This is a genomic window from Aeromonas sp. Lyrl_2 (genome assembly GCF_051948815.1).
Taxonomy (GTDB): Bacteria; Pseudomonadota; Gammaproteobacteria; order Enterobacterales; family Aeromonadaceae; genus Aeromonas; species Aeromonas veronii.
Genome location: NZ_JAYJLJ010000002.1, coordinates 229,030 through 286,700, shown reverse-complemented (window position 1 = coordinate 286,700; position 57,671 = coordinate 229,030). Strand labels below are relative to the sequence as shown.

Sequence of the window (57,671 nt, the reverse complement as noted above, 5' to 3'; positions counted from 1 at the left end):
GGTCATCGTCCAGTTGCCGTGGCAACACCAGTTCCAGTTTGCCGGTTACTACGCGGCCATCGCCAAAGGGTTTTATCGGGAGGCCGGTCTGCATGTCACCCTGCGCGAAGCGGACTCCCGCACCGATGTGGTCAGCGAGGTGATCTCGGGAAAGGCCCATTTTGGCATCAGCGGCAGTGATCTGCTGCTGGATCGGGCTGCCGGTCGTCCGGTGGTGGTGCTCGCCGCCCTGCTGCAGCACTCGCCGCTGATCCTGCTCACGCTGGATCGGCCAGATATTCGCAACCCGGCCGATCTGGCCAACAAGCGACTGATGCTGGAGCCTGGCTCCAACGAGCTGCTGACCTACCTTTCTCACCGACCCGCAGCCGCGACTGGGTCACCCTCCCATACAAACAGGGGATAGAGGCACTGCTGGCGGGCAAGGTGGATGCCATCAGTGCCTACAGCACTACCGAGCCCTTCTATCTGCAGCAAAGAGGCATCCCCTATCGGGTCTTCAGCCCGCGCACCATCGACTTTGACTTCTACGGCGACAACCTGTTTACCTCCGAGCGGGAGCTGATCACCCGACAGGATCGGGTCTACGCCTTCCAGCAGGCCAGCCTCAAGGGGTGGCGCTATGCGATGGACCACCCCGACGAGATGATCAACCTGATCATGGAGCAGTACCCGACCGGGGCTGGCCGTGAACAGCTGGAGTTCGAGGCTCGCGAAACCAGAGAGCTGATGCAGCCGGATCTGCTCGAACCTGGCTACATGCAGCAGGAGCGCTGGCTACAGATCGCCAAAACCTATCTGGAGGCGGGCATGCTCACGGTATTGCCCAACCTCGACCGCTTTATCTACGACCCGGCGCAGGAGCGGCTGCGCCAGCAACGGCAACTGCTCGACAAGAGCGTGGCGGTGGCCATGCTCATCACCTTTACCCTGATGACCCTGCTCGGCATCTTCTTGCACCTCTATCTGCGCCTGCGCCAGGAGGCGCGGGATCGCCAGCGGCTGACCCGTGAACTGGCCCAGAGCGAGCAACACTATCGCTTCGTGGCGGAGAACAGCGCCGATGTGATCTGGACCATGGATGCCGCCAGCTTGCGCTTTCGCTATGTCAGCCCGGCCATCACTCCTCTAAGCGGCTACGAGGCCCCCAAGCTGTTTGCCCTGCCCCTCAAACAGCTACTGCCGGAGGCCTCAAGACAACTGCTGCGCGAAGAGATCTCCGCCACCCTGGAGGCCTGGCAGCGGGGGGAACATGACCAGACTCGCCGGGTCATTCGCACCCAGCTGCGCCACAAGGATGGCCATCTGGTGGCGACCGAGACCATCACCACCCTCCATGGCAACCACAATGCCCAGCCGGAGGCGATCCTCGGGGTCACCCGGGATATCACCGAGCGGGCAGCGCGGGAGGAGATGATGCGCCGCCTCGCCTTCTACGACCCCCTCACCGGGCTGCCCAATCGCCGCTTGCTGCAGCAACGGCTCAAGGAGCTGATGGAGCAGGAGGCACCCCGTCCGCTGGCGCTGATGTTTATCGATCTCGATCACTTCAAACCGATCAACGACACCTTCGGCCACGAGACCGGGGATATTCTGCTCAATATGGTGGCCGAGCGGATGAGCCACTGCGTGCGCAAACAGGATCTGGTGGCGCGGCTGGGGGGCGACGAGTTCGTTATCTTGCTGCCAGAGAGTGGCGACGAAGTGCTGGCGGTGGCCGACAAGCTTCACCAGCAGCTGCGCCATCCGTTCCAGCTTGAGGGGCAGGAGCTGCTCATCTCCAGCAGTATCGGGCTGGCGCTCTATCCCGAGCACGGGGAGGATGCCAAGACGCTGATGCACCACGCCGATCAGGCCATGTATCAGGCGAAGAATCGCGGCCGCGGCCGGGTCTGCCTCTATACCGAAGGGCTTGATCCCGAGCAGGGGGCACTGCTGTGGCAACCCGGCCACGAGTGCGGTCACCCGCGCATCGATGCCGAGCATCGCCAGCTCTTCGTATTGACCAACCGGCTGCTGGAGCGGATGAAAGATCAGCACGAGGATCCGGCCCCGTTTCTGGAGAGTCTGGAGAGCCTGTTCGACATGGCCCGCCACCACTTCGCCTTTGAAGAGCAGATGCTGGCGGAGATCGACTATCAGGAACTCGTCAGCCACCGTCAGGATCACCAGCGCCTGCTCAACAAGGCAGGTCAGCTGCTGCACGCCGCCAAAGCGGGGACATTGGGCAACGACGAGCTGCTCAACTTCATCATTCAGGAGCTGGTGGTCGGCCACATGAGTCAGGCGGATCGCCGCTACTTCCCTCTGTTCAGATCTGAGCGCAACGCGCCGGTTGCGGAGGTGGTCGCCTAGTCCCCCCTGTTCAGCCCCGAGCGTAACGCGCCTCTTGCGAAAGGGGCGACCTAGTCACCGCGCAGGGCAACCACGGGGTCGAGACGCACTGCCCGCAGCGCAGGAGCGACCCCGGCCAGCAGGCCAACCAGGGCGCTGCAACCAAGCGCCAGCAGCAGATAGAGAGGATGGAGGGTAAGCGGCAAGCCGGCCGCCAGCAGGGTGAGCAGCAGTTTTAGCCCGCCGAGCAGGGCCAGCCCCATGGCCCCGCCCAGCAGAGCCAGCACCACGGCTTCGAGCAGGAACAACAGAAGTATGCGGCGCCGCGGGCAGCCCAGCGCCATCAGCAAGCCCACTTCAGGGATCCGCTCCTGCTGGGCGATGCTCATGATGCTGAAGATGCCGACCGCCCCGATCAGCAGCGAGATAATGCCGAGCCCGCCGACCGCCAGCTTGATGATGGAGAGTATCTTGTCGAGGCTGGTCAGCATGTCCTGCTGGGAGGTGAGGGTGAAATCCTCGGCGCCGTGGCGGGCGATCAGCACTCGCCGGATCTGGGCGGTGATATCGGCCTCCGTCTGCCCGGCGCGATAGATGACATCGATCTCCTGCAACCCCTTCTTGTTGAACAGCGCCTGGGCGTGAGCGGCGGGCAGATAGATCATGTCATCCAGATCAAAGCCGAGAAATTGCCCCTTGGGCGCCAGCACGCCGGCCACCCGAAAACGGCGATCACCGGCCCGCAGCAGACTGCCCGGCGCATCTCCGCCGGGAAACAGCTCAGCCGCCACCTTGGCCCCCAGCACCGCATAGGCGCGGGGCATGGCACTGTCGTCCGCGGGCAGAAAACGTCCCTGCACCAGGGTGAGTCGCCAGCCGGAGAGCGCCGCCGGACCTGTGCCCAGAATGGCAGTGCTGCGGGTCAGCCCACGGCTGCGCACCTCCCCCTGCCCCTGCACCACAGGGAGCGCCGCCTCTACCCCTGCCAATCTGGCGAGGGCATCGGCGTCCTCCAGCAGCAGGGGACGACTGCTGGAGAGGATGCCGGGCGGGCCGCCAGCGGTCTCTGTCTTGCCCGGGGTCACGGCGATCAGCCGGGTGCCAAATTGGGAGAAGCTGTCGAGCAGATAGAGCCTGAGCCCCTCGCCGATGCCGGTGAGCAGGGTCACCGAGGCGATCCCGATGGCGATGCCGAGCGCCGACAGCAGACTGCGACTGCGCCCAGCCAGCAAGGCGCGCCAGAGCCAGAACAACAGATCGGCGGCGCGCATCAGCCACCGCTCCACTGCCCGCTGCGCAGGCTGCTGACCGGATCTTGCCGTGCAGCCCGGGAGGCGGGCAGCCAGCTAAAAAACAACCCGGTCAGCAGGGCCGCCGGTATGGTGCAGAAAGTAGCGAGCAGAGGGACTACCGCCGGAAATCCGGGCCAAATCACTCCGGCGAGGCCAACCAGGGCATAGCCCAACACAGTGCCAAACAGTGCGCCACTGCCGCTCAGCAGCAGCGCCTCCCACAAAAACAGCTGGCGGATCTGGCGACTGTCGGCCCCCAGCGCCTTGAGCAGGCCGATCTCGCCGGTGCGCTGGCGGGTGCTGATCAGCGCCAGATTCATCATCATGATGCCGGAGACCAGCAGGCTGATGGCGCCGATGCCGGCAACGGCCAGGGTGAGGGTCGAGAGAATGGTGGAGAAGGTGGCCAGCATAGCGTCACGGCGCACCACTGTCACATCGAGCACCCCGTGGCGCCCCTGCATCAGCTGCTCCAGTCGCTTGACCAGCGGGGGCACGGCTTGCCCCGCCAGCGGCTGGATCAGCAGCCGAAACAGCCCCTCGGTATTGAACAGCCGCATGGCGCTACCGACAGGGATCAGCGCGGCCTCGGCCATATCCATCCCCAGATTGCTGCTCTGGCTGGTGAAGACCCCCACCACCCGAAAGCGACGATTGTCAAAACGCAGCCACTGACCGACCGGATCGACCTGACCGAACAGCTCACGGGCCACCTTGGCCCCGAGCAGGACGGCCGGCCTGTCCTCTGCGGCATCCCCCGGCAGCCAGCGGCCGGAGAGCAGCTCCAGCCCGTGGGTATCGCGCAGCCCGTTGCTGCTGCCAAGCAGCATGGTCTGACGCAACCGCGCCCCCTGTTTGGCCTCGGCAAAGCCCATCACCAGCGGCACCAGCCGCACGTTTGGCTGGTGCTGGCCAAGGTAGTGCATGTCATCGAGGGTGATCTGCCGCAGACTGTTGCCGGTGACCGGCGGCAGCCCGCCGGTGGTCTCCTTGCGGCCCGGGAACATTACCAGCAGATCCTTGCCAAGGGAGCTGAACTGGTCGGCCACATAGCGCCTCGCCCCCTCCCCCAGCGCGGTGAGCAGCAGCACGGAGGTGACGCTCAGACTCACCGCCAGGATCAAGACCAGCGCCCGTGAACGCTGACGCAATAACGCCACGGCGGCAAAGCGGATCACATCGGGGCGCCGCATTCAGCCACCGCCGCTATCAATGTTGATGCGGCCATCGTTCATCAGGATCCGCCTGCCAGCCCGATCACCGAGGCGCGGGTCGTGAGTCACCACCACCAGCGTGATCCCCTGCTCCCGGTTGAGCCCCTCCAGCAGGGTAATCACCTCCTCCCCGGAGCGGGAGTCGAGATTGCCGGTGGGTTCGTCGGCCAGGATTAGCCGCGGCGCCATCGCCATGGCACGGGCGATGGCTACCCGCTGACGCTGACCGCCGGAGAGCTCGGCGGGGCGGTGCCCGGCCCGGTTCTCCAGCCCCAGCTCCCCCAGCAACTGCTGGCTTCGGCGATGGCGCTCGGCGGGGGCGATCCCGCACAACATCAGCGGCAGCTCGACGTTTTCACGGGCGGTGAGGCGGGAGATAAGGTGAAACGACTGGAACACGAAGCCGATGCGATGGCCGCGCAGCTGGGCCAGCGCCGGCTCTGACAGAGTGGCGGTATCCTCCCCTCCCAGCCAGTAACGCCCCTCATCGGGCCGATCCAGCAGCCCCAGCACATTGAGCAGGGTCGATTTGCCGGAGCCCGAGGGGCCCATCACCGCCAGATACTCCCCCTCGGCAACCCGCAGGGAGACGCGGTCGAGGGCAGCCACTTCGCTCCCCCCCAAAGTGAAACGACGGCTGACGGCATCAAGGCGAATGAGATCACTCATCCGTCTGCTCCGTGGCGGCGCTGAAAGGGCCCTCCCCGACAATCTGTCCGGGCTGAGCTGCCAGCCGATCACCGGCGGCGAGCCCCTCGGCCACCTCAATCCAGTTCCAGTTCTCCACACCCCAGCGGGGTACCACCCGCACCAGCTTATCCCCTTCCAGCCGCAGCACGCTGCCATCGTCGGCCCGGCTGCTGGCCGCTACCCGCAGCACATCGGTGGCGCGGGTCACTTCGACTTCGAGGTCAGCGCTGTAGCCGATAAGCAGGGGCACATCGGTGGGCAGGGCAGTGAGCGCCGCCTCCACCTCCACGGTGCGGGCCTGCTTCTCCAGCTCCTTCACATAGGGGGCGATACGGGTGACGGTGGCGGCAAAATCGCGCCCAGGCATGGCATCGAGCAGTACCCGGGCAGACTGGCCCACCTTGAGGCGGGCGGCATCCACCTCATCGATGGGGGCAGAGACATACAGACAGCGATCGTCGATGAGATCGATAACCGGGGGCATGGCCACTCCGGGCGGTGAGGGGGTCATGTATTCGCCCAGCTTGCTGTTGACCTCCGCCACCACTCCGGCAAACGGCGCCAACAGGCGACGCTCGCTCAAGCGAGCCTCCACCTGGGCAACCTGCGCCTCGTCGACCCGCTCCTGCTGACGGGATGCCTGACAGACATAGCGGCGGGTATCGGCCAGATTCTGGGCCTGCTCGGCGAGGGTGCGGGAGGTGAGATTTTTGGCCAGCAAGGTGGCCAGCCGGTTGGCCTCCCGCTCGTAGTAGGCCGCCTCGCTGCAACGCTCCTCGCGCTGGGTCTTGCCAAGGGCCTGCTGGGCGCGGGCACGGGCGAGATCGGCGTGAATATCGTCACTCCAGAGGGTCAGCAGCAGATCTCCCCGGGCTACCCGCTCCCCGGCCTTGACGGCGATCTGCTCCACCACGCCGCCACCGGGCAGACTGAGCCCGGCCCGCTGGCACGACTTGATGGTGCCAGCCCGGGTGTTGACCACGGTGACCAGCACATCCCCCCGCCCGACCTCTGCCAGCCTGATCGGCGTCGGCTGCGGTCGCCACCACCATGCTGCCGCAGCCACCGCTACCACGGCGCCACTTCCCCACCACAACCAACCTTTCTTCATCGCGCATCCTTTCGCTAGTGACTCCCGTCATGAGCGTCGGGAGAGCAGGGCATAATAGAGCAAGGGTATCACCACCAGGGTGAGCAAAGTGGAGACCAGGATCCCGAAAATCAGGCTGATGGCCAGTCCGTTGAAGATGGGATCATCGAGGATAAACAGGGCTCCGATCATCGCCGCCAACGCCGTCAGCATGATGGGTTTGGCCCGTACCTGCGCCGCTTCGATCACAGCCTGCTCGAACGCCACTCCGGCGCTGCGCTGCTGCTCGATAAAGTCCACCAGCAGGATGCTGTTGCGTACGATGATCCCGGCCAAGGCGATCATCCCGATCATCGAGGTGGCGGTAAACTGGGCCCCCAGCAGGGCGTGGCCCGGCATCACCCCTATGATGGTGAGCGGAATGGGAGCCATGATGATGAGCGGCACCAGATAGGAGCGGAACTGGGCCACCACCAGCAGGTAGATGAGGATCATCCCCACGGCGTAGGCTAGCCCCATGTCACGGAAGGTCTCGTAGGTGATCTTCCACTCCCCGTCCCACAACAGCGCCACCTCTCCCAGTTTATCCGGCTGCTGTACGTAATATTGGGGCAGATCGATGTCGGCACCGGCGGCAAACATGCCGTAGAGCGGGCTGTCGGTGTGGCCGCCCATGTCGGCCACCACCATCACCATGGGCTGCATGTTCTTGTGCATGATATAGCTGGGGGCCACCTCATCACGGCGACTCACCAGCTCGGAGACCCGCACCAGCTGGCCGCTCTGGCTGCGCACCTTGAGGGCCAGTACGCCCGCCAGATCCCGTTTGTCACCGGGAGCCAGTTCGATGCGGATCGGCACCGGATACTTGGCGCCGTGACCCTGCAGCCAACTGGCATCCTGATAACCCACCCCGCCATTGAGGGTGTTCACCAGATCCCCGAGATCGACCCCGAGCAGGGCCGCCTTGCTGCGATCCACCACCAGCCGCCACTTGGGCTGCGGGTCGGTCAGATAGATATCCACATCCACCAGATCCGCCGTGGCCACAAAACGGGCCTGTACGGCGCGAGCGGCCGCTTCGCGGGCGGCCTGAGTCGGGCCATAGATCTCGGCAACGATGGGGGACCAGACCGGCGGGCCAGGCGGTACCTCAACGACTTTCAGGTTGCCACCCACCGCGCTGGCGATGGCCTGCAGCGGGGCTCGTACCGACTGGGCAATCTGGTGGCTGCTGCGATGGCGCTCATGCTTGTCCACCAGATTGACCTGAATATCCCCCACGTTGGCACCGCTGCGGATAAAGTAGTGGCGCACCAGCCCGTTGAAGTTGATGGGGGCCGCGGTACCGGCGTAGATCTGGTAATCCTTCACCTCCTCCACCTTGGCAAGCTCCCGCCCGACCGCCAGCAGGGTGCGCTCGGTCTGCTCCAGGGTCGCCCCCTCCGGCATATCGAGCACCAGCTGAAATTCCGACTTGTTGTCAAAGGGGAGCATCTTGAGCACCACCCACTGCACCACCGGCATGGCGGTGGCGGCCCCGACCAGCAGCAACACCACCAGCCAGAGTTTGCGTCTGGCGCGCTTGGCGCCACCACCAATCAGGAAAGGGGTCATCAGCCGGTGAAAAAGACACGCCTTGGCCTCGCCGTGGGTACCGTGCACCGAATCCTTGAGCAAATGGCTCGCCAGCCAGGGGGAGAAGATAAAGGCCACCAGCAGGGAGATAAGCATCCCCATGCTGGCATTGATGGGGATGGGGCTCATGTAAGGGCCCATCAGCCCGCTGACAAAGGCCATCGGCAGCAGGGCCGCGATAACGGTCAGGGTCGCCAGTATGGTCGGCCCCCCCACCTCATCCACCGCCCCCGGAATCAGATCCTTGAGCGCCCCCTTGCCCAAACCGCGATGGCGGTGGATGTTCTCCACCACCACGATAGCGTCATCCACCAGAATGCCGATGGAGAAGATCAGCGCAAACAGCGACACCCGGTTGAGGGTAAAGCCCCAGGCCCAGCTGGCAAACAGGGTCAGTGCCAGGGTGATGACGATGGCAACGCCCACCACCAGCGCCTCGCGCCAACCCATGCTCACCAGTACCAGCAGCACCACCGCCGTGGTGGCAAAAATCAGCTTGCCGATCAGGGTGTTGGATTTGGTCTCGGCGGTAACGCCGTAGTCCCGGGTCACCGTCACCTCGACCCCGGCAGGAATAAGCCGATTCTTGAGACTCTCGACCCGCGCCTCCACCCGCTTGGCCACATCAACCGCGTTCTGGCCCGGCTGTTTGCCGATGGCCAGCGTCACCGCCGGATAACTGGCTTGCCCCTGCCCCATCCAGCTGCGCTTGGTCGGAGTCTCCTGACCCAGAGAGACCTTGGCCACCTCCCCCAGATAGACCGGCTTGCCGTCGTGCCGCCCCACCACCAGCTCTCTAGCCTCCTGCTCACTTTGCAGGAACTGCCCCACCTGCACCTTAATCTCACTGTTGTTCTGCTCGATAGCCTGTGTCATGCCTACCTGATTGGCGGCCGCCAGTCGCTGGCTCAGTTCGCCCCAGCTGATGCCGTGGGCGCTGAGGGCCGCCGGATCCGGCATCACCCGCAACACGGCACTCTGGCTGCCCAGCGTGTAAATATCGCGGGTACCGGGAATGCGCTTGAGTTCGGTCTCCAGCTCATGGGCGACCCGGGTCAGTTCGGGTGCCCCCAGTTGCTCGCTCCCCTCTTTGCTCCATAAGGTCAAACTGACGATAGGGACATCATCGATCCCCCGGGGTTTTACCAGTGGCTGACCGACTCCGATCCCCTGTGGCAACCAGTCACGGTTGGAGTCGAGCTGGTTGTTGAGATCGACGATGGCCTGCTCGCGGCTCACTCCCACCTTGAACACCACCACCAGCAGGGCGCCATCAGGTTGAGAAAAAGAGTAGAGGGTATCAATGCCCTTTATCTGGGAGACCACCTGCTCGGCAGGGGTAGTGACGAGAGAGGCCACTTCAGCCGGAGTGGCTCCCGGGAAGGGAATGTAGACATCGGCGAAGGTGACATCGATCTGCGGCTCCTCCTCCTTGGGGGTCACCAGCACTGCAAACAGACCGAGCAACAGCCCCACCAGCGCCAGCAGCGGCGTGATGGCCGAGCCCTGGAACAGCGCAGCCAGCCGACCGGCAGGCCCCAGCCTCTCCTTGTTGCCGTTCAGCTCGCTACTCATGGGCCACCTCCTGCTGCTGCGCCCAGGCATCAGGGGCCAGCTTGTCACCGGCTTGCAGCCCGGCCAAGATCTCGCACTGCCCTTCAAAGCAATGGCCGACCCGCACCGGCGTCAGGGCCCAGCCAGCGGGCTGCTGCAGATAGACGCCGTTGAACTCCCCTTGCCGCAGCAGGGCGCGATCCGGCACCTGCAACACCTGACGTTCACCCTGTTTGAGCTGCACCTTGAGCCACATGCCGGGCAATACCCCGGCAGTTTGCGGCGGCAAGTCGAGGCGCAACTTGAAGGCGTGGCTCTGGCTGTCGGCATAGTTAAAGCGGGTCAATTTGACCGGGGTAACAGACTTGCCATCCGGCAGCAGCACCTGCACATCCGCAGGCTCACGAGCCAGCGTCAGGGCGGATTGGGGCAACTCCACCTCCACCCGCAAGGTGTCGAGAGAGAAGCCGGAGAGCAGTGGGGTACCGGGGGCGACAGTCTCCCCCAGCTCTACCAGCCTCTTGGTCACTACCCCGGCATAGGGAGCCAGAATGCGGGTATAACCGTAGGCCTCGCGGGCCTGAGTGAGAGCCGCATCGGCAGCATTCACCTCGGCGCGGGCGGAGCGATCAGTCGCCTGGGCATTGTCGAGCTGGGCGCGGGTGATCACCCCCTTGGCAATCAGCGCCTGAAAGCGGGCGAGCTGGCGCTCGGCTTCCACTTGCTGAGCCTGCGCCCGCGCCAGCCGCGCCTCGGCACCCGTGACGGCGGCAAACTGCTCCTTGCCGCTGATCTCCAGCAGCGGCTGCCCCGCTTGCACCTGATCGTTCACATCCACCAGCATGCGGGAGACCCGGCCGCTGGTCTGGGCCGCCACCGTCCCCTGATTGATGGCACTGACGGTGCCATCCAGCGTCAGCCAGTCGGTCACCGGCTGTGGCGCCACTGTCAACAAGGGCACTGTCAGTGGGGCAATAGGCTCCCCGTCCGCGGCAAGGGCCCGGGGGGATGTCATGGCCTGCGATGTCATCACCAACAAGGTGATCCCCAGCAACCGGATCTTTTCCATCATTACTCTCCTTCCCTGGCGTAATCTGTCACTTCACGGGATCAGGCGGTATGGGACTGGCGCACCTTATCCACTCCCGGAACTGGCGCCTTGGTCAGCACCCTGGCCAGCCCTCTGTCAAACAGCAAGATCCCGGCCACCATGGCCGCTATAAACAACATTATCATGGGCTGCCCGCAGGAAATGAGACTCAGAGCAGGCCCCGGGCAGATACCCACCAATCCCCAGCCGATGCCAAACAGCGCAGCCCCGCCGATCAGCCAGCGATCCAGCCTGGGTGCCGGTACGGCGGCGATGGGCTCCCCCAGCACACTCTGGCGACGGGGTTTCACCAGCAGAAAGTAACCCGGCATAAAGACCAGCAGGGCGCCCCCCATCACAAAGGCGAGGCTGGGATCCCAGGCCCCGGCCAGATCGAGAAAACCGGTGACCCGGGCGGGATCCATCATGCCGGAGATGGCCATCCCCAGTCCGAACAACACACCCGCAAACAAACTTGTCAGTAACTTCATGGCAATCAGCCCCTTACAGCAGATGATGAGTGACGAAGACGGTGATGAAACCTGCCGCCATAAAGGTCAGGGTGGCGACGATGGAGCGCAGGGAGAGCCGCCCCATGCCACAGATGCCGTGGCCGCTGGTGCAGCCATTGCCAAGACGGGTACCGACCCCGACCAGCAGACCGGCCAGCAGCACAACGGGCCAGCCGGGCAGCGTGGTGAATGCAGGCATGGTGGCCCAGCCCAGGGTCAGCGCCAACCAGGCGCCCGCCCCGAGCCCCAGCAGAAACAACACCCGCCACGGCGCACGGTGTTGCAGCGCACCGGCCAGAATGCCGCTGATCCCGGCAACCCGGCCGTTGAACAACATCAGGATCAGGGCCGACAGCCCCGCCAGCATGCCGCCGCCCAAAGAGAGCAGCCATTGGCTTTCCATCATCAAGATTCCTTATTTTCCGAGTGACAAAAATGGGTTTGCAGCGCCCCCAGCACATCGGAGGCCGCCTCGCTCACCAGCGAGTAGTAGATCTGCTGGGAGACCTTGCGCGAACGGATAAGGCCGTAGCGCTTCAATACCGAAAGTTGCTGGGAGAAGGCCGACTGCCCGAGTTGGCTATGGGCCAGCAGCTCCCCGACCCCCTTCTCCCCCTCCACCAGCTGGCAGAGCACCATCAGGCGTTCGGGATGAGCCAACGCCTTGAGCAGGGAGGCGGCGGCTGTCGCATGTCTGTTCATCTCGTCGAATTGGCTCATAAGAGTAAATTAGCAATTGCTGATATTTGTTCTATTGTATAAAACAACACTAAATTAGCAATATCTAAAGTAGATAAGGAGAAAGACCATGACAGTAGATAACGGAGTCAGAATCGTCGCGGGTTGCATGTTGCTGCTCTCGCTTATCCTTACCACCTGGGTTCATCCGGGCTTTGTCTGGTTGAGTGCCTTTGTCGGGGTCAACCTGATCCAGAGCGCATTCACCGGTTTCTGCCCGGCAGCGATGATCCTCAAACGGATGGGATTTAAATAACAGGGTCGGATGACCCGGCTCACATGAGCGTGTAATAAACGCAGGAGGCTGGACATGGCAACGGTAATCGTCATCGGCGCGGGTCTCGGGGGCATGTCTGCCGCCTACGAACTCAAGGCCGAACTGGGCAAGCAGCATGAGGTGATCCTCATCAATGACAAGCCGGACTTTGAATTTACCCCTTCCAATCCCTGGATTGCCGTCCAGTGGCGGGAGCGCAAGGAGACCTCGATCCCCATCGAACCCTATGTGAAGAAGAAGGGGATCCGCTTTATCCATGCCGCCCTGACCGAGCTGCAACCAGCCGCGCAGCAGCTCACCCTCTCTGATGGCCAGACCCTGCGTTACGACTTTCTGGCGATCTGTACCGGTCCGGCCCTCGCCTTTGACGAGGTGGCAGGGGCTGGCCCCGAATCCGGTGGCACCACCAGCGTCTGTACCCTCTCCCACGCCGAAGAGTGCCGCCACAGTGTCAGCGCACTGGTCGATGAGCCCGGCCCGGTGATTGTCGGCGCCATGCCGGGCGCCTCCTGCTTCGGCCCCGCCTACGAGTATGCGTTCATCCTCGATCGCCACCTGCGCGACAAGAAGGTGAGAAAAAATGTGCCCATGACCTTTGTCACCAGCGAGCCCTACATCGGCCATCTGGGTCTCAACGGCGTGGGCGACTCCACGGGGATGCTGGAGAGCGAACTGCGAATGCGCGACGTGCAGTGGATCTGCAATGCCCGCACCGTGGCGGCGCAAGATGGCCAGATGACGGTGGAGGAGCTGGACGATGAGGGCAACATCAAACGCACCCACACCCTGCCCTACAAACACGCCATGATGCTGCCCGCTTTTGTCGGCATTGCGCCGCTGCGAGGCATCGAGGGGCTGGTCAATCCCCGCGGCTTTGTCATCGTCGACGAACACCAGCGTAATCCCACCTTCCCGCAGATTTACGCCGCCGGGGTCTGCATCGCCATTGCCCCGCCGCACAAGACGCCGGTACCAACCGGGGTGCCCAAGACCGGCTATATGATTGAGGCGATGGTGCGCACCCTGAGCCACAACATCAAGGCGGAGCTCAGCGGCCAGCCGCCGGTGACCAAGGCAGTATGGAATGCCATCTGTCTGGCGGACATGGGGGACACAGGTGCCGCCTTCGTCGCCATGCCGCAGATCCCGCCGCGCAACGTCGCCTGGTTCAAGAAAGGAAAGTGGGTCCATCTGGCCAAGATCGCCTTTGAGAAGTACTTCCTGCACAAGATGCAGGTGGGGGATACCGAACCCATCTACGAGAAACTGATGCTCAAATACCTCGGCATCGACAAGACCGAATGACCCCGCAGACCCGGCCCTCGCCGGGTCTGCTTTTTACGACCCTGCGCGGCAAAACGGGGCTTTCGATTATGTTTCAAGATGTTGCTGCGGGCGGCGCGGGGTTTACCCTGCCTGCCGCCTCGGCTATCATTCGAGCCTCTTATCAATAGCGGAGACCATCAGTGGGCAACTCATCAAGTGACAGTTGTAAACCGACCCTCGTCGTCGGTACCAAGGTCGCGAGCTAGCCGCAGGTCTTTCTCTGCCGCCACTCGCAACCCTGCGAGAAGCGGAAATCCACTCCCCTCTTCTCCCTTTTTACACTTGACGTCTGGCAACCAGAGGCCAATCGCCACGGTCGCCATGCCTGCATAGTTTCTGCTTCCCACAAGGAGGCTGCTATGCGTTTTATCTCAATCAAACCGGCTGCGGATCGCGCGGTCGCAACAGGTTCTGTTGCTACCCGGGCTCACCCCCTGTTGAGCCGGCTCGGCCGTGGCATGCTGCCACGCTGGCTGGGCGGTAAACAGCGTCAGCACCACTACCGGCTGCAGATCCGCTGTGAGGATCGCGCCGATATGGAGCAGGTGCTGGATATGGTGAACCACACGTTGCAACCGGCCGGGCTGCAACCGATGCAATCGATGAAGCCGGGTCGCGGCGGCGGGCGAGAGCTGGTGCTCAACCTGCAGTGCACCCCGCCCCAGCGACGCTATCTGGTGCAGTTCGTTCATCAGGTCGGAGTAGCACATCCGGTGCGCTGGCAACTGCGCCCGCGCATCGACTGCGATCCCGAACTCAACTGACCGCACACCTGCGTTAACCACAGTGAAAGGGGCCAGCCACGCTGGCCCCGCTTGTTGCGTCCTCCCCGAGCGTCAGGGCATCCAATGATGCTCGCGCCCCGGGACGCAGCGTTTTGTTTGTCTGCTGGCCATCCGCGCAATCATCCCCTGATCCATCCGCCTCCCGGCGTTTCATCATGGATTGCGTCAAGTCAGCGCTTATCAGAAGGAGTACGCCATGAAGATGTGGCAACAAATTGACATGCTCTCCCTGCTCGACACCCTGGCCAGCCTGCTGCTCGCCTTTGTGCTCGGCAGTCTGGTCGGGCTGGAGCGCCAGTACCGCCAACGTACCGCGGGCCTTCGCACCAACGTGCTGGTCGCCGTAGGGGCCGCCCTGTTCGTCAGTCTGGCCCAGCGCATCTATGACCTGCACGGCGGCAACTACAACGTGGTCCATGTGGTGGCCTATATCGTCTCCGGCATCGGCTTTCTCGGCGCCGGCGTCATCATGCGTGAATCCGGCAACATCCGCGGCATCAACACCGCCGCCACCCTCTGGGGTGTCGCTGCGGTCGGCGCCGCCTGTGGTGCCGGGCTCGCCATGGAGGCCATTCTGGGCGCCCTGTTCGTGCTGGCCGCCAACACCCTGCTACGACCGCTGGTCAATCAGATCAACCGTCGCCCGGTGGACAATACCGACACCGAAGTGACCTACAAGGTGACGGCGCTGACCCAGCGCGAGCATCAAAAAGAGGTGCTGCACTGGCTCGAGGAGATGCTGGAGCAGGCCAACTACCCCTTGAGCGAGCTCGACATCGAGCCGTTTGGCGCGGGGGATCTGGAGATCTCGGCGGTGCTGCTGGCTACCTCCATCGATGGCGACGAGCTGGATGCCCTGATGCAAAAGCTGGCCATCCACCCCCATATCAAGCAGGTGTTCTGGCGCACCAGTACCACCGATTGAGCTGCCGGTCAGAGGAACGAGCCATCCGCCCGCAGCAAAAAGCCCCGCCAGCAATGGCGGGGCTTTTTCATATGGATGGGCGAAGAGTGGCTAGCGGCGACTGCGCCAGCGCACCCTGGGGGTGATCACCTGGGCGGTCTGTGCGGGAGGACTGCCCGCTATCAGTTGCTGCATCAGCTCGAAAGCGGCGAGGGCCAGCGCCGGACAATCCTGCGCCACCGAGTCGATGCGCATGGGAATGCAGTCGAGCAGGTCGTGATCATCGAAGGTACACAGCCGCATCCCTGTCTCCATCAACCCCGCCTCGTTGAGGTAGCGCAGCACCCCTTCCAGCAGGGTAAAAGAGGCAGTAAAGAGCCCCCTGGGAGGCGCTCCCAGCTCGGCCACCAGCTCAGCCATCAGCTGATAACCGGAGCTCGGCTGGTAGTCGCGATGGCGCACCCGGGCTACATCGGCTTCAAAACCGGCGCGATGGAGCCCCAGCTCATAGCCCGCCAGCCGGTGACGGCTGGGGGAGAGATCCAGCAGGCCGCCGAAGTAGTAGATCTGCTCGCCGCACTCGCTGGCCATGTCCCGCACCAGCTCGGCGGTCGCCTTGCAGGCATCGGAGATCACCATGGGCAGGCGCGACTCGCCGATGTGGCGGTCGAGCTGCACCACCGGCAGGCGGTCGTGAATGCAGGCATAGATGTCATCGCTGTGGCCGCTGGAGGCGACAATCAGCCCATCCACCTGACGGCTGATGAGGTTGTCCACCACCCGCTGCTCAAGGGCGGGATCATCCTCGGAGCAGGCGATCAGCAGCTGGATGCCCGCCTCCCGGCAGTGGGCCTCGAGGGCGCGGGCGATGCGGGCAAAACCGAAGTTGGTGAGATCGGGGATCACCAACCCCCAGGTGTAGCTGCGGGTCTCGCGCAGGGAGCGGGCATGAAAGCTCGGCAGGTAGTGACACTCCTCCGCCACCGCCTGAATGCGCTTGCGGGTATCGTCGGCAATCCGGTACTCCGCACTCTTCCCGTTGAGCACCAGACTGGCGGTCGCCTTGGACACCCCCGCCAGTTCGGCGATCTGGGCAATCGTGATCCGTTTCTTCTTCTCCACCTGGCCTCCCGGCTGACTAGAACCGGGCTATTGTACTAGGCACGCCGACAGCGGCCAGTGATTGAGGCAAATTTTGCAGCCATCATCGCCGTTACCTGATGAAAGTTGCGGCTTTTCCCCGGGGAAGTAGCGCGCCGACAGGCTGTGACGCCCCTCATCGATGAAACACTCCAGACTGGAGCGATCACACAGCACGGTGATCCGCCCGCCAGCCCATGGGCTGCTGCGAGTCTCCCACGCTCCGCTCTGCCAGTTCTGGAGCCGCAAGATGAGGCGCCCCGGCTGCCACACCAGCTCGGCCACGGCACCGAACCAGAGGCTCCCCTCACCGCAGAGATCCAGATCGAGCCAGGCCGAGTCGATGGTCAGCCCCGGAAACTCGCCAAGCGTCCCCTCGAAGCTAGTCAGTTCTCCCTTGAGCGCCGCAAGCTCCGCCACCGGCCGCTGGCAGAGCCACTCATCCTGCCAGAACAGCTCCCGCGGACAGCTCATCTGGTGGATCCAGCCGTAAGCGATCGTAGGCTGGCTCATCTCGTTCTCCTCCGGCAGCCCCAGCCAACCGAACAGGAGGCGGCGACCCTGAGTGTCCAGGGTGGTTTGCGGCGCATAGAACTCGAAGCCCCGATCCAGCTCGTGGAAAGCCCCGTGCTCGAAGCGCTCGCCGTCGAAGTCGCCAGCCAGCCAGCCGCACTGGTAGAGGTTGCGATAATCCTCGCCTGCCGGGGCAATCCCCTGAGGGCAGCTGATCAGCACATGGCGCTCCCCCAGCGGGAAGAGATCCGGGCACTCCCACATATAGCCAAACTCACCCAGCCCCCCGCGCCCGCTACCGGCGATGGGGCCCACCCGCTGCCAGCTTTGCAGGGTGTCGCCGCGATAGAGCAGCACTTCGCCCTTGTCATCCAGGGTGCGGGCCCCCAGCACCATCAGCCACTGCTGGCCGTCATGCCACACCTTGGGGTCGCGCACGTGGCCGCTGTAGCCTTCGGGCAGATCCAGCACAGGCCCCAGCTTGGCAAAACTACCCTCACCGTCGGCGCGGGCCAGACACTGATAGGCGGTGCGGCTGCCATCCGGGTATTTGACATTGCCGGTGTAGATAAGGGTCAAACGCCCCTGCTCGTCTCTCACCGCAGAGCCCGAATAGCAGCCGTGGCTCTCATAGGCTTCGGTGGGCAACAGCGCCACCGGCTCGTGCTGCCAATGCAACAGATCGGTGGAGGTGACATGGCCCCAGCCCTTGTTGCGGTGCTCGCAGCCCAGTGGATTCCACTGGTAGAAGAGGTGGTAGCGCCCGTCATGCTCGATAAAGCCGTTGGGATCGTTGAGCAGCCCCACCGGGGCTGCCAGATGCCAGCGGGGCCGATGGGGATCGGCCGCCGCCTTGAGCTGTCCGGCCAGCAGCGACCGGACAATCTGGTTGAGAAGATCGCGTTCCTTCATCACTCCACCTTGTACTTGAGCAGGTAGGAAGCGGCGAAAGCGGCGCCAAAGGCGATCACCAACCCGATGATGTAGTGAATAAGGCTCATGGGCTGGACGATGGCCATGCCGGGAATACCGGTCAGCCCCACCGCCGTCATCCCCACCTTGGCCGCCACCACGTAGGCGCCGCCGCAGGCCCCGCCAAACAGACCGGCGAGGAAGGGTTTGATATAGCGAAGGTTCACTCCGAAGATGGCAGCCTCGGTGATGCCCAGCAGGCACGACATGGCCGCCGGCACGGTAATGGCCTTGATCTTCACGTCGCGGGTCTTGAAGTAGACCGCGAGGCAAGCCCCGCCCTGTGCCACGTTGGCCATGGCCCAGATGGGCAGCAGGAAGTTGACGCCAATTTGCGGATTGGCCAGCAGCCCCGCCTCGATAGCATGGAAGCTGTGGTGGATGCCGGTGATGACGATAAGCGAGTAAGTGCCGCCAAACACCAGCCCCGCCAACCAGCCTGCCTGCTCATAGAGGGCGCTCAGACCGAACGAGATGCCATCCCCCAGCACCCGACCCGCCGGGCCGATAAAGAGCAGTGCCACGAAACCGGTGATGATGACGGTGAGAAACGGGGTGAGGATCAGATCCAGCGCATCCGGAATGCGCTTGCGCAGCTGTTTCTCCAGATGGGACATAAACCAGACAGCCAACAGTACCGGGAAGACGGTGCCCTGATAGCCGATCATGGCGACATCGAGCCCGAAGAAATCCATGGTCTTGAAGCCACCGGCCACGCCCCAGGCGTTGGTCAGCGCCGGGTGGGTGAGGATGCCGCCGAGGGTTGCCCCGAGGTACGGATTGCCGCCAAACTCCCGCGCCGCCGTAAAGCCGATGAGGATCGGCAGTATGATAAAGGCCGCCGAGCTGAACATGTCGAGCATCACAAACAGGGCGCTGTCGGCATTGACCCAACCGTAGGTGCGCACCATGCCAAGCAGCCCCATCAGCAGACCCGAGGCGACGATGGCCGGAATGATGGGTACGAAGATGTTGGAGAGGGTTCGCGCCAACCGCTGGGCCACGTTGAGCTTGGCCGCCGCCATGTCGGTCAGCTCCGCCTTGCTGGCGGTGCCGGTACCGGTCAGCGTCACAAACTCCGCGTAGACCTTGTTGACCAGACCGGTGCCGAAGATCACCTGGATTTGGCCCGCGTTGCTAAAGCACCCCTTGACCCCCTCCAGCTTGTCGATGGCGGCCTTGTTTACCTTGCTGTCATCGGCCAGCACCAACCGCAGCCGGGTGGCGCAGTGGGCAGCGCTGACGATATTCTCCTTGCCCCCGAGCAGGGGCACCAGATCCTTGGCTATCGCACTGATATTCATATTCTTCCTCTTATGACCCGCCACGCTGGCGGGCCCTTGTCACATGAGAGTAGGGGCTGTCGAGCCGGGCTTCTAGCCTCAGCTCAACAGCCGCTTGCGCCTGATCGCAAAAAGGCATCCAGTTCGGTGCGGGTCGGCAGCGCCGTCATGGCCCCCTTGGCGGTGGTGGCGAGCGCCCCGCAGCCGTGGGCCTGCGCCAGAATGGCGGGCAACTCGGCCAGCGTCGGCAGCGACGAGCGCCCGGCCAGCGCCGCCAGCAGACCGGCGACGAAGGCATCACCCGCCCCCGTGGTGTCGATGGGCGTCACTTTCTGCCCCACCCACTCCAGCAACTCGCCATCAAGGCGAGCCACTACCCCGGCCGCCCCTCTGGTCACCAGCACCAGCGCCGGGCCAGAGAGCGTAGCGAGCCCGGCAGCCAGATCATCCTCGCCGCTCAGCAGTTGCAGCTCCTCGATGGAGAGCTTGACCACATCCGCCTGCGCAATGGCCTGACGCACCAGCGGCAGCATCTCGGCGGGGTTGCCCCACACCTCGGGACGCAGGTTGGGGTCGAAGCAGACCCGCCCGCCTGCCGCCTTGATGGCCGCCATGGCCTGCAGGCAGCTGGTGCGCACCGGCTCGTTGGCGAGCGCGATGGAGCAAGTCAGCAACCACTGACCTGCATCGAAGCGGGGCAACTCATTTGGGGTGAGGAACTGGTCGGCACTGGGGCGCACCATAAAGGTGAAGCTGCGCTCCCCCTCATCATCCAGTGCCACCAGCACGGTAGAGGTGCGATGGTCAGGATCGAGCCGTAGCGCACCGATATCCACCCCCTCCCCGCTCAGGGTGTCGGCCATAAAGCGGCCGAACGGATCGGCACCAACCCGGCCGATAAAGGCCGCATCGCCACCCAGCCGTGCCACGCCAACCGCCACATTGGCGGGCGCACCACCCGAACACTTGAGGTAGTGCAATGCCCCTTCCGGGATCAAGTCCACCACCGCATCCCCCATTACCCACACACGATTCGTCACCTTGCTACTCCACTGCTGCATCGGATCCACGGTCAAACCCGAACTCTGTTCTGTTGGCTGGCATTATCAGCTAAACCGTTTTAGCCAACCAACAGATCTCGGCACCGGCTGCCATTTTTGTGATCGGGATAACGAACTAGAACCAGGTTTCCATCTGTACGCCAAAGTTCCACTCGCCACCGGCGGTGAAGTTGCTCTGGCCCATGGCATCGTCGCTGGCGTAATTGTCGAGCTCGGAGGACCAGTCCATCCAGCTGGCGAACACCCTAAGCTCAGGCCGTTCGAAGAAACCGGCGGTCTGCGCCTTGAAGGTGGGGGCGAAGGTGAGCTTGGTGAAGTTGCCGTTCACCGCCTGGCGTCCCTTGTAACCCTTGGAATCGAGATCCATGTACTGCCAGGCCGCCTCGTAAACCAGCTCGACGTTCTGGCTCAACACCTGCGCCACCCGGGTATTGAAGGTAAGCCAGCGGTACTCGTCTCCTTTCACGTAGCGATCCTGACTCTGCTCGGCCAGCAGGGCCGGGGCAAAACGCCAGCGCGAGTTGAGATCGGTGGCGCCAAACACGGCGACCCGCACTGCATCGGCGTCCGGCAGCAGCTCGCTGTCAGAGCCCAGCCCCTTGACCTCGGCCCCCAGCCCATGACCATACAACACCGCCGCCTTGGCAAACCCTGGGTTGATGCCAAAGAAGCTCTCGCCGTGGTAGGCCAACAGGGTGTGTGCCCCCTTGTCCGCCGCCTCGCTGCCCATCCCCTTGTCATTGATGCGGGCGTCATTGTCCTTGGCCGAGAGGCCGTTCACCATCCACTGCCAGTTGCCGACGCGGTTGTTCATGGTGAGGATGTAGCTCTCGATATCGGAGAGACCGCTGGCGCTGATGTCGCCGTAATCCCGGCCATAGAGGGAGAAGTTGGCCTTCCAGCTGTCGGCGAGCTGCACGTCGTAAACGCCGCCGCCGGTACCGGCCAGGAACACCACGTCGGAATCGAGCCAGTGGATGTCGAAGTTGTCCCGATCAAAGCGCTTGCCCGCCCACAGCACCGCATTCTTGAAGGGGCCGTCGAAGCTCGCCAGATTGCCGATCTCGGCAAACACCTGACGGGTATTGAGGCTCGAATCGCTGGCGGTCCAGTCGTTGCTGGTCTCAACCCCGTCTGCCAGCATCAGCTTGTAGCGAGCCCAGCTGCCATCCTCGAAGGTCTGGGTTTTCAGCAGGTTAGCCTCCATGTATGTGTCATCTTCGTTGCCAAGGCGACCGACGGCCCCGCCCACCGAACCGGCTGGCGTGATGTAGGGGCCGCCGCGCCCACCGTTGCCATTGCTGTTTACCAACAGGCCCGAGCGGGCATAGCCGTGAAACTCGAAGCCCTGGGCACCAGCGGTCTTCTCATCCACCTTCTGGCTGCGGTTGTTGGCCACCTGCGCCTGCTCGCTGGCCGCGCTCGCCTTCACTTCCGCCTGACTGGCACGGCTCTCTGCCGCCTCGGCTCTGGCTTCAGCCGCCTGTACCCGCGCCTCCAGCGCCGCCAGACGGGCCTCGATACCGCCATCCGCCGCCCACAGCGGGCTGATCATTCCCAATCCCAGCGCTACCGCCAGCGCCAACTTGCTCTTGAACATCATCATCTTCCTCACCTGTCATCTGTAGCCCGAACGGGCGCTGTTGTTATCGACAGACGGAGCATAGCTAAACCAGTTTAGCCAACTCAATACAACAACTAAACCGTTTCAGCAACAGTGTGAGCGGGATAACATTTGTACAGCAGGAATTGGCGGGAGTTGTGAGGAGGATCCCTCATCAGGATCCACTCAATAGGGCGGATCCTGGCTAAACGGCGGGCAAAAAAAGAGCCGGCACAAGGCCGGCTCTGTTTATTCGGGTCGCTGAAATCAGCTGGTCAGATCGTCGAAGAAGCGTTTCACCCCTTCGAAGAAGCCTTCCGATTTCGGCTTGTGGGTCTTGGCAGCAGCACCGCTGAACGACTCGTCCAGCTGGCGCAAAAGCTCTTTCTGCTGCTCGGTGAGGTTGACCGGAGTCTCGATCACCACCTTGCACATCAGATCCCCTACCTGGCCGGAGCGTACTGACTTCACGCCCTTGCCGCGCATGCGGAACATCTTGCCAGTCTGGGTCTCCGGAGTGACCTTGAGCTTGACGCGGCCATCCAGGGTCGGCACTTCAATCTCGCCACCCAGCGCAGCTGCGGTGAAGCTGATGGGCACTTCGCAGTAGAGGTTGTTGCCGTCACGCACGAAGATCTCGTGCTCTTTGACGTGCACCTGTACGTAGAGATCCCCTGCCGGAGCCCCTGCCTCCCCTGCCTCCCCTTCGCCGGAGAGACGGATGCGATCGCCGGTATCGACGCCCGCCGGAATTTTCACCGACAGGGTCTTGGTGCGCTGGTAGCGACCTTCACCGTGACACTTGCGGCACGGATCCTTGATGATCTTGCCGCGACCGTGACAGTGCGGACACGCCTGCTGCACCGCAAAGAAGCCCTGACGCATCTGCACCTGGCCGGAGCCGTGGCAGGTCGGGCAGGTCTGGGCACTGCTGCCGGTGTGGGCACCGGAGCCGTTACAGACTTCGCAGTGAACCAGAGTCGGCACCTTGATCTCCTTGGAGACCCCGCGTACCGCCTCTTCCAGCGTCAGCTCCATGGTGTAACGCAGGTCGGAGCCACGGGCCGGGCCACGACGAGCACCACCACGGCCACCGCCGAAGATGTCACCGAATACGTCACCAAACATGTCGGCGAAGTCGGCACCGCCGCCAAAGCCACCGTGGCCACCGCCACCCTGGCTCGGGTCGACACCGGCATGGCCGTACTGGTCGTAACGGGCACGCAGGTTGGCATCGGTCAGGACCTCGTAGGCTTCCTTGACCTCTTTGAACTTCTCTTCGGATGCGGCATCACCCTGATTACGATCCGGGTGATACTTCATGGCCAGGCGCTTGTACGCCTTCTTGATCTCGCGATCGTCGGCATCTTTCGCCACACCCAGTACTTCGTAGAAATCGCGCTTCGACATACTCATCCTGTGGTTACGCAGACGGGCGTTGGTTACCCAACGCCCGTGAATTCATTGACCAAGCCGATGGGCGAAGCGGACTCCGCCCATCTGGGTAGGGCTTACTTCTTGTCGTCTTTCACTTCTTCGAACTCGGCGTCGACTACGTCGTCGTCAGCCTTGGCAGAAGAGGAGGACTGACCGGCATCAGCACCGGCTGCACCCTGGGCCTGAGCCTGCTGCTGGGCAATTTCCATCAGCTTCTGGGACGCTTCCAGCAGAGCCTGCTGTTTGGCTTCGATAGCAGCCTTGTCGTCACCCTTGATGGCCGCTTCCAGCTCGCTCAGAGCAGCTTCGATCTTGGTCTTGTCGTCGGCAGGCAGAGCTTCACCGGCTTCGGTGATCTGCTTGCGTACGGAGTGGACCAGACCATCAGCCTGGTTGCGAGCCTGTACCAGCTCTTCAAACTTCTTGTCCTCGGCCGCGTTGGCTTCGGCTTCGCGTACCATGCGCTCGATCTCGTCATCAGACAGACCAGAGGAGGCCTGGATGGTGATCTTCTGCTCTTTGTTGGTCTCTTTGTCTTTCGCAGAGACGTGCAGGATACCGTTGGCATCGATATCGAAGGTCACTTCGATCTGCGGCAGACCGCGCGGTGCCGGACGGATGCCTTCCAGGTTGAACTGGCCCAGAGACTTGTTGTCGCTGGCGCGCTTGCGCTCACCCTGCAGCACGTGAATGGTCACGGCAGACTGGTTGTCTTCGGCAGTGGAGAACACCTGGGACTTCTTGGTCGGGATGGTGGTGTTCTTCTCGATCAGCGCAGTCATCACGCTACCCATGGTTTCGATACCCAAGGAGAGCGGGGTCACGTCCAACAGCAGTACGTCGGTCTTGTCACCGGACAGTACGGCACCCTGGATGGCAGCACCCATGGCCACGGCTTCGTCCGGGTTGACGTCTTTACGCGGCTCTTTGCCAAAGAACTCGGCAACGGTCTTCTGAACCAGCGGCATACGGGTCTGACCACCAACCAGGATCACGTCGTCGATCTCGCCAACAGCCAGACCGGAGTCTTTCAGGGCGACACGAACCGGCTCCAGAGAGTCTTTCACCATGTCTTCTACCAGGGATTCCAGCTTGGCGCGGGTCACCTTGATGTTCATGTGCTTCGGACCGGTGGCATCTGCAGTGATGTACGGCAGGTTGACGTCGGTCTGCTGGGCAGAAGAGAGCTCGATCTTGGCTTTCTCGGCGGCATCTTTCAGACGCTGCAGAGCCAGCTGGTCGTTGCGCAGGTCGATGCCCTGCTCACGCTTGAACTCGTCTACCAGATAGTTGATGACGCGGTTGTCGAAGTCTTCACCACCCAGGTGGGTGTTACCGTTGGTCGCCAGTACTTCGAAGGTGGTTTCGCCTTCCACTTCGTCGATCTCGATGATGGAGATATCGAAAGTACCGCCACCCAGGTCATATACGGCAACCTTGCGCTCGCCCTTGACCTTGTTCACGCCGTAGGCGAATGCAGCAGCAGTCGGTTCGTTGATGATGCGTTTTACATCCAGACCGGCGATGCGACCGGCATCCTTGGTAGCCTGACGCTGGGCGTCGTTGAAGTAGGCCGGAACAGTGATAACGGCTTCGGTTACCGGCTCGCCCAGATAGTCTTCGGCGGTCTTCTTCATCTTTTTCAGCACTTCGGCAGAGATCTGCGGCGGTGCCATTTTCTTGCCCTTCACTTCAACCCAAGCGTCGCCGTTGTCAGCTTTGGCGATGGCGTACGGCATGATTTTCAGGTCACGCTGCACTTCTTCATCTTCAAAACGACGACCGATCAGACGCTTGATGGCGAACAGGGTGTTTTTCGGGTTGGTGATGGCCTGACGCTTGGCCGGCTGACCAACCAGGATCTCGCCATCATCGGCATAGGCAATGATGGACGGAGTAGTACGATCGCCTTCTGCGTTCTCGATCACGCGAGCAGTGTCGCCATCCAGAATAGCGACGCAGGAGTTGGTAGTACCCAGGTCAATACCGATGATTTTACCCATTTGACGAATCTCCAAATACTTTGAATAAACTGGCGAGGAACTCGCCTTAATGCGTTAACGGCTAGGTGGGGGCAGCCAATCTGGCTTTCAAGCTCCCGGCATCAAATTTTTTGTGCCGCCGCGGCCTTGCTACCTATATGGGGTCGCCAGACGCAGCTTCAAGCCCCAACCCTAAAAAACCACACCCTTTGTCATGGTTGCGCGGTCACGTTGAGCCGTAAAACCGGGCAAGATGAACAGGTGCTGCACTGCGAAGCAAAAAGCCCGCCACAGGGCGGGCTCGGGCACCCACAGCCAATCAGTCGACCGCTTTGGCGATCATCACCATGGCAGGACGGATCACCCGACCGTTGAGGTCATAGCCCTTCTGCATTACGGCGATCACGGTGTTCGGGGCCACATCGGCACTCGGCACCATGCTCATCGCCTGATGGGCGTTGGGGTCAAACGGCTGGTTGATCGGGTCGAGCGCCACCAGACCAAACTTGGCCACGCCGCTCTGCATGGATTTCAGGGTCAGCTCGACACCTTCAATCATCGGCTTGAGGGCTTCGTTCTCCTTGTCGGCCAGTTCGATGGCTCGCTCAAGGTTGTCCAGCACCGGCAGCAGTTCGTTGGCGAACTTCTCCAGAGCGAATTTGTGCGCCTTCTCCACATCCAGCTCGGTACGACGGCGCAGGTTCTCCATCTCGGCGGCGGTACGCAGGGCGCGTTCACGCTCTTCCGCCGCTTTTTGGATGGCGGTTTCCAGCTGCGCTTCCAGTTCGGCAATGCGGGCCTGCTCGGCTGTCACTTCACTGTCTACATCGGTCGGCTCGACTGGCTGGGCTTCCACTTGCTCCATCGCTTCAACCTTTTGCTCTTCGTGGTTCATGACATCTCCAATTCCGGGGTTACTTATGAGGGCCCTGACGTCTGGTTGAGCGACCGGACGACAACAGACCGACTATGTTGGCGCTATTATGGGGATGCATCCCCGGCTTTCAAGGGGTAAAGGGCAATCAGGGTTGCTGAATAGCCGCAACCGTCGGTTTATCCGGGTTACCGCTCACCGTTTAACCAGTAGCCTCAAGGGGATAGCCGGCCCCGTCACACGGGAGAGCGTCACAAGCGGAGCAAAGCACTGTATACTGGCCCGCAATACCCATCCCAGATCTGACTGACTATGGATTCTCCGTTCAAAACCATCGCCCTGATTGGCAAACCCCACCATGAGGGGGCCAACCAGACGCTGACCGGCCTGCATCAATACCTGACCGCCCGCGGCTTTCGGGTACTGGTGGAGAGCCGGGTCGCCCAGACCCTGAGCATCCTCGATGAAAACGTGATGGATCTGGTGCAACTGGGCCAGCAGGCCGATCTCGCTATCGTGGTCGGCGGTGACGGCAACATGCTGGGGGCGGCACGGGTGCTGTCGCGTTTCGATGTGGCGGTGATCGGGGTGAACCGGGGCAACCTCGGTTTTCTGACCGACCTCTCGCCGCAGGATTATCTGCTGCCGCTGGAGCAGGTGCTCTCCGGTCACTACAAGAGCGAACACCGCTTCCTGCTGGAAGCCTCGGTCTATCGCCACGGCGAGCGCAAGTCGAGCAATCTGGCGGTAAATGAAGCAGTGCTGCACCCGGGCAAGATCGCCCATATGATCGAGTTCGAGGTCTATATCGATGGCAGCTTTATGTATAGCCAGCGCTCGGACGGCATCATCGTCGCTACCCCGACCGGCTCGACCGCCTACTCCCTGTCGGCGGGCGGCGCCATCCTCACCCCTAAGCTCAACGCCATCACGCTGGTGCCCATGTTCCCGCATACCCTCAGCAGTCGCCCCATCGTGCTCGATGCCGACAGCGAAGTACGGCTGCTGGTCTCGCCGGATAATCAGGACGATGCCATGCAGGTCAGCTGTGACGGTCAGGTGACCCTGGCGGTCCACCCGGGGGACGAGATCCTCATCAAGAAGAGCCACCACCAGCTTCATCTGGTGCATCCCCTCGACTACAGCTACTTCCACGTGCTGCGCAACAAGCTCGGCTGGGGCAGCAAGCTGTTCTAATCAACTTTGACCGACAACGGCATTGCCAGAGAAGGGCGCCTGAATTGGCGCCCTTCTCTTTTCTTTCGTAGCAACCGCCCCTGCACTCTCATATCCGTACCGCGTGCCAATGGTCAGTACCGCATTCTTATAGCCATAGCGCACTGGCGCGGCTTTCCTGTGTTAAAAATGGCGGCGCCCTCTTTACTGTATATAAGACCAGTATATACTGGATACATACACAGTAATGTTGACCTATACAGGATGAGACCATGCTGACCCAGCTGACCGTCAACAACTTCGCCATCGTCAAGTTTCTCGAACTCGATCTGCAACCGGGCATGACCTGCATCACAGGTGAGACCGGCGCCGGTAAATCCATCGCCATCGACGCTCTCGGTCTCTGCCTCGGAGAGCGGGCCGAAGCCGGCATGGTGCGACCCGATAGCGACAAAAGCGAGGTCAGCGCCCGCTTCCTGCTAGACAACAACCCGGCCGCCCGCGCCTGGCTCGCCACCAACGAACTGGAAAACGAAGGTGAGTGTATCGTCCGGCGAGTCATCTCCGCCGAGGGCCGCTCACGCAGCTATATCAACGGCGTGCCCGTCCCCCTCACCCAGCTCAAGAATCTGGGTCAGCTGCTGGTCAACGTACACGGTCAGCATGCCCACCAGATGCTGCTCAAACCCGACTACCAGCTCGCCCTGCTCGACGGCTACGCCGGCCACCATCTGCTGCTCGATGAGGTGCGCCAGCACTATCAGCAGTGGCGTCAACTGCAAAACGAGCTCAACCGGCTCAAGGCCGAGCAGCAGCAGCGGGAGGCCCGTCGCCAACTGATCGAGTATCAGGTGCAGGAGCTGGACGAATTCGCCCTGCAGCCGGGGGAGTTTGAAGAGATAGAGGAGGAGCACCAGCGTCTCGCCAACGGCACCGAGCTGATGCAGGAGTGCGGCGCTTGCCTCGATCTGCTCTATGACAACGAAGAGACCACTATCGCAGGGCTGCTGCAATCGGCCGTCGATCGGGCCGAGGGGCTGGTCAGCATGGACAGCCGCCTCAACCCGGTACTGGAGATGCTGAATGAAGCGCTGATCGGGGTACAGGAGAGCCACAGCGAACTTCGCAGCTACCTCGATCGGCTGGAGCTGGATCCCGAGCGTTTTAACGAGCTGGAGGCCCGCCTCTCCAAAGCCATCAATCTGGCACGCAAGCACCACGTCAAACCGGCCGATCTGGCTCAGTACCATCAGGAGCTGGCCTCGGATCTCGCCCGCCTCAACTCTGACGAAGAGCGGCTAGAGGGGATGGAAGATGAGCTGGCCGAGGCCCGTCAGGCTTTTGTCCAGGCCGCCGAAGCCCTGAGCCAGAGCCGTCAGCGTTACGCCCAGGAGCTGGGCGCCAAGGTAACCAGCAGCATGCACGAACTGGCAATGCCCGATGGCCGCTTTGCCATCGAGGTGCGCCCCGATGCCCAGAGCAGTCTGTCACCACTGGGTATAGATCGGGTGGAGTTCATGGTCACCACCAACCCGGGCCAACCGATCCAGCCGCTTGGCAAGGTGGCCTCCGGCGGTGAGCTGTCGCGCATCAGCCTCGCCATCGTGGTGATCAGCGCCCGCAAGGTCTCCACCCCGACCCTGATTTTCGACGAAGTGGATGTGGGGATCAGCGGCCCGACTGCCGCCGTGGTGGGTCGCCTGCTGCGCCAGCTCGGCGAGTCCACTCAGGTGATGGTGGTCACTCACTTGCCTCAGGTGGCAGGCAACGGCCACCAGCATATGGTGGTGAGCAAGCATACCGATGGCAAAACCACCGAAACCCAAATGAGTGCCCTTGATGAGACCGCCCGTCTCAACGAGCTGGCACGCCTGCTCGGTGGCGACCAGATCACCGACAACACCTTGGCCAATGCCCGCGAGCTGCTGCGTCGATGAATCAGGTGATAAAGCCAATTTGCAGCGATGGCGACTGATAGCGCTGACCGAACATGCTGACTGCGCAGGCACAGGCGAGAGCTATGGCCTGCGCAGCCAGTAATAGCCAACAGCCAACAGCCAACAGCCAACAGCCAACAGCCAACAGCCAACTGTGATAACTGAACTCGCGTCAGGATTACCGACCCAGATCAATAAAATGGCGAGTTAGGCGAAGCTGGCAGCAACATGGGCGTGGATCCGGTTGCCTTCATGTGGCGGATTTCGCATAGTGTTGCCCCCCTTTATGGGTATCCAATTGTGAGGCTTTGTCTATGATCCACGTTTTTGGTCACAAGAATCCTGATAGCGACAGTATCTGCAGTGCGCTGGTTATCACCGACTGGCTCAATGGCCAGGGCCGTCAGGCCACCCCATGGCGTCTGGGTGACCTGCGCACCGAAACCCGTTTTATTCTGGAGCAGGCTGGCGTCAGCGAACCCGAGTTGCTGACCAAAGATCTGACCGGTGAAGATGTCTGGCTGGTGGATTTCAGTGATCTGGAACAGGGCCCTGCCACACTGGCACAAGCCAATGTACTGGGCCTGGTGGATCACCACCGTCTCGGCACTCTGGTCACCCAGTCTCCGCTGGATGCGTGGATCCGGGCTGTCGGCTGCACCTGCACCATCGCCTTCGATCTGCTGAGCCAGCAAGGCACCGTGACCCGCAGCCAGGCTCGCCTGATGCTGGGTGCCATCATGAGCGACACCCTCTGTCTCACCTCGCCGACCACCACCGAGCAGGACAAGATCGCCTGTGAGCGTCTGGCACCGCTGGCCGAAGTATCGCTGGCCGAATTCGGCCAACAGTTGCTGATGGCGAAAACCGACCTGAGCGGCCTGACTCCGGCTCAACTGCTGCAGCAGGATGAGAAAGCGTTCCAGGCGGAAGGTTGCAGCTTCATCATGAGCCAGATCGAAGTGGGCAGCGAACAGCAGCTGGCCGAGCACCTGCCAGCCCTGCAGCAGGAGATGGCCCAGCGCGTGGCGAGCGAAGGGCTCGACTTCTTCGTATTGATGGTGACTGACCTGACTGCGGCTGCCAGCCGTATCTACTTTACCGAGCACGCCAAAGTACCGGCAGAGTCCAGCTACCACCCGGGCTTTGTCAGCCGCAAGAAGCAGGGGCTGCCCTGGGTGATGGATCTGCTGGCCAAGGCCTGACCTTCCCTCGCCATCACCTATTCCAAAGCCCTGCCTGTGCGCAGGGCTTTTTCATCGCCACCGCCAGCCGCACTCCCCCCTCTTGCTGATCATGTTGCTCACGACTGCGGCCTCTCGCTTACTCCTTTCTCGGCTTATTGACAGTTAACGCCATAACTTTGCTTACATATTTGCGGCTGTTATTTATCAGGGCTTTGCTGCAGGATAATCGCCGCGCACAACCTTTTCCGTTTCCATTCAGGTGATCGATGAACATAACCCCCAAGCAGAGAACCCTGGCCATCACAATTCTGATCGCCGTGGTGCTCCTCGGCTGGCTGCTCTGGCCCAGTCAACCACCCAAGGCGATGCTGACCGCTCAAGTGACCCGCGAGGATATCGCCCAGACCGTACTGGCCAGTGGCGTGCTGCAGGCCGTAGAGCAGGTGGATGTGGGGGCCCAGGTCTCCGGCCAGGTTACCAAGCTGGCCGTCGAGGCTGGAGATCAGGTCAAGCAGGGAGACCTGCTGGCCGAGATCGATCCCCTGATTGCCCAGAACAACCTCAAGACGGCCGAGGCGGAGCTTGCCAGCAACCGCGCCCAGCTCAAGATCAAGCAGGCACAACTCAAACAGAACGAGCTCGCCTGGCGGCGCCAGCAGCAGATGTTCAAGCAGGAGGCGAGCTCACGGGCCGATCTGGAGAGTGCCGAGGCACTGCTGGCGGTCACCCGCGCCGAATTGCAAAACAGCCAGGCCAATATCGACAATGCCCTGATCAAGGTTGATCGGGCCAAGACCGAGCTGGGCTACACCAAGATCCTGGCGCCAATGGATGGCACCGTCATCAGCATTGTGACCCGTCAAGGCCAGACCCTGGCTGCCAGCCAGACGGTGCCAACCGTGCTCAAGCTGGCCAACCTCGAGACCATGACGGTCAAGGCGCAGATCTCCGAAGCTGATGTCACCAAGGTCAAAGCCGGCATGCCGGTCTATTTCACCTTGATCGGCGATCCGGATACCCGCTATCAGGGTACCCTTCGCGCCGTGGAGTTAGCGCCTACCAACATCAACGATCAGGCCACCACAGGCACCACCACCAACAATGCGGCCGTTTACTACTACGCCCTGTTCGATGTGCCCAATCCCGATCATACCCTGCGAGTGGCAATGACCACCCAGGTGACCATAGTGCTCGGCGAGCGCAAGCAGGTGCTCACTGTGCCGCAAACCGCCCTCGGCAAGTCGCTGGGTGACAACGAGTATGAAGTCACCGTGATCAAGGACGATGAGACAACCGAAACCCGTCATATCAAGACCGGTATGAAGGACGAGATCCGCATTGAGGTGATCAGCGGGCTGAGTGAGAAGGAGGAGGTGCAGCTCAATCACGGAGCCCCCGCCGACAATGATGAGATGGCGGTGATGCTATGAGTGAGCCCCTGAACCAGCTGCCGTTGATCCAGCTGAAAGGGGTCGAGCGACGCTACCAGAGCGGCGACAGCGAAGTCACCGTGCTCCACCCTCTTGATCTCACTATCACGGCTGGAGAGATGATCGCCATTGTCGGCGCGTCCGGCTCCGGTAAGTCGACCCTGATGAACCTGCTGGGTTGTCTCGATAGCCCGAGCAGCGGCCAGTATCTGTTTCGCGGTCAGGACACCGCCACCATGGATGCGTTGGCGCTGGCCCGGCTGCGCTGCCACCACTTCGGCTTTATCTTTCAGCGCTACCACCTGCTGCCCCATCTCGATGCCGCCGCCAACGTGGAGATCCCAGCTGTCTATGCCGGTACCAGCCGCCCGGATCGCCAGGCGCGCGCGCGTCAGCTGCTGAGTAGACTGGGGCTGGCCGATCGCAGTCACCATACCCCGGGCCAGCTCTCCGGCGGTCAGCAGCAGCGGGTCAGTATCGCCCGGGCGCTGGCCAATGGCGGCGAAGTGATCCTCGCCGATGAACCGACCGGCGCACTGGATAGCCAGAGCGGCAAGGAGGTGATGGCGATCCTCAAGGAGCTGCACGCTCAGGGCCACACCATCATTCTGGTCACCCACGATATGAACGTGGCCAGCCATGCCGACCGTATCATCACTCTCAAAGATGGTCGGATTGAACAAGATAGCGGCCCCAGCCAAACGGCCGTGTTGGCCCCAGCCACCGCTGTAGCCGCTCAAAAAATAGCTCCCACTAAAGGCGCCATGGGTCACGACTGGGATCGTTATCGGGAAGCGGGACGGATGGCGATCCATGCCATGCTCGCCCACCGGATGCGCACCTTCCTCACCATGCTCGGCATCATCATCGGTATCGCCGCAGTGGTGAGCGTGGTCGCTCTTGGTCAGGGGGCGCGCGCTAAGGTGATCGACCAGATCAATGCGATGGGCACCAACACCATCGAAATCTTCCCGGGTAAAGGATGGGGCGATGAGAAGATGGCCAGCATCCAGACCCTCAACAAGGGGGATCTCGATGCCCTGTTGGGGCAACCCTATCTTGCGGGCGCCAGCCCCGAGATCGGCAGCTCCGGCCAGTTGCGCTATCGCAACAAGACCAACAGCGGCAACGTGACCGGGGTCGGTAACGACTATTTCAAGGTAAAGGGGATGACGCTGGTCAGTGGTCGCTTACTGGAGTGGCAAGATATCCAGCTGCGTGCCGCCGTCGCCGTGGTGGACAAGAAGAGCATCACCAGCCTGCTTGGCAAGGAGGATCCGGTCGGCAAGGTGGTACTGGTCGGCACCTTGCCGGTGCGGATTGTCGGTGTGGTTTCGCAGGAGACCGGCTTCGGCCCCACCAGCCAGTCGGTCAATATCTGGCTGCCCTACAGCGCGGTGATGAGTCGCCTCATCTCGCAGCACCACTTCAGCCAAATCACCATCCGGGTCAAGGACGGGGTACAACCGGCACTGGCCGAGCAGGCGGTGATCGAGCTGATCACCAAGCGCCACGGGGTGAAGGATTTCTTCACCTTTAGCAGCGACAGCATCATCAAATCGGTAGAGAAAACCACCGCCACCATGACCCTGATGGTCTCGGCCATCGCGGTGATCTCGCTGATCGTCGGCGGGGTGGGCGTGATGAACATCATGCTGGTGTCGGTGGTGGAGCGTACCCGCGAGATCGGCATTCGCATGGCCGTGGGCGCCCGCCAGTCGGATATTCTGCAGCAATTCCTGATTGAGGCTGTGATGGTGAGCCTGCTGGGGGGGATCTTCGGCGTCGGCCTCTCGCTCGGTATTGGCGCGCTCTTTTCACTGCTGGTGGACTCCATCAAGATGCAGTTCTCGCTCTTCTCCATCCTGATGGCCTTTGGCTGCTCGTCACTCATCGGGATCCTGTTTGGTTACCTGCCGGCACGCAATGCGGCGCGGCTCGACCCTGTTGTCGCACTGGCGAGGGAATAACAATGCACAAACTCTCCTGGCTGGCTCTCTGCATGGCCCTCAGCGGCTGTAGTCAGCACAGCACCTATCAAAGACCCGAGCTGGCGATAGCCCCCACATGGCAACAGGCAGACGGCGCCCGACTGGCTGCGCAGGCTGGCCCCTGGTGGCGGGAATTTCATGATCCCCAACTCGACAAACTGGTCGAGGCGGTACTGGCCGCCAACCCGGACATGCGTGTGGCGGCCCTCAAGCTCAAAAGCGCCCGACTGGGCGCCGAGCAGGCCGATACCAACCTCACCCCCTCGGTCAATGGCACTATCGCTGCCAGTGGCAACAAGGATCTGAAAACCGGCCAAGGCACCAACAGTCTGGGCCCCTCGCTGAGCCTCAGTTACGAAGTGGATTTGTGGGGCAAGCTTGCCTCAGTGCGGGATCAGGCAAGCTGGGAAGCGGCTGCAAGCGAGCAGGATCTCGCCAGCACCCGACTGCTGCTGATCGGCAATACCCTGGAGCAGTATTGGCAGCTTGGCTATCTCGGCTCTGCCATCGCACTCGGAGAACAGCAGCTGGCCAACCTGACGCGAACCGAGCAGCTGACCCAAACCAAATACCAGGCAGGCGCCATCACCCGACTCGATCTGGCGCAGGCACGCCAGCAACTGGCAGGCAAGCAGGCTGAGCTGGCCTCCCTCAAGGCGCAGCAGGAGCAGGCTCGCAATGCCCTGCGTCTGTTGCTGGGCCGCAGCAGCGGGCCGCTGGAGTATGCACCCGCTTCCCTTGCAAAGCAGACCATCCCTGAACTTGCGGTGGGTATTCCGGCCGATGTGCTGGCCCGCCGCCCCGACGTCAAAGCGGCCGAATTGCGGCTGCGCAAGACGCTGGCAAAAGGTGACGAGATCCGCACCAGCTTCTACCCCAGCCTGACCCTGACCGGCAGCGCCAGCACCGCATCCGATAGATTGGCGCAGGTACTGCAAAATCCGGTTGGTATGCTGGGGGCCAGCCTCGCCCTCCCCTTCCTTGAATACAACCGCACCCAACTTGCCATCGAAAGCTCAGAGCTGGATTACCAGATTGCTGAAACCGAGTTTCGCAAACAGCTCTACACCGCACTGGTGGAGGTAGAAGACAATCTGGCCGCCCGCCACTATGGCCAGCAGCGACTCGATTATCTGCAGGAACAACTGAGTTATGCCCAGGAGGCCGAACGACTGGCCAAGGCTCGCTTCCAGGCGGGTGCGACCGGCGTGCAAGCCTGGCTTGATGAGCAGAACCGGCTGTGGGATGCCCAGCAGAGCCTGCTGGCCCAGCAAAAAGAGCAGCTCACCACCACCGCCAAAATCTATCGCGCCCTGGGTGGCAGCGATAGCGTGACGCCCCGATAGCGCTTCACCTGGCCATTCCCCACTCTGCCGGCAGAGTGGGGAATGACATCGCCATCGACCGCACAGAATTCCCTCGCCCACACGGCAACCGAACTCCATTGCTCATTATCAGGGGCAGTTACGGCAGCCCATCCAATAACATGCATCGGCGACCCAGAATATCCCGGCTATACCTTGCGGCTATCTCTATCCCTCACGCACCCTGTGGAGATAACGATTACCAGATATTCCATCCGCAGAGAGCTCGACTCTCGCCGAGCGGCGCCCCGTGAATCGTGAGAGACATATCCGAAGCGCATATCTGCACGACGCATACAAAAAGCGATATCACGCAGTTAATTCTGCACGACAAAATTAATCGCAAACAATGAGTGATATTGAGCAAAGTAACAGTGAAGTGAAACGATGGTAAAAAGGATACAAGCGAGGATGTAGATAACAATGGGGTGAAGGGGCAGATTGGATAACCACGAGTAAAACGGCAAAAATAATGCCGCTCAAAGGCGGCATTATTCAATCTCTGAACCTGACGAATTAGATCAGGAAATCGTTCAGGTCTTTACCCAGTGCTACTTGAGCAGCAATGGCTTTCGGCATACGGCCTTGACCGGTCCAGGTTTTTTCCTGGCCATCTTCTTCGTACTTGTATTTAGCCGGACGCGGAGCACGCTTGCTCTTGGCAGCGCCAGTCGCAGCAGCCGGAGCTGCGGCAGTCGCCAACAGCTCGCGAGGATCAATACCAGCCTGCTGCAGCATTTCGGTGAATTCATTCAGCTTGCGCTGACGCTCTTCCTGTTCAGCACGCTCCTGTTCAACAGAATCGGCGCGCTCTTGGTAAACCAGGTCAAACTTCTCTTTAGCTTCCAGCAGTTGCTCAAAAGGCAGCTCACGAATAGCCGCACGCAGACTGCGAATGTTCAGCAGAACTTTCAGAAACTCGTTCATTATTTCCTCACAAAAAAGTCGGTTACAGGGATAACTGTTTCAGAATAGCATGGACAATTAGCGAGAACATACAGTTTTTCTATATTAACGTTCTTTTTTTCTTAAATTTCACCATCAAGATCGAATGCTTGCCACTATCAATAACAAACTGGCTGGAATGCAGATCATCTGGGTAGAGAGGTGATTACCATCTTGCGCTCAAGAAACATCAGTATTTCAAGACTCATTAATTTCCTGTTCAGCATCCAACAAAACTAACTCAGTAACCTGACTTATAAGCCTGAGCGCACATTTCTACCATACGTTCAACATCATGTGACAAGACTACGCCTATCTGTTTAGCAATGAACATGTCTAGATCCTGTCCCGTCCCCCGATGATGAGGGGATATCCAAACTGACTATCAACCCATTCGACACCACCAATAAAATCACATATTAATCAATTGGTTGAGAACAGCGAATGACATTTCAAATATGCTTTTCGTAGCCCATTTGACAGACGTATGCGTCCGAAAACAGACTGTTCGGATACTGGCCGTTCAGAAGGTAAACAATAAAAAAACCAGCCGTTTTTAAGGGCTGGCTTTCTATGTAGCCAAATAGCACTATTTATTTTTGGTTATATTCTTGCCTGATTGATCAACACCGGTAATCACTGCCTGTGAAGCGGATCCAGTTAAAAGGGGCTCGGTTGGATAGAGCTTAAGTGCTTCAGCTCGCATCGCATTGGCTTCCTCTGTACGACCCAATGCATTAAGCGCGATCACCATATTGGCGTATATGTTGGCACGGGGTGTATGGCGTACGAATGCCTGCCCCCACTCCAGATAAGCTTCCAGTTCGGTCTTGTTATTTGTCTGCAAGCCCACCATCAGACGAACCGAGTTCACATCAAATTCCACTCGGGTCAACCAAGCCATGGGATTGACGATATCAAGTAGCAAAGTCGGCTCTTTATACCCACCCCGTTCATATTTGGTGACTACCCATGCGGTGTGAATGGCTGTAAGCATAAAGGGAACGGCCAGCAGCGGGATAGCAACCGCCATAAATCGCAGTAACAACCATGGGCGGCACTCCATATCCCACCATGATGAGAAACCCTGACTCGCCAGGTTGGTCTCTTCAATTTCGGTATCGATGATATAAATCAGCATCAGCAACAGCCACCATAACACGATCGCATGGTAGAGCGGGTATTCCGTCTGGGTATGAAGCAAGATCGGTGTAACCAGAGCAAGCAGTCCCATGGCATTTACCCAACGCACACTTGCCAGACGCCATAATAATGCGCCCCCCATGATCACCATGCCGGCCATGGGTGCAATACCGCCCTCAACAGCCCAATAGAGAAACTCGTTGTGGGGGTGGTCAAGATTGTACTCAATCTGCACCATGGACGGATTCAGCGCTTTATCAGCCATATAGTGATGGAGAAAAACAGATTCAAAACTGCCGTATCCCCAACCACTCCAGGGAGCCTGTGCAATCAGTTTGGCAGCATAGGGCCAATAAATAGAGCGCATACCACCAGACTGATAGATCTCCAGCCCACGCTTGGCTCCAGCCATCCAATATTGTGATAACAGGCCAATGGCCACAGCCAAGATAACCAGACCCAACATACGCCATAGCAGGCGTTGTCGATAAAGTTGAGGCATCAATAAGAACAGGGCTAACAGGCCACCTAATTGCCCCACTCGGGATTGTAAAACCACCAGTAACAATGATGCAGATAGAATGACGCCATAGCGCAGAGCCATCAGCAAGCGGCCACCCTCTCTACGCAGTTCCAGCCAGATGGCAAGGGCAATCCCAGTCGCCATAAACGTCGCCATCACGTTTGGCTGTTGAAAGATCCCGTATGGACGATTGATTTTAGTGTCGTAGCCAATCCAGTTACCCGGCGTCAACAGATAGAACTGAACCAGACCGAGCACTGCCTCCATCGCGATCGCAATCAGGATGAGATAGAGCAAGCGCTCACGCTTCGGCCGATTAAAGCCCCATTGATAGAGACCAAACAAAAACAGCAGACCAGCAAAAAGTCCCAGCAATCGGGGAATGGCATAATCCTTGAGTGCAAAGCTGGGATAGAGCATCGGGAGCAGTAGCAAGAGAGCTCCTATCCATAAACCCGCTTGTAATGGAGAAAAGACCAGACGTTGACGTAACGTCACCTGCCACAGTCCCAGCCCCATTGCCAAAGACGCAAAGATCCATCCACACGCATTAAAGGGCAGATACAGACCCGCACCACCAGGATTGTGCATAAAAAAATGCACTCCAAGTAACCAGTATGATGAAGATAAAATCCAATACAAGCTGCTCATATATTCTTTCCGTATACTCAACGAGCCCCAAACCCTGTCAGCATTGTTTTAATAGTTTTGATTACTATTAATAGATCAAGCCAAAGCGAAAAATTCCTAATATAATAAAAATCATACTCTAATTTTATACGAGTACTATCTGTATCAGCTGAGTAGCCATGCATAACCTGAGCCCATCCACTTATACCAGGACGGACCATATGACGATACATATAGAATGGTAGCTCAGACTCAAATTTCTCTACAAAAAAACGCTGTTCAGGTCGTGGACCAATCAAGCTCATATCCCCTTTAAGAACATTAAAAAATTGCGGGAGCTCATCAATTCTATATTTACGAATAAAATGACCAACACGGGTAATCCGTTTGTCAGCTTTCTGAGCAAAACATGCATTGTCTAATGATGAACTGTCATGCATACTACGAAATTTATACATTACAAAGTCTTTATTACCAAACCCAACTCTTTTTTGCTTAAAGAAAACAGGGCCGGGGCTTTCCAGCTTTATTAAAATTGCCGTTATAATTATTACCGGCATAAAAAACGGAAATGAAATTATAACAATCAAAAAATCAGCAAGTCTTTTTAAATGAAAATAAAACAACGATGGAATAGCGGAGCCAAAATCATTCTCATATAATTGTTCAACGCTCACTCGGCCTGTTAATGATGCATATATAGTTTTGCTATGATAGATTGGTATCCCTAACAAAACGAAATCAGTTAATAACTTTTTCCATTCACTCGTTAAATCAGATGAGTGAAAGTCAGCAACTACGGCATTACCACAGAACAGAGAAAAATCAGGTTTGTGAAGAATATTCCATTCAGCAGCAGTCAAGGCACACAGTTTCTGATAATTGCCAACCGGGATGATATAATACTTAACTTTGCCAGATCGTACCCCTAAGTCATAAATAATCCAGCAAGAAACTAAAGCCAATATATATGAGCTTATAATTACTGGCCTACTATACTCAAGACGAAATAGCAGTAACACACCGAATAATATACCATACACTGCGGTTACTGTTGGAATCATATAAGATAAGGCATTAACTCCAGGATAGCAAAGCACTCGACTCAGGAAAAAACCAGCCGTAATACATGTTATAAAGATGCCTAAAAGTGTGTTTATTTTTACATTATCAAGGAAACTCCAAAAGTCAACTCCCCAAAACAAAAATGAAGGTAGTAATGTTGACACCAAGGATGTAAAAAAGAACATCATTGTATAATTAAACCGTAAAAGGTCATAACAACGACCACCATATGGATAATAGCTATTATTTATCATGAAAAACTCATTTTAGTTATCAACCACAGGGGGAACGCCATCGATATGCTGAGCCAATAAATCAAAATATATGCCAATGATTTTTTTTTCATCAAATCTGGCACTGACTAATCGCCTCCCAGCATTACCCATCAAGGTTCTTTGAGCTGTAGTCATCCGTATGAATGTCATCATTGCATCAGTCAATGATGACACATTTCTAGCTTGACAGAGTAACCCGGTTTTCTCATGTAGCAGTACATCTCTACATCCAGGAACATCGGTAACAATAATTGGCTTTGCCATTGCAGCAGCTTCGATCATAGTTCTTGGCAATCCTTCGCGATAAGAAGGTAACACAATACAATCGCTTTCCATTATGATAGGCCTAACATCATGTGTAGTACCTAGATATTCCAGCACACCTTCATTGATCCATTCATGCAACTGTGCATATCCGATCGCTCGTGGGTTATCAGCCTGAACATCGCCTAACAATTTAAACTTTATGTTTGGATGACTAATGTGAATCTGCTTTGCGGCTGCTACATATTCTCCAATCCCCTTATCCCATAACAACCGCGCAATGAGCAAAAAACTAACCGAGTCATCTTCAGCAAATTTCTCTGAAGGATAAAAAAAACTCACATCAACACCCTCGCCAGGCAGTAACAGAGTCTTTCTTTCATCTACCAACTGTCTTGATACAAATTCAAAGCGATCATCTTCATTTAAAAAAATGACTATCTTAGGATATTTAAACGCGAATTTATAAAGCAATCTTACTACTTTAGGCACCCAACCATCATTCATAAAGGCATATCCTAACCCAGTGGTTATAGCCAAGGCAGGTGTGCGACAAAGGTGTGCAGCAAAAGAACCATATATATTTGGTTTTACCGTATAATGGATAATTAAATCCGCATTAATTCTTCTATATATTCTTACGAAATCAAATATTAATTTTAGTTCAACAATTGGGTTGACTCCTTTAGGGGATAGTGCCAACGGTATAAATGAACACCCCAAATCACAGAGCAAAAAAACTGTATTATCAGGTGGAGCAACAATGGTTATGCGATATCCATGTTGTATAAGTGCAGATAATAATCCGCGGCGAAAATTCCACATTGACCACGCTGTATTGCTCACCATACAAAGATGTTTGCTCATGTGTAGTCCTGGTACAAACTTAACCAACGCAGACAGATAGTCTCTATTGAATAATGGCTAATAACCCGAATCCGAGCCTCCCTAGTCATCACCTCTCTCTCAAGCGGCGAAAGCATCATAGCCTGCTCAATCGCGGTAAATAGCTGCTGACTATTTTTAGAGGGGACAAGCAATCCAGCAGAGCCAACCACTTCCCTCACTCCACCACAATCGGTGGCAACCACTACCCGCTCACTAGCCATAGCCTCAGCCACAACTAAACCAAACCCCTCCCAAGCTGATGACAACACAAATATATCTGCTGCACTCATCCAATCTTCAACATCATAGCGCAGCCCCAAGAAATGAACTCGCTCGCTAATCCCTTGTGCGCTAGCGATTGTGGTTAAGTATTCTTTTTGCTCACCCTCACCTATAATGACCAACTTAACATTATTGGATCTCGAAGATAACATCGCAAATGCAACAAGCAAATTTGTATAGTCCTTGGCAGCGGTCAGTCTGCCTACTGAAATTAACAATATGTTATTGTCATCAATCCCAAGCTGAGAGCGTAATTTATTTCTGACTGTGGCGTTAAAATAAAAACGCTCCGTATCAATACCATTATACATGACTTTCATTCGCCCGGCAGATACCGCACCTTGTTTAATAAAAGCCTCGACTGCTTCTTGGCTTACGTTTGTGTTAAGATCACATAACCTTTCGGTAAGCCGGTATGCCAATATCCGCCACCCTCTTCCCTCATTAACACTATGTGCAGAGCAGATAAGCTTCGGAAATGATACAAACAATCGTAATAACCGAGCAAAAATATTTGCATGCACCATATGGCTATGCACCACATCCGGTTTATATTGATTAAGTAACCTGATCGCCTGCCAGTATGCTTTGAAAACACTAAATGGAGTTTTCCTCATCTGCAGTGAAACGATGTCTGCTGCAGTCGAATGTGGGCGATTGCTAATTTCACCGGTCATCGAGATAATTAATATATGGTGGCCCAATCTAATAAATTGATCTGCCAAATCGCACACTTGTCGTTCAGCGCCCCCCATACCAAGACCTGTGATTACCATCGCAATTTTCATGCTATTTCTTCAACCAACAGTAAAGAATGCACTGGAGACTTCTGACACATGCTTTGACCTTGCCGAACAATCGAGTATCTCGGATCACCTGGTCTCGATAAAACAAACCAAAACCACATGGATTACTTCTTAGATTTTTTTTAAAATTTGAGGTGTAGCCATCAGGAAGATATTCACACAAGTATATTACTTGGTCTACATAAAAAACTATCTTACCTATATCGGCAATTTTATTCCATATATATAACTCTGGTACAAACTTTTCGCCAGGGAACTCAGGAAAAGGACACTCACGCATAACATTAGTGCGAAAAACATAAGCCAAGTCACCTTTTAATACATGCCCTGCCATTATGGGCTGCATTACCATTGACTTGCTCCATCCGGTGCCGGAGATACCAATCATGTGACCAGATAATGTTGCTTTTCTAAAACACATCCCAACAAATTCCGAGCCAATATGATTCATAACATCATATAGCTTGGCAACAGCATCACCAGTTAATAAGTCATCACTATCCACAATGATAATCCAATCACCGGTCGCATGAACCACACCTTCATTTATAGCGCGATGTTTCCCTCCATTTTCTTTATAAAAATAATTGATTGAAAAGTCAGATTTAACTCTATAATCAAAAATAAGCTCAGCGGTACCATCAGTGCTACCGTCATCGATTACGAGCCATTCAAAGTCCTGCCTTGTCTGCTGACACAAACTGTCATACAACCTTGGTAAAACATATGCTCTGTTATAAGTTGGCGTCATTATTGTTATCATTGCACGACCTTACACACGCAACCTTTATATTGATGAATGAAGTATATCGACATCGTCGCAGCCATCATCAAAAAAGCATTAGTTATGTAAACGATGTAAATGTCACCGGAACGAAATACTTTTAGCAACAGCCAATAGTTGAATATGCTTATAATTAATAGAAAGAACCACTTGCACATTATCAAAAAATATTTTTTGTCACGGTATAATCGTTGCATCAAAACGCTATCCACAGCGAAAAAAGAAAGCGCAGGCAACATCATAATAGCTAATTCTGCTGCTAACTCATAATCTTTTCCAAATATAAAATAGACAATTTTATGTAGCCACAACCAACCCATTAATTGCAAGATACATGCAACTAATAACAGCCCTAAACAGACCGTATGTATTTTTTTTACTCTGCGCCCATATAACATCATTGGCGCTATAGACTGCACAACTATACCAAGTACAAGTACGCCCTGCTCTAGCATTTGACTAGCTACACCATACATGGCTAGTTGTTCATACCCTAAGTAATGCTCGATGAAAAAGCGATCAATCCTCATATAAATCAGCATCAGCATTAATGGTATCCAGAGCGCCCCACCTCGACTTAATATTACCACTGCCACTTTTTTATGCCAGTCCCAGATGCCACCTCTAAAATAAATAACATAACTCAGTGACATAGCTAAAAACAATGCTTCTATTGCCCTGCTTGAATAGATGATGAAATAAGATGAAAGTAAAAGAGCGAGGCTTACCAAAAGCACCCTTAATAATAAAATTGCAAGACGAATCGCTACAACAATACCTATATTTGTGGTGGCTTGATAGTAGTTGGCTATTACTGAAAATGGTTCATTAAAAATGAGCGCCAGTGCCAATAGCATCAGCATTAATCTTACATCTTGATCTGCGACAATAAAATTTGCGTAGACTAATGTGACAAGCAAAGCAACCAAAGCGAAAAGTAGACGAAAAATAAATACTGAAGATAGTATCTTCCAACGCAAATGAGGATGCCGAACTAATGCCGGAACAACAACTTCCGAGCCGGCAATCAATGTAACTGATGACAATAAAATGACGGCATTGAGCGAATATAGCCATTTCCCATATAACGACACACCGAGCAGATGACTAATTACCCCCTCGCAAAAAAAAACCAACCCAATGGTCACCATTTTTTCAAATAATAAAATACTAACATTAGTAATAATTGCGGCATATTCTCGATAAAATGCTATAGTCTGGCCTAATCGCATCCAAGTTACCTCATTATAGAAACAGGTAACTCAATTTCTAGCCAGCAAAAAATGAACATTGTGTACCGGTAGCTTCACGATGTTCTCCGTTATTGTATGCTGCTGCTTCGCTAGCCACACAAGATCACAAATCCCATCTGTTGGCTCAAAGGCCGCAGGGGCATACATAAGAATGTCACGTACTTGTTGGTGATCAAAACGGTGACAGGCCTCATCCAGCGAAGCTAGCAAGGGTCGCAGCCGAGACCATGGCAGCCAGCTCTCTTGTGCCACCATGATCCGGGGATGCTCGGTTCCTCTGGCATCATCACCAATCAGTAACTCTTCGTAGAGCTTTTCGCCCGGCCGCAACCCCGTCACCTCGATGGCGATATCACCATCTGGCCGCTGATCATCACGCAGTGTCAGGCCGCTGAGGCGTATCATGCGTTTGGCCAGTTCCATGATCCGTACCGGTTGACCCATATCGAGCACAAAGACATCGCCCCCCTCCCCCATGGCACCTGCCTGGATCACCAGCTGGGCAGCCTCAGGTATCGTCATGAAGTAACGGATGATATCGGGGTGAGTCAGGGTGATGGGCCCCCCTTTATCTATCTGCTGTCTGAATAACGGCACCACTGAGCCAGAAGATCCAAGAACATTGCCAAAACGCACCATACAAAAACGGGTGCAGTGCTTCTCGCGGGTCAAGGCTTGCAAGATCAACTCGGCCAGACGCTTGCTGGCCCCCATGGTGTTGGTTGGCCGCACGGCTTTATCGGTAGAAATAAGCACGAATGTTTCCACCCCTGCCTCAATGGCCGCCTGTGCCGCATAAAGAGTGCCGAATACGTTGTTACGTACCCCTTCAATGATGTTGAATTCAACCAGCGGGACATGTTTGTAAGCCGCGGTATGGTAGACGGTCTGGATCCTGAAGCTCTGCATCACCGTCTTGAGACGATGCTGGCGCTGCACTGACCCCAGTAACGGCACCAGATCCGTTTCGATTTCTTCACGCTGACACTGCTCCCGCAGGTTCTTGTGCAGGACATAGAGGGCGTATTCGGATAGTTCGAACAGTACCAGAGTGGATGGCCGGCACCGCAAGATCTGGCGACAGAGCTCAGAACCAATAGAGCCACCGGCACCTGTCACCATGACCGCTTTGCCTGTGATATTGGCTTCCATCAAGGTGGTCACAGGCTCTACCGGATCTCTGCCCAACAGATCGTCGATGGAGACCTCATTGAGCTGATCGATGCGGGCCGAGCCATTGACCAGATCGGCCATCCCCGGGATAGAGAGCACTTCGCAAGAGAGGGGCTCAAGTGCATTGATCACCTCCTGGCGACGAGCCCTGGTGCTGCTCGGCATAGCCAGCAAGATCTTCTGTACACCATGGTGGTCAATCAAGGTTGTTAGCTGGGCGCTGTTATAGACAGTACACCCCTGGATTACACACCCCTGCTTGGCTGGATCATCATCAACAAAGGCGACGGGATAAAACTCATTACCTTGCAACAAGGCCATTTGCAGTTGTCGACCCGAAGAACCCGCTCCATAGATCAACACCTGGGTACGAGCCAGACGGGTGGTATTGAGCAGCGCCCGGAAAAACAGCCGCACACCACCGACCAGCAGCACCAAAAAGGAGAGATAGATAACAGATACCGTTCTGGGCAGAAAGATATCAAAGTAAAACGCAGAGAGAACAAAGAAACAGGTTGAAAGAAATGCCCCTAGCGAGATTGTCCATAAGACCCTAAAGCTGACATATCGGAGTACTGCGCGATAGAGCCCCAGCCGTACAAACAAACTGATGCTGACAACAATAATTGCGCCAAGGAGTGCCCAGTGATGAGGGCTATCGATGGGCCAGTTATGTTCAAGCCGGATCCAGTACGCTCCCCAATAGGCCATGGTGATCAAGAGCATATCAACGGCGACAGAGATGACACGCTTACTGGATCGTGATAGGGAGCCCAGACAAGTCAGTAGCCAGCCCCCTCCGGGTAAAAGCTCATTTTTCATTCTGGTACTCCTGCATTCAGGTGATCCGCAAGAAAGGCTAACGGCAAGTAGGCAATGACCAGACCGATCACACCATCGAGCTGGCCCAATACAATCATGACAGCGATCGGCGCAAGCCATAGGCTATTTATAAGAAGCACAGCCAATGTCACGTTTCGATGACTTTGCCAACGTCTCGCCAGATATTGATAGCCATGAGTACGATGAGCCTCGCTCAGACGACATTTCAGACGATAGCGATTTAGTAACGTCCAGGTCGCATCAACCACAAAGACTCCGAGCATGACGAGCCATGCCCACAGGAATTGAGGCGCAGAAACAGCATCCAGCAGCATCAGGGAAGCCAGCATCAAGCCAAGAAATCCGCTGCCACCATCTCCCATAAAGATCCTGGCGGGCGGAAAATTCCAGCACAAGAAGCCCGCCGCCGAAATCCCCAGTAGCAGGATCAAACTGGCAGACGACCACTCCCCGCCAACCAGATAATGACAAAACGCCATGAACAGGCAGACGACAACGGCCTCGCCAGCTGCCAAGCCATCGATGCCATCCATAAAGTTGTACAGGTTGATAAACCAGATCACCCCCAGCCAGGCCAGCAGGTAACCAAACCAGGCAAGATCCAGCTGCCAGCCAAAGAAGGTCAGCGCTGGCAAACCATTAACCGCAGATACCACCAAGGCTGCCGCCATGCTCTGCACAATCAGGCGAGTTCGGGGCTTGAGAGAGATGTGGTCATCGATAAAACCAACCAAGGCAATGCCCAGCGCCGCAGCCCATATCAATGCGAAGCTGCTCTGGGATATGCCGGAGGGCAGTGGGATCAGGGTGGCAAACAACGGGGCTGCCAGCAGAAAGGTCGCCACGATAGCCATGCCACCGCCTCTCGGGGTCGGCACCTGATGCGAACTGCGATGATTGGGTTGGTCAAGCAAGCGGGTCTGTGCGTAGCGCCTGAGCAGGCCGGTCATGGTGATTGAAAGAAAAAGACAAAATATCGACAACAAAACAAATGCCAGCATCAAGACGACTCACTATGGATTGACGCCATCAGAGATAGGGTCTGAGAGAGCGAATAGGGTGCCGACCATTGTAATCGGCTCTGAGCCTTGCGGGTATCCATTTCCAGAGAGCCATAAATCCGTTGTAGCTTAGCATCAATCCCCAAACAGCGTCCAAGCACTCTTATTACTCTTGGTGGGAGATAAAAGAGCCGACAGCTAACGCCTTCTGCTTCTGCAATCGCCGCCAATAACTGCGACGTCGACACTGCGACAGGATCTGCGACTAAAAAGACCTGATTCACTGCAGCCGGGTGCGCCATCGCATGGGCAATAAAGTCACACAGATTAGGTAACGCCAACAGGCTACGCGCATTGGTCAAACGGGCAAAAGGGAGCGGGATCCCTTTGCGCACCCAGGTCATCATGCTGGCAAAGTTAGCCTTCACTCCTTCTCCATAGATAAGAGGAGGACGAATGATGGTTACAGCCATACCACACTCTTTCGCAATTTCCATCAGCCCCTGCTCCGCCTCATACTTCGAGCGTCCATAGGGATCTTCTGGCGGACTTTGCACATGCTCATCAAATGGCTTGCCAGGCTCGGTCTGCTCGCCATTCACTTTGATCGAACTGATAAAGATGAAGCGCTTAACTCCTGCCTCAGCAGCCTGCCGGGCAAGAGCGAGGGTGCCCTCTGTATTCACCGCTCGAAATGCTGCGAGGGGATCTGTCGCGGTATCCGACATCACATGCACCCTGGCAGCACAGTGAACAACCACATCCACCTGTTGCAATTGGGCTATCCAGTTGGCATCCGCAGTCAGAGAGGGAGCATGAACATGGTAAGAAGCCCGCGAGTGACTTCGCACAGCCCCTTTCACATTGGCTCCACATCTAATCAGGTGTTCACAGACCGCTTTGCCTACAAATCCGTTGGCACCTGTGACCAAGACTGTACTTTTGATATCTGCCATTACCACCAACGCCAACCGTGAATATTGAAGAAAGTCACCATGGAACGCCCAAACATCCAGATATGGCGCCAGCCTTTGCGAGATGCATGCCCACCATGATGAACGACCCTCACCTGAGGGACATAGGCAATCCGGCTGATCTTTCCTGCCCGTAAACTGATGTCAAAATCTTCAAAATAGAGGAAGAAGCGAGGGTCAAACCCTCCAAGCTGCTGCAAAACATCTGTGCGAAACAGCATAAAACAACCACTGACAATGGGTGGGTCCCACAGCACGTCAAGATTGTTGAGCTGATCTGCCATCTCATATTTCGCCAAACGCGTCTGGAATAACTTCTTCACAAAATCGGGTGCAAAACCGCGCAGCAATAAATCAAATACGGTTGGATAGCGTTTGCAAAGCCGCTGTACCTCACCATCTTCCCACGTAGCGAAAGGCGTCAATAATCCGCAATCCGGATGTTGCTCCATAAACTCGAGTGCATTTTTCAGTGCATCTGGAGCAACTTCAAGATCTGGGTTCAGAATAAGATGATATTTAGTATCAGTCTGTAATGCACGGTTATGACCAGCCCCAAACCCAGGATTTGACTGTGCAAAAATCAAGTCATGATCACCTATAAAACTCTTGCTTACATCTTCATTTTTAATAGCAAAATCACTCGATGGAGAGTGGTCTACAACTATCAAGGAACTCACAATCCCAGCATCAGTTACTGCTCTCTGTAATTTTTTGAAAGTTGTTGTTATCATTGACTTTTCAGTGCAATAAGTAACCATGGAAATAGATAAATGATATTGGCACATGCTATTTAATCCAGTGATCACGCCACAGTAAAATATTGCGTTCAAAAACGTTATAAATAACAGCCGAGACAATTAGCGTAGCAAATATAAAACCAAGAAAATATAAAATAGTAGTATCCTCAGTCACATTTGGCAAATAGAACCCCATAGCACTTAACACTACCAAGTTCACGAGATACGCAGAATATGACCATCTAGCTACTGGCTTTACAAATCTATAGAATAAATTATTAACTCTTAAATCCATACCCAAAACGAGCAGACCGGCAGCAGCGACATTCGCTATTGTAAATAAGAATATCTTAAGGAATTGACTTTTGTCCATCACTGCATCTGGTTGCATCGAAATAATGACAACAGGAATTAACAATAACGATAAGAAAGGCGATGCCTTGATTATCCTATCTCGCCACAATTGACCATGATAATAGAGGTAAGACGTTAACACCCCAATCATAATGGAATCAAGGCGTAGTAATGCTGTCGATCTGACTTGATTGAATGTTAACTCAGGATATGAATACACACTCATTATTCGCATCGTAAACGAAAACCCTAGCAATATAAAAAGAGTAACCAACAATGACTGTATAGCTGAAGAACGCCAAGTAAAGAACATGATCACAGGTATAAATAAATAGAAAATCTCTTCAATGACTAAACTCCACGCCTCCCCAAAAAATCCAGGATGGGGTGACAACAGACTTTGCGTAAATGTCATATAGCGCCATAACTCCGGCATCGCCTCAGGTCGCCAAGAATCGATAACAAACCAATTTAATAATAAGAACAATAAATAATTAGGATAAGTTCGCAAAAAACGGCGACCCAAGAAATTGGGGATCCAACACCATTTATTACTACTACGGGAACTTTTCTCGATAATTATTGAACCGATTAAAAACCCAGATAATACGAAGAAAATCTCGACACCGAGAAATCCGCCAAACTTGAAAAGTTGAGCATCTGGAAAGACAGGAAGTAACAGACGCCTGCCATGCAATAACAAAACCAGCAAGATGGCACTGGCTCGACAAATGTCGAGCCAGTGGATACTTTTCATACTACCACGATTATTTAGAGCTGAATTCATCTAACTTTAGCCCCAAAAGCCTTTCACTTTCCGCGATCATTTCACGATATGTACTGTTATTAAAACCCCACAATGTGGAATCTAACTCTTCCTTATGCCCTACTAAAAATTTTGGTGTAGTAATGACATGTAGATCACTGCGGCTTTCAATATAACGATCTATTGTATTGGTTTTTGCATCATGATTTCTATCATTCCAGCCCAAGAGCTTTTCATAGAAAGCGCTGGAATAGATATTCATTACAGTACTAGTCATTTTGTCAATCGTGACATATTTTTGACCATTATACTCCGTACACGCCAAGATATTAGTATCTTGATGCAAATTAGCTATCAGTCCCGAGAAAAGATCCCAATCTTTTCGTTCATTGAGATAATCATTTACACTTTCCAGACGAGATAAAAAATGCTCAGGAAATTCAATATCATCCTCGCAAATCATTATACGTTCAAGCCCTAGGTCTTTTGCACGATGCAAGAGAAATTTATAACTCAAACCACACCCAACCCATCCAAGACGATGTCTTAGACCAGGGAAATACTGAATCCCATAATGATTATCATTATCAAAATCCGCACGTCGGGAGACTGTTTCCGGCAGTCCTAAACATACCATATCTGAATCAAAATTAATGGAATCTGCCACAGCAGTATAAAATTGCTCATACGTGATAAGATCGTGAGCTAAAAATGCTCTCAGAAAATAATATGAAAAAATATCAGGAGTCTCGACACATGCCTTTCTTAATTGAATGCTGCGCTCACTCCGTTTAACATCATCATGAACCCAATGGCGAACTCGCTCTACCATTTCATCAATATCATTGATTGGTACAAAATCGACAAGAGGCAACAATGCCGAATGCTCATCCATATCTGCACTTTCTTCAGATACAATGATTTTATTTTGCGACAAACACTCGTATATTCTGGTTGTTTCCAGTAGCGCGCCTTCATAATAATGAATGTTAACAATCACCTTTGCTTTTGACATTTCAGCATACAACGCATCACCAAAAATATCATTGATGATTTTCACTGAGAAATGCTTTTTTAGCTCCGCAATATAGGCTCTACGTCTATCATTATTAATGTCACCATAAAATAACACATCAACCGTCTCAGGAACCGAGTCGGCAAGCTCCCGCGGAAGAAAACCCACTGGCAGATGGTAGATCTGGCGATAGCTCAATCCTTTATCTTGTAAAAACGCAATATTTTTTAAAGAGTAATCAAAGATGGCTAAGGAATTTTGCAAGCGAGCAAGGTAATCCTCTGTGAACCAACGAGAGCTAACCGATTGTTCAAGTTGATAAGCGATATACTGCCCAGGTAAAACATCAAACATTTGTGGACAGATAACAATGTGCAAAACGTCCAGATAACCCTCTTCAGGCCTCTGATATTGAACGGCTGCATGAATATTCACTTTCTTCAAGCTTGCACACATTAATTCAGCCAGATAACCACAGTGTGCAGTAGTCAAAATAACTAACTCCGCAGTATCTTTATCTCCCAATGAAATAACCTCATGCATTGCATGATGAGATTGGTGACCTAATACATGGCTAATGCGATGTAACGTTTTTCGAATTCCATGATGTCGCAAACTGCGCCACCCTTTCATTAATAACGATGGGTCTCTGGCAAGAATAACCATAGGACGCACTAACGGGCGAGTCATTCGCGCCAGTTTACCGCGCAGACCGTCTTCATTGCATACTCGTTGCCAACCATACTGTAGTGACACAGTATCACCACGTAATAAACGTCCAATTACTCGAATGGGCATCGTTATACGCCATGACAAACTGTTCGTTATGCATTGTTTTTGATGCTCAATTATAGAAAGTTGGTCAGATGCGATCGCGGCTTGCTTGCGAGCGTCATCAACATTTTTCTGCAGTGACTCAATGATTGAAAGACACTCTTGATGTTGGCGTGAAATTTCAACTTCGTAGTCAGCCACTTGCTTGGCATGTAATGCAGCTTGTTCGGTAATATAGGTTGTCTGTTCCGCATTACGCTCTTGCCAAACCCTCACATCAACTTGATGCTCGCGAGCAAGATTGGCAAACTTCATAGTAACAGCCGCTTGCGCCGCAGAAGGGAGACCATCAAATATGTTAGGATCAAGGTGATCTTGTTGCATGTATTCGCTCACATGACAAAGGATTATATCGTGCTGTTCAGGTTGGCCCAATCGAAAGCGTAAGTATGCTGGTTTTAATTGCAATGAGAAGGGCACCAAATAGCCAAAAAGATAGAAACTGAGCCGTCTTAGCCGTTCAGCCTCATCATGGGCTTCCAGTATAAAATTGTAAGAGTTATCGCCACAAACCTTTAATGGCTTGTCCAGTAACAGCGCCTCTAGGCCAACACTGGAATTAATAGTAAATATCTGTCGACACAAGGCAACAAAATATAGACTATTCGGGGAGTTATCGAGACAAACTTGTGCTGTTTTAAGTGTAAATGAGCTCCCCGGATGAGCGCGCACCAACAGATCATCTGCTGCCACTTTCTGCCGTGCGGCAGCCAGCAGTGCAAGATTGCTCATTCCATTGCCATAAGCAACCAGATTAGAGTCGTCCTCGACTTGCAATACAACACCACATTCATAAGCGGTTTGCGTTGGCAATTCTTGGTAGGTTTCGGGATGAGTCAAGAAAAATTGCAATAACTCTCGTGTCGTGATTGACCATTGCCAATCATGGCAGAGGGAATAACGTTGTGCTGACTCAGAGTTGCCATTGACACCACGAAAATCAACATATCCGGTCTCGCGATACAGGGGACCACGCAGTGGGCCCAATTCAATATGGATGACGGGAATACCACGGGTAGCACATACCGCCTCCAGTGACGCAACATTACAAATAGTGACGATGGCTTCAAGTTGAGCCGGAGCTGCATCCAGTAACGCCTCAAGTTCACGCTCAAAAGCAGCATCGCGCTCGCACAAGAAGCGCCGAAACGCCTCTATCGGATTGCCATTGAGTTTATTGAGCCAATCATCAAATCTATTCTCATCCAGCCATGCGTAATGATGTTGCTCAGGCTGGGCGTTAACAGGCAAGGAGTAACCTAACCGAGCCTGTACCGCGGGGTCACATTCCCAGCGACCATCCCAATCACAAGCAGCGCGGACATAATCGCGCCCGGTGATAAAAAAAGCAGATTCATCCGCCCACTCACCCAGCAAACGGTAATAGCACCAAAGATAAGGCGCAACTTGAGCACGAAAAGGATAAGGAGGTAGAAAAGCAGCCAGCATTGATAACTCCGAGATATTCAGGCCTGAACGGTAATAGGCGCATGTACGACACCGCCCAGCTCTCTGGAAGACCAGAACTTGATCGCCTGCATCGGCCGACGCTGATCAAGTTCTTCACGCTCTCCACCCTTGAGGCAGGCCAACCCACAGTGCAATAAATAATCGCCACTATTGATGGGTAAGGTCACTTGATACGTCACAAATTGGCGACCAGGTTTCAATACTATGGGGTGACCGGCTGCAATATTGCTATCGCCCCAAATATCACCCCCTTGGGCACGGCTCAAAGAGAGTCCGAGAGCGATATCCTCAATTGTCTCGCTAGAGATAAGTTCAAAGCGTAGCGTCACCGTTTCACCTGATTTGACCAGGGGCTCTTCATGAAAAGGTGTACCATCCGCCTTGACAATGGTCAGGCTGGCGATAATCGCGCGGGCAGAGCCAAATCGCTTCTCACCCAGCGCCAGATTGGCCTCACTCTTTTGCTTTTCAAGTAGAGCTAGCTGCGATGGGCAATTGCCATCACTTTCAACTTCTGGCAATGCCAAGGTATCGGCTTGCTCCTGCGACAGGATCATGCCTTTTTCATACGCCATCACCGCAGCCAGCACATCTGTGGTATCTGCAATCAGGCGCCCCCCTTCCATCACCAGACAACGATCCGCGTATTCCAGAATACTGCCGGTCGAGTGGGTCACCATCAAAATGGTTACTCCCTTCGCTTTCAGGGCTTCCATACGCTTGAAACATTTGTATTGGAAACCGATATCGCCAACTGCCAGCGCCTCATCGACTATCAAAATTTCAGGATCAATACAGGCCTGTACTGCAAACGCAAGACGCACATACATACCACTGGAATAGGTCTTGACCGGTTGCGCCATAAAATCGCCAATATCAGCGAAATGGGCAATCTCATCAAACCTTGCGTCAATATCCTCTTTACTCAACCCCAAGACACTGGCATTGAGATAGACATTATCACGCCCACTGAACTCCGGATTAAAACCAGCCCCCAGCTCAAGCAAGGCGGCAATACGGCCATTGACGTTGACGTCACCATGAGAAGGATTAAGGGTGCCGCAAATAAGCTGAAGCAGCGTGGATTTACCGGCCCCGTTATGGCCGATAATACCGACGGTTTCACCCTTTTTAATCGTGAAATCAATGTCCCGGAGCGCCCAAAACTCGCGAAAATATTGTCTGGCAGCACCACGAAACAAGCGGGATAAGCGAGGAATAACAAACTGCTTGAGTCGATCGACCGGTTGCTCATAAACCTGATAACACTTGCTCAAACCACGCACGTCAATCGCGACTTTGTCAGAGCACATCGGCAAACCCCTTACGTGTTTTCTGGAACAATATAAATCCTGCATACATCACCAACGCACCAGCCACCAAGGAGGCACCGTATTGCCCCCAAGAGGGGAACTTGCCCCAATAGAGCACATCACGAACCTGGGCAATCACAGGCGTCAGCGGATTCACATTCAACCAGTGACGGTATTGTTCAGGGAGTGCCTCTACGGGATAGAAGATGGGCGAGAGAAACATCAAAACAGTGCTGATAACCCCCACCAATTGTGACAGATCGCGCAAGTAGACCCCCAGCGCAGCGAGTGCCCAGGAAAGACCTAGCACCAGCAGCAGGAGTGGCAATATCATCAGTGGGAAAAGCAGCACCGTCACTGGCGGCACCCCGAAGGCCACCCCATAAAATGCAAGCCATACCAAGAGGCTGATGCCAAGATTGACCAGAGCACTACCGAGCGCCACCCAAGGCAAGATCTCGAGAGGGAATACCACCTTCTTGACGTAATTGACATTATCCAGGATCAGGCGTGGCGCACGGTTAAAACACTCAGCGAAGAGGTTAAACACCATCAAACCGGCAAACAGCACCAGGGCAAACTCACTGCGCGAATCGCTACCACCACTCCAGCGCGCCTTGAACACCACACTAAAAATAAAGGTGTAAACAGCCAGCATAAAGAGTGGGGTAAACAGCGCCCAGAGATTACCCAACATGGCGCCACGGTAACGGGCGGCCACTTCACGGCGCACCAGGGTGACAATCAGATGACGCTGGGCAGCAGAAGGAAACAGATTGGCAACATTGAGCATCAACACTCCTCAAACAACAGGTAACCGAGCAAAAACGCGGGGATAATAACACAGCTCACTGCTGTTGACTGCCCTTGCCTTCGCCTGCTTGACCCCGGCTTAGCCAGAAGCTGTCGGCTCAGGCTGGAACCGCTTTCCAAACCGGATGCAAGGCTGTTCGATAAAACGAAACGACAGGTAACCACAGAAGATCGAGGCAGGCAGCGCGAGCAGCAAATGCTGACTCCAGTTGAGGGCTGGCAGATAGAACGCAACCAGTTGTTGGACTAGAAAACCATAGATATAAACACCATACGAAATATCGAGCTGTATATGCAGGGCCACCACTCTTGACAGACTGCAAAGCCATAACAACATCGAGGCAGCAGCAAGCACAAACAGATAGTCAAAGGCAGGCGTAGCCCGGACAGCCCAGCATAGCAGCACAGTGACCACGGCCAACCAATCAAGTGGCAGCCGATGTTGCCATAAAGCCAATAGGCAACCAGCCGCAAAATAGCAGGGCAGGCGCAACATGGTTGGTTGCTGGCCTAGGTAGTGCGTCAGCCAAGGGTGATGGGTCACAACGCCATAGCAGACAACCAGGCAGAGCAGGGTCGCCAGCGCCCGTGAATTAGTCAGTCCGAACAGACCAGCAAGCGCCAGCCCGCCATAGCATGCCAGCTCCCAACGCAGGGTCCACAAAGAACCATTGACCACATCTGGGTAAGGATTATTGACAAAAAGACCTGGCAGGGTATAGCGGGTATCAAATCGTACGTTACCCCACAGGTAATCGAGGGTAAGGGGATGGCGAACATAGTCGACCAACGGCAGACTGGTCAAGCTGGGGCCAACCAACAGCACTGTCACCAGCAGCAAGACAATCAGGCCCGGCATCACCCGCAGCAAGCGGGCCAACGTAAAATAGCGGACCGATCTGTGGTGACACAGACTATGGCAAACCAGCATGCCGCTTAACAAAAAAAATAGGGCCACCGCCAGACCGCCAGTCGAGATAAAACCACTCAGGCGGCGGATGGGATCCATAGCCGGGTCTGCGCCTGTCAGCGCAAGGGCATGATAGGCAATCACCGAGCAGGCTAGGAGGATACGGGCCAAAGTCAGGTTATTATGGGCGGGTAACAGAAAGTGGTTCAAGAGCATGATGGATAAACTAGGAATAGGGCGATCGCCAACAGCTGGTTAGACGATGCCGCCAAGCAGCATATTCATTCATCGTTAGCTTTAATATGCTAACGAATGAGAAGCAGAAAAAAAAGGTGGCTTGCGCCACCTTTGTGATGTCTGTATCAATATTAGTTGATGCTAGACAGGGTCTGGCCGTCTTTTGATACCAGGAATGAGGTCATTTGCAGACCGTTATTTGGCATTTCGCCATTAGCTACGATACGCAGTTTGTTATCACCAACTGGGGTAATACCTGCTGCCTCTGCGATAGCTTTAACACTGATCTGGTCGGTAGAGGCACCGGCTTTCAGGATGTCACTACCACCGTTAACCAGAGCACCCAGGTTAACAGACTTGGAAACGCCATCGTTATTAATAACAGTCAGAGTAACGCTACCATCCAGACCGGTGTCGTTAGTCAGACGGATGTAGTTTTGATAAGCAGAATCCGGAGCAGTTACAGTTTGAACGGCGATAGTGGAACCATCACGAGCAATTTGGCCGATAGCACCCAGCTCTGCAGCTGCAAACTCATAATCACCATTTACGACCGGCGCAAAGCTCGCTACGAAGGTCTGGCCAACCATCGGAGTAACACCGTCTACGGTCAGGCTAAAGGAGCCATTGGCAGGTTCACCTTCGAAGGTGGCTTTGTTAGCTTCCAGCTTGGTCAGCTTCATAGTACCCAGAGTAACCTTGGTTACGTCCAGCTTACCATCTTTATCTTTGGCAACGGCAGAGAAGTCACCAGCAACAGTCACAACAGACTTGGCATCAAACAGGGAAGCTTCAGTACCATCACGGCCATAAACAACAGTCGGCGCCAGAGGAGTACCATCAGCCTTCTGATGCTCAAAAGTCAGTGAGCCCAAAGATGCGACTTTGCCCTTATTAGCAAACAGCTTGAACTCTTCAGATGCTTTAGCAACATTAACGTCGCCTTTGTCAGCAGCTACAGTCAGCTTCTTCAGTT

General features: G+C 56.0%; 44 protein-coding genes and 1 pseudogene (2 of these 45 only partly in view). 11 read left to right on the top strand and 34 right to left on the bottom strand.

Going from position 1 to position 57,671, the window contains the following annotated elements:
* Window positions 1-2,355, top strand: a pseudogene (locus VF684_RS03010) (diguanylate cyclase domain-containing protein) (it extends 107 nt beyond the left edge of the window).
* Between the two features lie 50 nt (window positions 2,356-2,405).
* Here VF684_RS03010 and VF684_RS03005 read toward each other — a convergent pair.
* From VF684_RS03005 to VF684_RS02965, 9 genes are read right to left on the bottom strand one after another with little or no spacing between them, the layout of a single operon-like run.
* A complete protein-coding gene (locus tag VF684_RS03005; RefSeq protein ID WP_139730964.1) occupies window positions 2,406-3,605 on the bottom strand; it encodes an ABC transporter permease in 1,200 nt (399 codons plus the stop codon).
* Window positions 3,605-4,819: an ABC transporter permease gene (locus VF684_RS03000; protein ID WP_064338368.1), complete on the bottom strand. Its 1,215-nt coding sequence runs from the start codon at window positions 4,817-4,819 to the stop codon at window positions 3,605-3,607. Before VF684_RS03000 ends, VF684_RS03005 begins: the two co-directional genes overlap by 1 nt.
* Window positions 4,820-5,509, bottom strand: coding sequence for an ABC transporter ATP-binding protein (locus VF684_RS02995; protein ID WP_042080313.1), 690 nt, complete (start codon window positions 5,507-5,509; stop codon window positions 4,820-4,822).
* Window positions 5,502-6,641 (bottom strand): efflux RND transporter periplasmic adaptor subunit, encoded by a 1,140-nt coding sequence (locus VF684_RS02990; protein WP_139441209.1) that lies wholly within the window; start codon window positions 6,639-6,641, stop codon window positions 5,502-5,504. Before VF684_RS02990 ends, VF684_RS02995 begins: the two co-directional genes overlap by 8 nt.
* A gap of 27 nt (window positions 6,642-6,668) precedes the next feature.
* Window positions 6,669-9,833, bottom strand: a complete 3,165-nt coding sequence (locus VF684_RS02985; protein WP_139730963.1) for an efflux RND transporter permease subunit — start codon at window positions 9,831-9,833, stop codon at window positions 6,669-6,671.
* Complete coding sequence (locus VF684_RS02980; protein WP_204381724.1) at window positions 9,826-10,881, bottom strand: efflux RND transporter periplasmic adaptor subunit; 1,056 nt, start codon at window positions 10,879-10,881, stop codon at window positions 9,826-9,828. The genes VF684_RS02985 and VF684_RS02980 overlap by 8 nt, the downstream gene beginning before the upstream one ends.
* A 41-nt stretch (window positions 10,882-10,922) precedes the next feature.
* Complete coding sequence (locus tag VF684_RS02975) at window positions 10,923-11,393, bottom strand: YeeE/YedE family protein (protein WP_162516117.1); 471 nt, start codon at window positions 11,391-11,393, stop codon at window positions 10,923-10,925.
* A gap of 13 nt (window positions 11,394-11,406) precedes the next feature.
* Window positions 11,407-11,820, bottom strand: a complete 414-nt coding sequence (locus VF684_RS02970) for a YeeE/YedE family protein (RefSeq protein WP_069554757.1) — start codon at window positions 11,818-11,820, stop codon at window positions 11,407-11,409.
* Window positions 11,820-12,134, bottom strand: a complete 315-nt coding sequence (locus tag VF684_RS02965; RefSeq protein WP_139441267.1) for an ArsR/SmtB family transcription factor — start codon at window positions 12,132-12,134, stop codon at window positions 11,820-11,822. The genes VF684_RS02970 and VF684_RS02965 overlap by 1 nt, the downstream gene beginning before the upstream one ends.
* An 88-nt stretch (window positions 12,135-12,222) precedes the next feature.
* Between VF684_RS02965 and VF684_RS02960 the strand changes: the two genes are divergently transcribed.
* The 4 genes from VF684_RS02960 to VF684_RS02945 all read left to right on the top strand — a co-directional run bounded on the left by VF684_RS02960 (window position 12,223) and on the right by VF684_RS02945 (window position 15,465).
* The gene (locus tag VF684_RS02960; protein WP_005338011.1) at window positions 12,223-12,408 is read left to right on the top strand and encodes a YgaP family membrane protein; all 186 of its coding nucleotides are present in this window, start codon (window positions 12,223-12,225) and stop codon (window positions 12,406-12,408) included.
* Window positions 12,409-12,462: 54 nt separating this feature from the next.
* On the top strand, window positions 12,463-13,734 hold the full coding sequence (locus VF684_RS02955) for an NAD(P)/FAD-dependent oxidoreductase (protein WP_139441266.1): 1,272 nt from the start codon (window positions 12,463-12,465) through the stop codon (window positions 13,732-13,734).
* 380 nt (window positions 13,735-14,114) lie between these two features.
* Window positions 14,115-14,519: a hypothetical protein gene (locus tag VF684_RS02950; RefSeq protein ID WP_005359258.1), complete on the top strand. Its 405-nt coding sequence runs from the start codon at window positions 14,115-14,117 to the stop codon at window positions 14,517-14,519.
* A 217-nt stretch (window positions 14,520-14,736) separates the two neighbouring features.
* Window positions 14,737-15,465 carry an MgtC/SapB family protein gene (locus VF684_RS02945; RefSeq protein ID WP_005359256.1) on the top strand — a complete coding sequence of 243 codons (729 nt, stop codon included), beginning with the start codon at window positions 14,737-14,739 and terminating at the stop codon, window positions 15,463-15,465.
* 90 nt (window positions 15,466-15,555) lie between these two features.
* On the opposite strand, the gene VF684_RS02940 is transcribed toward VF684_RS02945, so the two are convergent.
* The 8 genes from VF684_RS02940 to grpE all read right to left on the bottom strand — a co-directional run bounded on the left by VF684_RS02940 (window position 15,556) and on the right by grpE (window position 26,330).
* Entirely contained in the window at window positions 15,556-16,566 is a 1,011-nt protein-coding gene (locus VF684_RS02940; protein WP_376898686.1) for a LacI family DNA-binding transcriptional regulator, read from the bottom strand.
* Window positions 16,567-16,593: 27 nt separating this feature from the next.
* Window positions 16,594-18,009: a glycoside hydrolase family 32 protein gene (locus tag VF684_RS02935; RefSeq protein WP_376898688.1), complete on the bottom strand. Its 1,416-nt coding sequence runs from the start codon at window positions 18,007-18,009 to the stop codon at window positions 16,594-16,596.
* Entirely contained in the window at window positions 18,009-19,373 is a 1,365-nt protein-coding gene (locus VF684_RS02930; RefSeq protein WP_005359249.1) for a sucrose-specific PTS transporter subunit IIBC, read from the bottom strand. The genes VF684_RS02935 and VF684_RS02930 overlap by 1 nt, the downstream gene beginning before the upstream one ends.
* Before the next feature lie 83 nt (window positions 19,374-19,456).
* A complete protein-coding gene (locus tag VF684_RS02925) occupies window positions 19,457-20,413 on the bottom strand; it encodes an aminoimidazole riboside kinase (RefSeq protein WP_139730962.1) in 957 nt (318 codons plus the stop codon).
* A 115-nt stretch (window positions 20,414-20,528) separates the two neighbouring features.
* Window positions 20,529-22,019: a carbohydrate porin gene (locus tag VF684_RS02920; protein ID WP_139441263.1), complete on the bottom strand. Its 1,491-nt coding sequence runs from the start codon at window positions 22,017-22,019 to the stop codon at window positions 20,529-20,531.
* A gap of 264 nt (window positions 22,020-22,283) precedes the next feature.
* A complete protein-coding gene (gene dnaJ, locus VF684_RS02915; RefSeq protein WP_005338032.1) occupies window positions 22,284-23,426 on the bottom strand; it encodes a molecular chaperone DnaJ in 1,143 nt (380 codons plus the stop codon).
* A gap of 101 nt (window positions 23,427-23,527) precedes the next feature.
* Entirely contained in the window at window positions 23,528-25,456 is a 1,929-nt protein-coding gene (gene dnaK / locus VF684_RS02910; protein WP_005338034.1) for a molecular chaperone DnaK, read from the bottom strand.
* 298 nt (window positions 25,457-25,754) lie between these two features.
* A complete protein-coding gene (grpE, locus tag VF684_RS02905; RefSeq protein ID WP_005338036.1) occupies window positions 25,755-26,330 on the bottom strand; it encodes a nucleotide exchange factor GrpE in 576 nt (191 codons plus the stop codon).
* 291 nt (window positions 26,331-26,621) lie between these two features.
* On the opposite strand from grpE, the gene nadK reads away from it, so the two are divergent.
* The 6 genes from nadK to VF684_RS02875 all read left to right on the top strand — a co-directional run bounded on the left by nadK (window position 26,622) and on the right by VF684_RS02875 (window position 35,376).
* Window positions 26,622-27,506, top strand: a complete 885-nt coding sequence (gene nadK / locus VF684_RS02900) for an NAD(+) kinase (protein WP_005338038.1) — start codon at window positions 26,622-26,624, stop codon at window positions 27,504-27,506.
* A 251-nt stretch (window positions 27,507-27,757) separates the two neighbouring features.
* Window positions 27,758-29,422, top strand: coding sequence for a DNA repair protein RecN (recN, locus tag VF684_RS02895; RefSeq protein ID WP_064338378.1), 1,665 nt, complete (start codon window positions 27,758-27,760; stop codon window positions 29,420-29,422).
* 314 nt (window positions 29,423-29,736) lie between these two features.
* Window positions 29,737-30,627: a manganese-dependent inorganic pyrophosphatase gene (locus tag VF684_RS02890; protein ID WP_042080331.1), complete on the top strand. Its 891-nt coding sequence runs from the start codon at window positions 29,737-29,739 to the stop codon at window positions 30,625-30,627.
* 248 nt (window positions 30,628-30,875) lie between these two features.
* Window positions 30,876-32,039, top strand: coding sequence for a macrolide transporter subunit MacA (gene macA / locus VF684_RS02885; protein ID WP_042053022.1), 1,164 nt, complete (start codon window positions 30,876-30,878; stop codon window positions 32,037-32,039).
* Entirely contained in the window at window positions 32,036-34,009 is a 1,974-nt protein-coding gene (locus VF684_RS02880) for a MacB family efflux pump subunit (protein WP_440173725.1), read from the top strand. The genes macA and VF684_RS02880 overlap by 4 nt, the downstream gene beginning before the upstream one ends.
* A gap of 2 nt (window positions 34,010-34,011) precedes the next feature.
* Window positions 34,012-35,376, top strand: coding sequence for an efflux transporter outer membrane subunit (locus VF684_RS02875; RefSeq protein WP_440173723.1), 1,365 nt, complete (start codon window positions 34,012-34,014; stop codon window positions 35,374-35,376).
* Window positions 35,377-35,910: 534 nt separating this feature from the next.
* Here the strand turns inward: VF684_RS02875 and VF684_RS02870 are convergent.
* From VF684_RS02870 to VF684_RS02790, 17 genes are all read right to left on the bottom strand, one after another.
* The gene (locus VF684_RS02870) at window positions 35,911-36,321 is read right to left on the bottom strand and encodes an H-NS family histone-like protein (RefSeq protein WP_005344269.1); all 411 of its coding nucleotides are present in this window, start codon (window positions 36,319-36,321) and stop codon (window positions 35,911-35,913) included.
* A 607-nt stretch (window positions 36,322-36,928) separates the two neighbouring features.
* A complete protein-coding gene (locus VF684_RS02865) occupies window positions 36,929-38,656 on the bottom strand; it encodes a Wzy polymerase domain-containing protein (RefSeq protein WP_440173720.1) in 1,728 nt (575 codons plus the stop codon).
* Window positions 38,657-38,673: 17 nt separating this feature from the next.
* On the bottom strand, window positions 38,674-39,954 hold the full coding sequence (locus VF684_RS02860) for a sugar transferase (protein ID WP_005338058.1): 1,281 nt from the start codon (window positions 39,952-39,954) through the stop codon (window positions 38,674-38,676).
* 12 nt (window positions 39,955-39,966) lie between these two features.
* Window positions 39,967-41,106, bottom strand: a complete 1,140-nt coding sequence (locus VF684_RS02855) for a glycosyltransferase family 4 protein (RefSeq protein ID WP_005338060.1) — start codon at window positions 41,104-41,106, stop codon at window positions 39,967-39,969.
* Window positions 41,103-42,197 carry a glycosyltransferase gene (locus VF684_RS02850; RefSeq protein WP_440173717.1) on the bottom strand — a complete coding sequence of 365 codons (1,095 nt, stop codon included), beginning with the start codon at window positions 42,195-42,197 and terminating at the stop codon, window positions 41,103-41,105. The genes VF684_RS02855 and VF684_RS02850 overlap by 4 nt, the downstream gene beginning before the upstream one ends.
* A 1-nt stretch (window position 42,198) precedes the next feature.
* Window positions 42,199-42,966 (bottom strand): glycosyltransferase family A protein, encoded by a 768-nt coding sequence (locus VF684_RS02845; RefSeq protein ID WP_265781655.1) that lies wholly within the window; start codon window positions 42,964-42,966, stop codon window positions 42,199-42,201.
* A gap of 8 nt (window positions 42,967-42,974) precedes the next feature.
* Window positions 42,975-44,231: a lipopolysaccharide biosynthesis protein gene (locus VF684_RS02840; RefSeq protein ID WP_440173715.1), complete on the bottom strand. Its 1,257-nt coding sequence runs from the start codon at window positions 44,229-44,231 to the stop codon at window positions 42,975-42,977.
* Window positions 44,232-44,261: 30 nt separating this feature from the next.
* A complete protein-coding gene (locus VF684_RS02835; RefSeq protein ID WP_440173712.1) occupies window positions 44,262-46,247 on the bottom strand; it encodes a polysaccharide biosynthesis protein in 1,986 nt (661 codons plus the stop codon).
* On the bottom strand, window positions 46,244-47,269 hold the full coding sequence (locus tag VF684_RS02830) for an MraY family glycosyltransferase (RefSeq protein ID WP_440173710.1): 1,026 nt from the start codon (window positions 47,267-47,269) through the stop codon (window positions 46,244-46,246). The genes VF684_RS02835 and VF684_RS02830 overlap by 4 nt, the downstream gene beginning before the upstream one ends.
* The gene (locus VF684_RS02825; RefSeq protein ID WP_440173709.1) at window positions 47,269-48,225 is read right to left on the bottom strand and encodes a UDP-glucose 4-epimerase family protein; all 957 of its coding nucleotides are present in this window, start codon (window positions 48,223-48,225) and stop codon (window positions 47,269-47,271) included. The genes VF684_RS02830 and VF684_RS02825 overlap by 1 nt, the downstream gene beginning before the upstream one ends.
* A complete protein-coding gene (locus VF684_RS02820) occupies window positions 48,225-49,031 on the bottom strand; it encodes a glycosyltransferase family 2 protein (protein ID WP_440173706.1) in 807 nt (268 codons plus the stop codon). The genes VF684_RS02825 and VF684_RS02820 overlap by 1 nt, the downstream gene beginning before the upstream one ends.
* 1 nt (window position 49,032) lies before the next feature.
* Window positions 49,033-50,094: an acyltransferase family protein gene (locus VF684_RS02815; RefSeq protein WP_440173704.1), complete on the bottom strand. Its 1,062-nt coding sequence runs from the start codon at window positions 50,092-50,094 to the stop codon at window positions 49,033-49,035.
* Window positions 50,095-50,104: 10 nt separating this feature from the next.
* Window positions 50,105-53,401: a GT99 family glycosyltransferase N-terminal domain-containing protein gene (locus VF684_RS02810; protein ID WP_440173701.1), complete on the bottom strand. Its 3,297-nt coding sequence runs from the start codon at window positions 53,399-53,401 to the stop codon at window positions 50,105-50,107.
* A gap of 17 nt (window positions 53,402-53,418) precedes the next feature.
* Window positions 53,419-54,735, bottom strand: coding sequence for an ABC transporter ATP-binding protein (locus VF684_RS02805; protein ID WP_440173698.1), 1,317 nt, complete (start codon window positions 54,733-54,735; stop codon window positions 53,419-53,421).
* Window positions 54,725-55,528 carry an ABC transporter permease gene (locus VF684_RS02800; RefSeq protein WP_440173696.1) on the bottom strand — a complete coding sequence of 268 codons (804 nt, stop codon included), beginning with the start codon at window positions 55,526-55,528 and terminating at the stop codon, window positions 54,725-54,727. Before VF684_RS02800 ends, VF684_RS02805 begins: the two co-directional genes overlap by 11 nt.
* A gap of 99 nt (window positions 55,529-55,627) precedes the next feature.
* Window positions 55,628-56,674, bottom strand: coding sequence for an acyltransferase family protein (locus VF684_RS02795; RefSeq protein ID WP_440173693.1), 1,047 nt, complete (start codon window positions 56,672-56,674; stop codon window positions 55,628-55,630).
* Between the two features lie 152 nt (window positions 56,675-56,826).
* Window positions 56,827-57,671, bottom strand: the 3' portion of a protein-coding gene (locus VF684_RS02790; RefSeq protein WP_440173691.1) for a hypothetical protein. It continues 502 nt past the right edge of the window; only the last 845 of its 1,347 coding nucleotides appear in the window; the start codon falls outside the window, past its right edge; it ends in the stop codon at window positions 56,827-56,829.

Excerpts from the sequence above, each read along its gene's own strand:
- VF684_RS02810 (WP_440173701.1), bottom strand. The coding sequence starts at position 53,401 with ATGCTGGCTGCTTTTCTACCTCCTTATCCTTTTCGTGCTCAAGTTGCG.
- VF684_RS02865 (WP_440173720.1), bottom strand. The coding sequence starts at position 38,656 with ATGAGCAGCTTGTATTGGATTTTATCTTCATCATACTGGTTACTTGGA.
- VF684_RS02955 (WP_139441266.1), top strand. The coding sequence starts at position 12,463 with ATGGCAACGGTAATCGTCATCGGCGCGGGTCTCGGGGGCATGTCTGCC.
- recN (WP_064338378.1), top strand. The coding sequence starts at position 27,758 with ATGCTGACCCAGCTGACCGTCAACAACTTCGCCATCGTCAAGTTTCTC.
- nadK (WP_005338038.1), top strand. The coding sequence starts at position 26,622 with ATGGATTCTCCGTTCAAAACCATCGCCCTGATTGGCAAACCCCACCAT.
- VF684_RS03000 (WP_064338368.1), bottom strand. The coding sequence starts at position 4,819 with ATGCGGCGCCCCGATGTGATCCGCTTTGCCGCCGTGGCGTTATTGCGT.
- VF684_RS02855 (WP_005338060.1), bottom strand. The coding sequence starts at position 41,106 with ATGAGCAAACATCTTTGTATGGTGAGCAATACAGCGTGGTCAATGTGG.
- VF684_RS02835 (WP_440173712.1), bottom strand. The coding sequence starts at position 46,247 with ATGAAAAATGAGCTTTTACCCGGAGGGGGCTGGCTACTGACTTGTCTG.
- VF684_RS02815 (WP_440173704.1), bottom strand. The coding sequence starts at position 50,094 with ATGAAAAGTATCCACTGGCTCGACATTTGTCGAGCCAGTGCCATCTTG.
- VF684_RS02870 (WP_005344269.1), bottom strand. The coding sequence starts at position 36,321 with ATGAACGAGTTTCTGAAAGTTCTGCTGAACATTCGCAGTCTGCGTGCG.
- VF684_RS02925 (WP_139730962.1), bottom strand. The coding sequence starts at position 20,413 with ATGCAGCAGTGGAGTAGCAAGGTGACGAATCGTGTGTGGGTAATGGGG.
- VF684_RS02920 (WP_139441263.1), bottom strand. The coding sequence starts at position 22,019 with ATGATGATGTTCAAGAGCAAGTTGGCGCTGGCGGTAGCGCTGGGATTG.
- VF684_RS02850 (WP_440173717.1), bottom strand. The coding sequence starts at position 42,197 with ATGAAAATTGCGATGGTAATCACAGGTCTTGGTATGGGGGGCGCTGAA.
- VF684_RS02935 (WP_376898688.1), bottom strand. The coding sequence starts at position 18,009 with ATGAAGGAACGCGATCTTCTCAACCAGATTGTCCGGTCGCTGCTGGCC.
- VF684_RS02825 (WP_440173709.1), bottom strand. The coding sequence starts at position 48,225 with ATGGCAGATATCAAAAGTACAGTCTTGGTCACAGGTGCCAACGGATTT.
- VF684_RS02875 (WP_440173723.1), top strand. The coding sequence starts at position 34,012 with ATGCACAAACTCTCCTGGCTGGCTCTCTGCATGGCCCTCAGCGGCTGT.
- VF684_RS02965 (WP_139441267.1), bottom strand. The coding sequence starts at position 12,134 with ATGAGCCAATTCGACGAGATGAACAGACATGCGACAGCCGCCGCCTCC.
- dnaK (WP_005338034.1), bottom strand. The coding sequence starts at position 25,456 with ATGGGTAAAATCATCGGTATTGACCTGGGTACTACCAACTCCTGCGTC.
- VF684_RS02800 (WP_440173696.1), bottom strand. The coding sequence starts at position 55,528 with ATGCTCAATGTTGCCAATCTGTTTCCTTCTGCTGCCCAGCGTCATCTG.
- VF684_RS02845 (WP_265781655.1), bottom strand. The coding sequence starts at position 42,966 with ATGACGCCAACTTATAACAGAGCATATGTTTTACCAAGGTTGTATGAC.
- VF684_RS02945 (WP_005359256.1), top strand. The coding sequence starts at position 14,737 with ATGAAGATGTGGCAACAAATTGACATGCTCTCCCTGCTCGACACCCTG.
- VF684_RS02995 (WP_042080313.1), bottom strand. The coding sequence starts at position 5,509 with ATGAGTGATCTCATTCGCCTTGATGCCGTCAGCCGTCGTTTCACTTTG.
- VF684_RS02820 (WP_440173706.1), bottom strand. The coding sequence starts at position 49,031 with ATGTGCCAATATCATTTATCTATTTCCATGGTTACTTATTGCACTGAA.
- VF684_RS03005 (WP_139730964.1), bottom strand. The coding sequence starts at position 3,605 with ATGCGCGCCGCCGATCTGTTGTTCTGGCTCTGGCGCGCCTTGCTGGCT.
- VF684_RS02990 (WP_139441209.1), bottom strand. The coding sequence starts at position 6,641 with ATGAAGAAAGGTTGGTTGTGGTGGGGAAGTGGCGCCGTGGTAGCGGTG.
- VF684_RS02970 (WP_069554757.1), bottom strand. The coding sequence starts at position 11,820 with ATGATGGAAAGCCAATGGCTGCTCTCTTTGGGCGGCGGCATGCTGGCG.
- VF684_RS02860 (WP_005338058.1), bottom strand. The coding sequence starts at position 39,954 with ATGATAAATAATAGCTATTATCCATATGGTGGTCGTTGTTATGACCTT.
- grpE (WP_005338036.1), bottom strand. The coding sequence starts at position 26,330 with ATGAACCACGAAGAGCAAAAGGTTGAAGCGATGGAGCAAGTGGAAGCC.
- dnaJ (WP_005338032.1), bottom strand. The coding sequence starts at position 23,426 with ATGTCGAAGCGCGATTTCTACGAAGTACTGGGTGTGGCGAAAGATGCC.
- VF684_RS02805 (WP_440173698.1), bottom strand. The coding sequence starts at position 54,735 with ATGTGCTCTGACAAAGTCGCGATTGACGTGCGTGGTTTGAGCAAGTGT.
- VF684_RS02950 (WP_005359258.1), top strand. The coding sequence starts at position 14,115 with ATGCGTTTTATCTCAATCAAACCGGCTGCGGATCGCGCGGTCGCAACA.
- VF684_RS02980 (WP_204381724.1), bottom strand. The coding sequence starts at position 10,881 with ATGGAAAAGATCCGGTTGCTGGGGATCACCTTGTTGGTGATGACATCG.
- VF684_RS02880 (WP_440173725.1), top strand. The coding sequence starts at position 32,036 with ATGAGTGAGCCCCTGAACCAGCTGCCGTTGATCCAGCTGAAAGGGGTC.
- VF684_RS02840 (WP_440173715.1), bottom strand. The coding sequence starts at position 44,231 with ATGCGATTAGGCCAGACTATAGCATTTTATCGAGAATATGCCGCAATT.
- VF684_RS02975 (WP_162516117.1), bottom strand. The coding sequence starts at position 11,393 with ATGAAGTTACTGACAAGTTTGTTTGCGGGTGTGTTGTTCGGACTGGGG.
- VF684_RS02985 (WP_139730963.1), bottom strand. The coding sequence starts at position 9,833 with ATGAGTAGCGAGCTGAACGGCAACAAGGAGAGGCTGGGGCCTGCCGGT.
- macA (WP_042053022.1), top strand. The coding sequence starts at position 30,876 with ATGAACATAACCCCCAAGCAGAGAACCCTGGCCATCACAATTCTGATC.
- VF684_RS02795 (WP_440173693.1), bottom strand. The coding sequence starts at position 56,674 with ATGCTCTTGAACCACTTTCTGTTACCCGCCCATAATAACCTGACTTTG.
- VF684_RS02830 (WP_440173710.1), bottom strand. The coding sequence starts at position 47,269 with ATGCTGGCATTTGTTTTGTTGTCGATATTTTGTCTTTTTCTTTCAATC.
- VF684_RS02890 (WP_042080331.1), top strand. The coding sequence starts at position 29,737 with ATGATCCACGTTTTTGGTCACAAGAATCCTGATAGCGACAGTATCTGC.
- VF684_RS02930 (WP_005359249.1), bottom strand. The coding sequence starts at position 19,373 with ATGAATATCAGTGCGATAGCCAAGGATCTGGTGCCCCTGCTCGGGGGC.
- VF684_RS02960 (WP_005338011.1), top strand. The coding sequence starts at position 12,223 with ATGACAGTAGATAACGGAGTCAGAATCGTCGCGGGTTGCATGTTGCTG.